At 46.3% G+C, this 57,671-nt stretch carries 55 protein-coding genes and 1 other annotated feature (2 of these 56 cut by a window edge); of the genes, 1 reads left to right on the top strand and 54 read right to left on the bottom strand.

Going from position 1 to position 57,671, the window contains the following annotated elements:
- The 3 genes from argS to MHI01_RS06880 form a co-directional block, all read right to left on the bottom strand.
- Nucleotides 1-120: the beginning of an arginine--tRNA ligase gene (argS, locus tag MHI01_RS06865; RefSeq protein WP_340982825.1), read on the bottom strand. Its footprint begins 1,611 nt before the window's first position; only the first 120 of its 1,731 coding nucleotides appear in the window; it begins with the start codon at nucleotides 118-120; the stop codon falls past the left edge of the window.
- Nucleotides 121-184: 64 nt separating this feature from the next.
- Nucleotides 185-475 (bottom strand) — a binding site (T-box leader).
- A 179-nt stretch (nucleotides 476-654) separates the two neighbouring features.
- Nucleotides 655-990 carry a four-helix bundle copper-binding protein gene (locus MHI01_RS06875; RefSeq protein WP_036609230.1) on the bottom strand — a complete coding sequence of 112 codons (336 nt, stop codon included), beginning with the start codon at nucleotides 988-990 and terminating at the stop codon, nucleotides 655-657.
- Nucleotides 991-1,063: 73 nt separating this feature from the next.
- Nucleotides 1,064-2,182 (bottom strand): CobW family GTP-binding protein, encoded by a 1,119-nt coding sequence (locus MHI01_RS06880; RefSeq protein WP_340982827.1) that lies wholly within the window; start codon nucleotides 2,180-2,182, stop codon nucleotides 1,064-1,066.
- 171 nt (nucleotides 2,183-2,353) lie between these two features.
- Between MHI01_RS06880 and MHI01_RS06885 the strand changes: the two genes are divergently transcribed.
- The gene (locus MHI01_RS06885) at nucleotides 2,354-2,872 is read left to right on the top strand and encodes a MogA/MoaB family molybdenum cofactor biosynthesis protein (protein WP_047842524.1); all 519 of its coding nucleotides are present in this window, start codon (nucleotides 2,354-2,356) and stop codon (nucleotides 2,870-2,872) included.
- A 68-nt stretch (nucleotides 2,873-2,940) separates the two neighbouring features.
- Here the strand turns inward: MHI01_RS06885 and MHI01_RS06890 are convergent, their stop codons facing one another.
- The 51 genes from MHI01_RS06890 to MHI01_RS07140 all read right to left on the bottom strand — a co-directional run.
- Nucleotides 2,941-3,495, bottom strand: coding sequence for a hypothetical protein (locus MHI01_RS06890; RefSeq protein ID WP_076249791.1), 555 nt, complete (start codon nucleotides 3,493-3,495; stop codon nucleotides 2,941-2,943).
- 74 nt (nucleotides 3,496-3,569) lie between these two features.
- Entirely contained in the window at nucleotides 3,570-4,589 is a 1,020-nt protein-coding gene (locus MHI01_RS06895) for an oxidoreductase (RefSeq protein ID WP_339198977.1), read from the bottom strand.
- 111 nt (nucleotides 4,590-4,700) lie between these two features.
- Entirely contained in the window at nucleotides 4,701-5,354 is a 654-nt protein-coding gene (locus MHI01_RS06900) for a hypothetical protein (RefSeq protein ID WP_340982828.1), read from the bottom strand.
- 397 nt (nucleotides 5,355-5,751) lie between these two features.
- Nucleotides 5,752-7,206, bottom strand: coding sequence for a nicotinate phosphoribosyltransferase (locus MHI01_RS06905; RefSeq protein WP_036609243.1), 1,455 nt, complete (start codon nucleotides 7,204-7,206; stop codon nucleotides 5,752-5,754).
- A 197-nt stretch (nucleotides 7,207-7,403) separates the two neighbouring features.
- Entirely contained in the window at nucleotides 7,404-7,961 is a 558-nt protein-coding gene (locus MHI01_RS06910; RefSeq protein WP_036609245.1) for a cysteine hydrolase family protein, read from the bottom strand.
- Nucleotides 7,962-8,028: 67 nt separating this feature from the next.
- Complete coding sequence (locus MHI01_RS06915) at nucleotides 8,029-8,832, bottom strand: NUDIX hydrolase (RefSeq protein ID WP_036609248.1); 804 nt, start codon at nucleotides 8,830-8,832, stop codon at nucleotides 8,029-8,031.
- Nucleotides 8,833-8,910: 78 nt separating this feature from the next.
- Nucleotides 8,911-9,315: a PaaI family thioesterase gene (locus tag MHI01_RS06920; protein ID WP_340982829.1), complete on the bottom strand. Its 405-nt coding sequence runs from the start codon at nucleotides 9,313-9,315 to the stop codon at nucleotides 8,911-8,913.
- A 209-nt stretch (nucleotides 9,316-9,524) separates the two neighbouring features.
- Nucleotides 9,525-9,938, bottom strand: coding sequence for a RicAFT regulatory complex protein RicA family protein (locus MHI01_RS06925; RefSeq protein ID WP_197997748.1), 414 nt, complete (start codon nucleotides 9,936-9,938; stop codon nucleotides 9,525-9,527).
- Nucleotides 9,939-10,239: 301 nt separating this feature from the next.
- On the bottom strand, nucleotides 10,240-11,796 hold the full coding sequence (gene miaB, locus MHI01_RS06930; RefSeq protein WP_036609253.1) for a tRNA (N6-isopentenyl adenosine(37)-C2)-methylthiotransferase MiaB: 1,557 nt from the start codon (nucleotides 11,794-11,796) through the stop codon (nucleotides 10,240-10,242).
- A gap of 312 nt (nucleotides 11,797-12,108) precedes the next feature.
- Nucleotides 12,109-12,681, bottom strand: a complete 573-nt coding sequence (pduL, locus tag MHI01_RS06935; RefSeq protein ID WP_017689107.1) for a phosphate propanoyltransferase — start codon at nucleotides 12,679-12,681, stop codon at nucleotides 12,109-12,111.
- Nucleotides 12,682-12,874: 193 nt separating this feature from the next.
- Nucleotides 12,875-13,870 (bottom strand): dipeptidase, encoded by a 996-nt coding sequence (locus MHI01_RS06940; protein ID WP_174806416.1) that lies wholly within the window; start codon nucleotides 13,868-13,870, stop codon nucleotides 12,875-12,877.
- Nucleotides 13,871-13,955: 85 nt separating this feature from the next.
- Nucleotides 13,956-14,216, bottom strand: coding sequence for a stage V sporulation protein S (locus MHI01_RS06945; protein ID WP_007430104.1), 261 nt, complete (start codon nucleotides 14,214-14,216; stop codon nucleotides 13,956-13,958).
- Between the two features lie 117 nt (nucleotides 14,217-14,333).
- Nucleotides 14,334-15,128 (bottom strand): TIGR00282 family metallophosphoesterase, encoded by a 795-nt coding sequence (locus MHI01_RS06950; protein WP_036609256.1) that lies wholly within the window; start codon nucleotides 15,126-15,128, stop codon nucleotides 14,334-14,336.
- A 154-nt stretch (nucleotides 15,129-15,282) separates the two neighbouring features.
- Nucleotides 15,283-16,824 (bottom strand): ribonuclease Y, encoded by a 1,542-nt coding sequence (rny, locus tag MHI01_RS06955; protein WP_036670418.1) that lies wholly within the window; start codon nucleotides 16,822-16,824, stop codon nucleotides 15,283-15,285.
- Nucleotides 16,825-17,134: 310 nt separating this feature from the next.
- Nucleotides 17,135-17,872: a regulatory protein RecX gene (locus tag MHI01_RS06960; RefSeq protein ID WP_076208863.1), complete on the bottom strand. Its 738-nt coding sequence runs from the start codon at nucleotides 17,870-17,872 to the stop codon at nucleotides 17,135-17,137.
- 282 nt (nucleotides 17,873-18,154) lie between these two features.
- Nucleotides 18,155-19,219, bottom strand: a complete 1,065-nt coding sequence (recA, locus tag MHI01_RS06965) for a recombinase RecA (RefSeq protein WP_036609261.1) — start codon at nucleotides 19,217-19,219, stop codon at nucleotides 18,155-18,157.
- Between the two features lie 243 nt (nucleotides 19,220-19,462).
- Nucleotides 19,463-20,719: a competence/damage-inducible protein A gene (locus MHI01_RS06970; RefSeq protein ID WP_340982830.1), complete on the bottom strand. Its 1,257-nt coding sequence runs from the start codon at nucleotides 20,717-20,719 to the stop codon at nucleotides 19,463-19,465.
- A gap of 107 nt (nucleotides 20,720-20,826) precedes the next feature.
- The gene (gene pgsA / locus MHI01_RS06975) at nucleotides 20,827-21,414 is read right to left on the bottom strand and encodes a CDP-diacylglycerol--glycerol-3-phosphate 3-phosphatidyltransferase (protein WP_017689114.1); all 588 of its coding nucleotides are present in this window, start codon (nucleotides 21,412-21,414) and stop codon (nucleotides 20,827-20,829) included.
- 320 nt (nucleotides 21,415-21,734) lie between these two features.
- Nucleotides 21,735-22,226 (bottom strand): YajQ family cyclic di-GMP-binding protein, encoded by a 492-nt coding sequence (locus MHI01_RS06980; RefSeq protein ID WP_047842512.1) that lies wholly within the window; start codon nucleotides 22,224-22,226, stop codon nucleotides 21,735-21,737.
- A 155-nt stretch (nucleotides 22,227-22,381) separates the two neighbouring features.
- A complete protein-coding gene (locus MHI01_RS06985) occupies nucleotides 22,382-22,552 on the bottom strand; it encodes a hypothetical protein (protein ID WP_017689116.1) in 171 nt (56 codons plus the stop codon).
- Between the two features lie 67 nt (nucleotides 22,553-22,619).
- Nucleotides 22,620-23,666 carry a helix-turn-helix domain-containing protein gene (locus MHI01_RS06990; protein WP_340982831.1) on the bottom strand — a complete coding sequence of 349 codons (1,047 nt, stop codon included), beginning with the start codon at nucleotides 23,664-23,666 and terminating at the stop codon, nucleotides 22,620-22,622.
- 66 nt (nucleotides 23,667-23,732) lie between these two features.
- Nucleotides 23,733-24,500 carry a DUF3388 domain-containing protein gene (locus MHI01_RS06995; RefSeq protein ID WP_036609270.1) on the bottom strand — a complete coding sequence of 256 codons (768 nt, stop codon included), beginning with the start codon at nucleotides 24,498-24,500 and terminating at the stop codon, nucleotides 23,733-23,735.
- Between the two features lie 197 nt (nucleotides 24,501-24,697).
- Nucleotides 24,698-24,961 carry a DUF3243 domain-containing protein gene (locus MHI01_RS07000; protein WP_017689119.1) on the bottom strand — a complete coding sequence of 88 codons (264 nt, stop codon included), beginning with the start codon at nucleotides 24,959-24,961 and terminating at the stop codon, nucleotides 24,698-24,700.
- Between the two features lie 164 nt (nucleotides 24,962-25,125).
- Nucleotides 25,126-25,896: an elongation factor P 5-aminopentanone reductase gene (gene ymfI, locus MHI01_RS07005; RefSeq protein ID WP_339286444.1), complete on the bottom strand. Its 771-nt coding sequence runs from the start codon at nucleotides 25,894-25,896 to the stop codon at nucleotides 25,126-25,128.
- 1 nt (nucleotide 25,897) lies between these two features.
- On the bottom strand, nucleotides 25,898-27,178 hold the full coding sequence (gene yfmH, locus MHI01_RS07010) for an EF-P 5-aminopentanol modification-associated protein YfmH (RefSeq protein ID WP_339286443.1): 1,281 nt from the start codon (nucleotides 27,176-27,178) through the stop codon (nucleotides 25,898-25,900).
- Nucleotides 27,179-27,181: 3 nt separating this feature from the next.
- Nucleotides 27,182-28,462 (bottom strand): EF-P 5-aminopentanol modification-associated protein YfmF, encoded by a 1,281-nt coding sequence (gene yfmF, locus MHI01_RS07015; protein ID WP_340982832.1) that lies wholly within the window; start codon nucleotides 28,460-28,462, stop codon nucleotides 27,182-27,184.
- A 126-nt stretch (nucleotides 28,463-28,588) separates the two neighbouring features.
- The gene (gene sleB / locus MHI01_RS07020; protein WP_340982833.1) at nucleotides 28,589-29,416 is read right to left on the bottom strand and encodes a spore cortex-lytic enzyme; all 828 of its coding nucleotides are present in this window, start codon (nucleotides 29,414-29,416) and stop codon (nucleotides 28,589-28,591) included.
- Nucleotides 29,417-29,614: 198 nt separating this feature from the next.
- Nucleotides 29,615-32,353 carry an FtsK/SpoIIIE family DNA translocase gene (locus MHI01_RS07025; protein ID WP_340982834.1) on the bottom strand — a complete coding sequence of 913 codons (2,739 nt, stop codon included), beginning with the start codon at nucleotides 32,351-32,353 and terminating at the stop codon, nucleotides 29,615-29,617.
- Between the two features lie 90 nt (nucleotides 32,354-32,443).
- On the bottom strand, nucleotides 32,444-32,674 hold the full coding sequence (locus tag MHI01_RS07030) for a YlzJ-like family protein (RefSeq protein WP_036670404.1): 231 nt from the start codon (nucleotides 32,672-32,674) through the stop codon (nucleotides 32,444-32,446).
- Nucleotides 32,671-33,432 (bottom strand): ClpP family protease, encoded by a 762-nt coding sequence (locus MHI01_RS07035; RefSeq protein WP_036609439.1) that lies wholly within the window; start codon nucleotides 33,430-33,432, stop codon nucleotides 32,671-32,673. The genes MHI01_RS07030 and MHI01_RS07035 overlap by 4 nt, the downstream gene beginning before the upstream one ends.
- A 233-nt stretch (nucleotides 33,433-33,665) precedes the next feature.
- Entirely contained in the window at nucleotides 33,666-35,345 is a 1,680-nt protein-coding gene (locus MHI01_RS07040; RefSeq protein WP_076208870.1) for a ribonuclease J, read from the bottom strand.
- Between the two features lie 476 nt (nucleotides 35,346-35,821).
- On the bottom strand, nucleotides 35,822-36,700 hold the full coding sequence (dapA, locus tag MHI01_RS07045) for a 4-hydroxy-tetrahydrodipicolinate synthase (protein WP_036670403.1): 879 nt from the start codon (nucleotides 36,698-36,700) through the stop codon (nucleotides 35,822-35,824).
- A 47-nt stretch (nucleotides 36,701-36,747) separates the two neighbouring features.
- Entirely contained in the window at nucleotides 36,748-37,968 is a 1,221-nt protein-coding gene (dapG, locus tag MHI01_RS07050) for an aspartate kinase (RefSeq protein ID WP_036670402.1), read from the bottom strand.
- 377 nt (nucleotides 37,969-38,345) lie between these two features.
- A complete protein-coding gene (locus MHI01_RS07055) occupies nucleotides 38,346-38,942 on the bottom strand; it encodes a dipicolinate synthase subunit B (protein ID WP_062833836.1) in 597 nt (198 codons plus the stop codon).
- Complete coding sequence (gene dpsA, locus MHI01_RS07060) at nucleotides 38,939-39,838, bottom strand: dipicolinate synthase subunit DpsA (RefSeq protein WP_017689131.1); 900 nt, start codon at nucleotides 39,836-39,838, stop codon at nucleotides 38,939-38,941. Before dpsA ends, MHI01_RS07055 begins: the two co-directional genes overlap by 4 nt.
- A 157-nt stretch (nucleotides 39,839-39,995) precedes the next feature.
- Nucleotides 39,996-40,442: a dUTP diphosphatase gene (gene dut, locus MHI01_RS07065; RefSeq protein ID WP_340984836.1), complete on the bottom strand. Its 447-nt coding sequence runs from the start codon at nucleotides 40,440-40,442 to the stop codon at nucleotides 39,996-39,998.
- Nucleotides 40,402-41,685, bottom strand: a complete 1,284-nt coding sequence (locus MHI01_RS07070) for a M16 family metallopeptidase (RefSeq protein ID WP_076318531.1) — start codon at nucleotides 41,683-41,685, stop codon at nucleotides 40,402-40,404. Before MHI01_RS07070 ends, dut begins: the two co-directional genes overlap by 41 nt.
- 99 nt (nucleotides 41,686-41,784) lie before the next feature.
- Nucleotides 41,785-42,780, bottom strand: coding sequence for a polysaccharide deacetylase family protein (locus tag MHI01_RS07075; protein WP_047842504.1), 996 nt, complete (start codon nucleotides 42,778-42,780; stop codon nucleotides 41,785-41,787).
- 175 nt (nucleotides 42,781-42,955) lie between these two features.
- Nucleotides 42,956-45,058: a polyribonucleotide nucleotidyltransferase gene (gene pnp, locus MHI01_RS07080; protein ID WP_036670397.1), complete on the bottom strand. Its 2,103-nt coding sequence runs from the start codon at nucleotides 45,056-45,058 to the stop codon at nucleotides 42,956-42,958.
- Between the two features lie 259 nt (nucleotides 45,059-45,317).
- On the bottom strand, nucleotides 45,318-45,587 hold the full coding sequence (rpsO, locus tag MHI01_RS07085) for a 30S ribosomal protein S15 (protein WP_036609297.1): 270 nt from the start codon (nucleotides 45,585-45,587) through the stop codon (nucleotides 45,318-45,320).
- Nucleotides 45,565-45,699, bottom strand: coding sequence for a hypothetical protein (locus MHI01_RS07090; RefSeq protein ID WP_268745224.1), 135 nt, complete (start codon nucleotides 45,697-45,699; stop codon nucleotides 45,565-45,567). Before MHI01_RS07090 ends, rpsO begins: the two co-directional genes overlap by 23 nt.
- Before the next feature lie 47 nt (nucleotides 45,700-45,746).
- Complete coding sequence (locus MHI01_RS07095; RefSeq protein WP_413409603.1) at nucleotides 45,747-46,685, bottom strand: bifunctional riboflavin kinase/FAD synthetase; 939 nt, start codon at nucleotides 46,683-46,685, stop codon at nucleotides 45,747-45,749.
- A gap of 70 nt (nucleotides 46,686-46,755) precedes the next feature.
- Complete coding sequence (truB, locus tag MHI01_RS07100; RefSeq protein WP_036670396.1) at nucleotides 46,756-47,679, bottom strand: tRNA pseudouridine(55) synthase TruB; 924 nt, start codon at nucleotides 47,677-47,679, stop codon at nucleotides 46,756-46,758.
- Nucleotides 47,673-48,650 carry a DHH family phosphoesterase gene (locus tag MHI01_RS07105; RefSeq protein WP_036670394.1) on the bottom strand — a complete coding sequence of 326 codons (978 nt, stop codon included), beginning with the start codon at nucleotides 48,648-48,650 and terminating at the stop codon, nucleotides 47,673-47,675. The genes truB and MHI01_RS07105 overlap by 7 nt, the downstream gene beginning before the upstream one ends.
- A 19-nt stretch (nucleotides 48,651-48,669) precedes the next feature.
- Nucleotides 48,670-49,029, bottom strand: coding sequence for a 30S ribosome-binding factor RbfA (gene rbfA, locus MHI01_RS07110; protein ID WP_017689140.1), 360 nt, complete (start codon nucleotides 49,027-49,029; stop codon nucleotides 48,670-48,672).
- Nucleotides 49,030-49,054: 25 nt separating this feature from the next.
- The gene (gene infB, locus MHI01_RS07115; protein ID WP_340982835.1) at nucleotides 49,055-51,640 is read right to left on the bottom strand and encodes a translation initiation factor IF-2; all 2,586 of its coding nucleotides are present in this window, start codon (nucleotides 51,638-51,640) and stop codon (nucleotides 49,055-49,057) included.
- Nucleotides 51,633-51,962 carry a L7Ae/L30e/S12e/Gadd45 family ribosomal protein gene (locus MHI01_RS07120; protein WP_017689142.1) on the bottom strand — a complete coding sequence of 110 codons (330 nt, stop codon included), beginning with the start codon at nucleotides 51,960-51,962 and terminating at the stop codon, nucleotides 51,633-51,635. Before MHI01_RS07120 ends, infB begins: the two co-directional genes overlap by 8 nt.
- Nucleotides 51,955-52,260, bottom strand: a complete 306-nt coding sequence (gene rnpM, locus MHI01_RS07125; protein ID WP_017689143.1) for an RNase P modulator RnpM — start codon at nucleotides 52,258-52,260, stop codon at nucleotides 51,955-51,957. Before rnpM ends, MHI01_RS07120 begins: the two co-directional genes overlap by 8 nt.
- Nucleotides 52,261-52,285: 25 nt before the next feature.
- Nucleotides 52,286-53,383: a transcription termination factor NusA gene (gene nusA / locus MHI01_RS07130; RefSeq protein WP_036609309.1), complete on the bottom strand. Its 1,098-nt coding sequence runs from the start codon at nucleotides 53,381-53,383 to the stop codon at nucleotides 52,286-52,288.
- A 123-nt stretch (nucleotides 53,384-53,506) separates the two neighbouring features.
- The gene (rimP, locus tag MHI01_RS07135; RefSeq protein ID WP_047842499.1) at nucleotides 53,507-53,968 is read right to left on the bottom strand and encodes a ribosome maturation factor RimP; all 462 of its coding nucleotides are present in this window, start codon (nucleotides 53,966-53,968) and stop codon (nucleotides 53,507-53,509) included.
- A gap of 257 nt (nucleotides 53,969-54,225) precedes the next feature.
- A protein-coding gene (locus tag MHI01_RS07140; RefSeq protein ID WP_036609313.1) for a PolC-type DNA polymerase III crosses the window boundary here: on the bottom strand, nucleotides 54,226-57,671 show its 3' portion. 874 nt of this gene lie beyond the right edge of the window; 3,446 of the gene's 4,320 nt are visible here — the last part of the coding sequence; its start codon lies off the right edge, out of view; it ends in the stop codon at nucleotides 54,226-54,228.

The raw sequence follows: 57,671 nt of genomic DNA on the forward strand, positions 1-57,671 counted from the left end.
ACAAGGGAATGCTGCATCCCCCATCTCCGCCTGAGGTGGGACTTCCAGTAATCTCAGAACCTCTTCTTCATTCAATCCCGTTAAAGGGGCAATATCGGCCGCAGCCTGCTTCATCAACATGCCAAACACTCCTTATCCATTCATTATTGGCTGGAAATAAACACAAAAAAGCTCTCGTCTCTAAATAAGAGACGAGAGCTGAATTAACAGTTCCCGCGGTACCACTCTAGGTGAACAGGCTACTCCTAATATGCATCAACATGCATACCAGTAAAACTGTTCCGCTCGATGCGTATAACGGTCGCAAGCCGGGTTACCCTCAGACAGATATGGTCTATCCCAATCGGGATACGCACATCTTTTCGGATAACCATCTCACGGGTGCGGTTCACTCAGGTCATGTCATACCGGCTTCCACCTCTCCCGGCTCGCTGTCATGTATGGATCTGGCTACTCTCCCGATCATTGATATTCTTCGTTTCAATTCATTGCCATCATTATACATACCACGATCAGACTTGGCAACCTACACTAAAAATCCCCTACTGAAAGTCAACACATAGGCACATCGTCTCAGATGCTTGTGTTCACTGCCTTCCCTTAGGGGACAACGGTCATTATCGGTTTTATTTATATATTCCAGTAAAATAATATTTACGCTACTGCTGCCATCAACCGGCAAGCTTCTGCACATCTGCGGCAAGCCTCTGCACATGCTTGGCAGTGATCATGGTGGTGTTTGCCACACTCAGCGGCGCAAGCTTCACAAGCTTTCACACACAATTCGCATATTTCAGCAATGAAATCACTTCCACGTGTCATTGCTTGTGCAGCAAAACTGCAGATCTCCGCACATTCCCGATTCAAACGAATGCAATCACGCAACATCGCCAGATCATATTCTTTCAGACTCGATATGTAACATACGTTGCATGCATTCATGCACTCCAGGCAAGCATCGATACATTGTTGATATTGTTGTTGTGTCATTTAAAGTTACCTCCCAGGCAAAGTTTGCTATGCATCTTAATACCCAGTTCGGAGGAATATTGAATCATCTAACCTACTTTATCGCTTCCAATTCCAGTAATTGGTCACGAATGACAGTTTGGTCAAAATGTTCACCTATAAACACAGCAACATTAGGGACCTCTCCCTGAGGTGTGATCTTCATGTAATCCGATTCACGGTAGGCATACTGGAACCAGAAACGGCTCGCCGTGTCACTAAACGATAAAATACCTTTTGCTCGATACACATCCCGTGGCAAAGCAGATACAAATTGTTCAAATGCTTCGCTGTTCACCGGATGACTGAAATAATGCGTATACACCATGACATGTTCGTGTGATGCATGAGGCGCAGAATGCTCGTGACTGTGGGCATGGACATGGCTATGGGATGCTTCAGTATTCGTATCATCGCCTTGGACTGTATGATCTGTATGTTCATGACCATGACTGCATCCATGTGTACCACAGGCTTCTGTATGCACATGATGCTCTTGGTGAGCCGGCTTGTCTACTTCAGAAGCTGAATCACGTACATGCACGTCTGCCCCGCTGCGAAGCAACAGATCCATCTCTACCTCACATTTCACCGTAGGAATTACAGGGGCGAAGCCATTCCATTTTGCCAAAAGCTGCTCCAGATCCTGCAGTTCCTGTGCACTCACCCGATCCGTTTTATTCAAGAGAAGCACAGACGCACAACGAATCTGCTCCTGCATCAGTTTGAACGTCTGCCCCTTCTGCTCCTGATACAGGCCAGATAGATGTGCTGCATCCACAACAGTAATGAGACTTTTCAGTTCCAGTCGCATGTAGAGTGAGGTCTCCGTTACCGCATCCAGAATCTCCATTGGATTCGCCGCACCGGTTGCTTCAATGATGATCACATCCGGTGATTCCTCCTGAACGAGATCGGCAAGTTGCAATCCCAAGTCACCACGTACGGTACAACAGATGCAGCCACCTAACATCTCTGTCATTGGAACGGTGGAATCCACAATCTGACCATCCAGATTGACTTCGCCCAACTCATTCATAACCACTGCGGGACGCAAACCCTGCTGTTGCCAATGTTCAATCAACTGAACAAGCAGTGTTGTTTTGCCACTCCCCAAAAAACCTGACAGTATATATACAGGTATGGATTGTTCTTTTATAATCGTTTCATTCATGCGTATACACCTCTCTGATTGTCCTTCTTGTAACCTGATCTATCTATATCTAGCGAGTGTACACCATCCCGCATTCGTTGTGCAATAACGTTCAACTCTTCCCCAGTACATTGCCTGATTCTAACGGATGGTCTATGCTATGAGGACATGTTGATTGAAGGAGGAAGTTTCATGACTAATTCAGTGGAACAACATCGCCAGGAAGCTCCAACCACGGTATCGTGCATGATTGTTACAGTATCGGACACACGCACTAAAGACACTGACACCAGTGGCCAGCTCATGCACCAGCTTCTGAATGAAGCAGGTTATCAGATCGTTGAATACATCATCACACCAGATGAAACGGAGAACATTCGAAGCATCCTGCAAGATGCAGCTGTTCGTGATGATATTGAAGCGGTGCTACTTAGCGGCGGGACAGGGATTGCACCCCGAGATACAACCTACGAAGCAGTATCCTCACTACTGGACAAGGAACTACCGGGCTTTGGTGAGATCTTCCGTTTTCTCAGTTACACCGAAGATATCGGTTCCGCTGCCATCCTGAGCAGAGCCGTCGCTGGAACGATTGGACGCACAGCCGTATTCTCCATGCCGGGTTCCAAAGGAGCCGTCAAATTGGCCATGGAAAAACTCATTTTGCCCGAGCTGCGGCATGTGATGCGTGAAATATATAAACCCGTCTGAAAGATCAGACGGGTTTTTCGGGTTTATTTTCAGCTGTATGGTAAATTACGAAGGGGTTCTCGCTCAACTTACCTTAGTTGCCCCAGCACATGTTGGAACACCTGCATAACATCCTGTTCATACTTGTCCTTTTCCCCACCGGAAGCTGTATAAACGAGTGAGACGTATCCTTTGCTGCGAATCGTTGTCCGGCCAAGCGCATTCTCCAAGACAGCCTCATCACGATTCTCACTATACATTTGTTTCATGCTGGCCGCCCGGGTTGTCGCATCACTGAAAATATGGACTTTCACGATGTGTCTGCCACTTCCATTCAACAAATACATATAAGAGATCCCGCCATGGTCGTCATCGGCAGACATGTTATTCATCAGTTGAATGCCTTTTGCTTCAAAACTCTTACTGATCTCACTCACCAATTCACCGTTTAATCCGTGTCCTTGACTCTGTGCCCGCACATTTCCTTCATCTGTCGCTTCGCGGGTGTAGACCTTCCGCTCCTGCTCAATGGATGATGCCGAACAAGCCGCCAGGGACCAGACACTCGTGATCAACACACCACTTACAAGTACCGACTTCATTGTTTTTCCAACCAGACTTCGCCCTTTTCTAGCAAACCACATGCCAATCCTTCCTTTCCAGCCACGTGTGCTGTGACCCAATCAGGTAGAATTAGCATGTCTAAGGACTTAGAATCTTATGCGGATGGCAGATCTGATATTGTATTGACCACCGTACGACCCACTGCACCACCTTGGAGTATCGTCTCCAGCGTAAGAGGCAATTGATCCAAGGAAATTTCCCGAATTCCCAGTTCCAGCGCGCGCTCCGGTTTCCATTCTCCGCCGAGCAGTTTCCACAATCGTTCCCGACGTTCCATCGGACAATATACAGAGTCTATACCAATAAGCTGGATGCCACGCAAAATAAACGGAAGTACCGTGGATTCAAAAGCTGTGCCTCCAGTTAACCCGGATACCGCTACCGCACCTCCGTATTGAATCTGTTTCAATCGCTCCGCAAGAGCCGGTCCTCCTGTTGGATCAACAACTCCCGCCCATAGCTGTTTCCCCATCGCTCCTTTAGCTGGAGCATCAGCTTCTTCACGAGTAATAACCTCTGAGGCGCCCAAGTTTCGGAGCAATGACTCCTCCTGATCCTTCTTGCCTGTGCTGGCTGTTACTTCAAAGCCAAGCTTCGCCAGAATCGCTACTGCCATACTGCCAACACCACCCGTTGCACCCGTAACCAGAACCTTGCCCATCTCCGGTGTCACTCCAGCCTGTAACAGCGCATCTACCGAAAGTGCAGCCGTAAATCCTGCGGTTCCAATTGCCATGGCTTCTTTCTCACTGAGACCCGGTGGCAGAGGCACCAGCCATTCACTGCGCAGACGAGCATACTCGCTATAGCCTCCATAATGGGATACGCCAGGTTCAAATCCTGTACTGATCACCCGATCTCCTGGTGCAAAACGTCCACTGACCGACTCCTCTACCGTTCCGGCCAGATCAATCCCCGGGACCATCGGGTACTCACGAACGACACCACCTTTCTCAAGGGTAGCGAGTCCGTCTTTATAATTGACACTGGAATACTGCACCTGTACCGTTACATCTCCATTTGGCAGATCTTCCTGCTTCAGTTGCTCTATAGCAGCTTTCACTCCGCCCTGTTCTTCTTTACGGACAACATATGCGTTAAAATGGTTTTTCATCGATAACCACTCCTTCTTTGGATTGTATATATTTTTCCATTAAGCACATGAATTGTTCGCATTCAGGCTTAACGGCTACCTTTTACTTCTGGATTCTTCAGATGTGGATGATCAAGCTCTGTCTCTCCTGAGCGTCAACAGATAGATTAGTGGACCCACAATAGGGATGATGCCTGCCGCGGTCCAAGCTGCTGAACGTCGACTCAGTTTAGTATCCCTGTATATCGCAATCATGGAAAGTAAGGTCAGCAGCACAAAATCAATCGTCATGATATGTACAAAGGCAGATTGCTTGAATGCTTCCATATATACATCCGGATGACCTTGCGTCACGGCATAGAAAGCTGTCCCCAGCGTTAACAGCAGAAGGACGACATGCGTCAGTTTGTGGGCTGCTACCCGTCCAATTCCCGCCTCCCGCTGATGACCAAAATGTAAGTTTGCGTAACCCGAAGCTCTATTTGCGGATGATGACCATGCATAATAGGGAAGCAGGGCAAAAGCACCCAGTCCGAAAGAAAGTATGACAAAAGGCCAAGCCGGTACACGGCCACCTCGTTCTTTCACAGATGTTCTTAACAGCATACAGACATAAACTGCCGGGAAAATACCTAACCACGAAAATACCGTAAGTAACCAAGGCTCTTTGCTTTGCAGGGTGATCAGTTCTTTGAATATCGGATCACTTCCAGGTGACTGCCCTGGTGCCAACAACACTGCATAGGCAATAAAAGCGATCCAGACCAGTCCTAATATCCATCTCATGTCTGCACCTCCTCTTACTTTCATCCCCTACAGCTGCGGGATTGAAACAATGCGATGCAGAATTTGGCGTCTCGTGCGCTTTCCCGAGAAATAATTACTGCTTTTCCCCTACAACCTCTTGAATTGGGCATGACTATTTCCAGTATAGCCTGCTACCTTGGCAGTCTGTCCATGAGATTTCTTACATCACTGGTCCACCTCATCGGGATCATATAAGAATAACGTCTATCAACTATCGACGTACTTTCACAGAAGACAGAACGCGTATAGCGGAAATTTTGCTTGCAATCATCGAATCGTTCAACTCCGCTAAGAACGTATACATTCTATAGGCAGCAAAAAGGCATAAGCCAGTATACCTCACTGGTTATGCCTCTCTGTAATTCTTATGTGTGAATTATTCCTCTGTGGATTTCACATGTTCCGCAATGAGCTTCTGCTTCATATTCCATGCCGCAGGGCTGATGTTCACACGGTAGATCTCCGGGTTGAGCTTCCGTTGGTATTCAGGCCAGAAGAGGTTCATCTGTTCCCGGTGATACGCACGAATCTCATCCAGATTAGGCAGTTCATACACTTTACGTCCATTCACAAAGATTGGCTCCAGCATATTGACCGCTTCGTAGCGGGTAACCGTCTTTTTCAGGTAAGGGTGTAGCGGGTTGAACAGCTTGAGCGGTCCGCCCTGTAGCGGCTGCTCTTCCTCTGGATAGCAGATATAATCTGCAATCGCTTTGCCATGTTTCGGATCAATGATCCGGAACACTTCCTTTTTACCTGGAGTGGACACCTTTTCAGGATTGGCAGATATTTTGATCGTAGGCAACATGGCACCGTCCACTTCACGCTCCACCAATTTGTACACTCCACCCAAAGATGGCTGGTCAGAAGCGGTAATCAACTGTGTACCAACACCCCATGTATCAATCCGTGCTCCTTGAGCCTTCAGGTTGAAAATCGTATTTTCATCCAAATCATTGGATGCTACAATTTTCACATAATCCAGCCCAGCCTCATCCAACATCTGACGTGCCTGAATCGACAAGTACGCTAGGTCACCACTGTCGAGACGAATCGCATTCATCTTTTTGCCTTGGCTCTCCAACTTCTTGGCTGTTTTGATGGCGTGAGGTACTCCACTGTTCAATGTGTCAAAGGTATCAACCAACAGTGTAACCTGATCAGGCAACACTTTGGCATACACGTCAAAGGCCTCCTGTTCGCTCATAAAGCTCTGTACCCAGGAATGGGCATGTGTACCTGCTGTTGGGATCCCAAAGCGCTCTCCGGCCAGCATATTAGACGTTGCATCGAAGCCTGCTACATACGAGGCACGTGCGCCCCAGATGGCAGCATCCGCTTCCTGCGCACGCCGTGTGCCGAATTCGAGCAACGTATCCTGTTGTGCTACCTGTTTGATCCGCGAAGCCTTGGTTGCAATCAACGTCTGATAATTCATGAAGTTAAGTATCGCCGTCTCCACCAATTGAGTCTCCATAATGGAGCCTTCTACCCGAATGAGCGGTTCGTCAGGGAAAACAATTGCACCCTCCTTCATGGAATGAATCGTCCCCTGAAATGAAAACTGGAGCAACTCTTCCAGAAAGACCGGATCGTAATTTTCCTCTTGTTTGGATAAAAATTTGATGTCGTCCATCGTAAACCGAAGCTGGCTGATATAGTTCACAATACGTTCCAATCCGGCAAATACCGCATATCCGTTACCAAAAGGAAGTTTACGGAAATAGGCTTCAAATACCGCCTTCCGCTTGTGAGTACCATTCACCCAATGGGCGTACATCATATTGATCTGATATTTATCCGTATGTAAAGCCAGGCTAGTTGTCTGCATTTGTCTCATCCTCTCTGACTTCCGCTCGTGCCCCCAGATTTCATCTGTGAACACGGGTTAACATATGGAGACTCATTCTTCATGATTCTGTTCATCCGTATTAAACAAACAAGTCTCCCGTAAAAAACTCTATACACCATTCACCACATTCATCCGGTTCCTAACATGGAGTCAACCAAACATGACTATGGAGTAAATTAAGCCAAGACTGTCTCGCTCGCCTTAACCACCGAAGCACCAAGGCTGGAACGAAAATGTCCAAGTGCCCACTCATGCCCTGCCGGATTGAAGCTGGCAACGGCATCTTCGTATACCGTAATATGAAAACCTTTATTGTAAGCGTCCACTGCGGTATGCAATATGCAAATATCCGTGCATACCCCAATCAGTGCAATATCCGTAATACCACGTGCACGCAGTCTGAGTTCCAGATCGGTCCCACAGAATGCACTATATCTCGTCTTATCCATCCACTGTATATCTGTTTTCCGTTCTTCCATCACTTGGGCAAGACGACCATATAACTGTCTTCCCTCCGTATTTCTGATGTTATGAGGTGGGAAAAGTACAGTCTCCGGGTGATACGGATCATTCTCTTCGTGCAGATCCACAGCCATGATTACCTCATGTTTGTTCTTACAATAGGCCTCGGTTACAGCTGCAATCGTCTCTTCGATCTCTACTGCTGGCTGACCTACAGGCAAAGAACCTGTCACAAAATCCTTCGTAAAATCAATGACAATCAGTGCTTTCATCGTCAACACTCCCTTAGCCCAGAAATGGTTGATCCTGATTCAATCAGATTGACACATCTACACCTTATTACGTGTAGATGGACAGGCGTGGTACGAGTTCTGTAAAACGATATAACTGCGCCGGACGCTGCGAGTACTGGTTGGAACTCACCAGGTTCCCCTCTTCATCTCTTACTTCTTCCACAATGCCTTTACGGCTGCGGGTAGACGTAATCTTGCGAATGAAGTTTGGTTCTTCAAAATCCGGTACAACACTTTGAATAACCTGATATAATTCACTTAATGTAAAATCACGTGGCAGGAACTGACGAGCAATCGTCGTTTCCAGCATCTGCTGTTGAATACGTCGATAAGCATCTTCAATGATTGTTCTGTGATCAAAGGCCAGTTCCAGTTCTTGCAGCGCCTCCTGAATCGTGAACAACCCAACATCCTCAGCATCATCTGCCGCTTGGCGTTGATCCAGCATCCATTCTTCTACAAGCGCGAAAAATGCGTGTGAGATAATCCAGCCCCTCGGGTCACGACCCGGCTGACTGTATACATTCAAGTATTCCAGATGTCCACCGTCTACACCTGTCTCTTCCATCAACTCACGCTTAGCTGCACCGTAGATGGATTCATTCTCCTGACAAAATCCACCGGGTAATGCCCATCTGCCTGCAAAAGGCCAGCCTTTGCGCTTGATCAGCATCACTTTCAGTTCCCGAATGGGAAGTGTCTTCGTCACCGTCTTGCGCTCCCGCTTGGTTAAGGTGAACATAACGATATCCGCAGGAACACCATCGGGGGTACGATATTTTTGGGAACTATAAGCACGTGCTGCTTGTTCGTCGCTCTCTGCATTGAAGTGTTCGTAGTTTTCGCTCATGGGCACCACCGACTATTTTCATTTTGATAATTTCATTATGACATAATAATATCTTTTGTCAACCGCAGGATTCATGCGTTACGTTCTCGGGCGTGCTATGCGGAATGTCGCCGTAGCCATACATCCCAACGTGCCCGATGCATCACGAACCTCCGATTGAGTCGTAACACTGCGTCCTGCTTGATGCAGTACCGTAGCTGTCACCGTTAATTCCCCTTGTTTCATTGGTGCAAGAAAATGTACGTTCAGATTTGTTGTCACACAGCCGTCTACTTCCATTGCTGCTGTTGCAACCATACCCATCGCCTGGTCCATCAGTGAACTCAATACACCCCCATGAATAATCCCCATGGAGTTGGTATGATGTTCGCCTGCTGTCAACGCAATCTGTACTTCTTTTCCGTCTCCTTTAATATAACGACAGCCGAGAAATCCCCAGAATCGTCCGTCTCCGTCTTCCACCATTTTGTCCAAAATACTCATTATTCATTTCTCCTTTATTCACTGTACGTATCAAGCTCTCTTGATGTCATGTGCCTTTCTCATTAAAAATCAGCCGCGCCACACAAAATAACCCCACAGCGTGGAGCTTTGCTTGGAATTATATTCCGAGTACTTGGCGATAGCCACTCCACATTAACGGTTATGTAATGTCAAAAAAGGCGCGGACAGCGTCCGCACCCTTCCGTCATTTAACCGCAACTGGTCGGAGGTGAATCCGTTCCAGCCTCCACGTTTACTTTTTCAGAAACCGTATCCCGGATTACAGAGATCACTAGTTGAAGCAAGTAGTTGATGTCGCTCTGGCTCTGCTGGAATTCCGTAACCAATGGAATACTGTCCAGTTCGCTTTGCAGATCTTCAATTTCCTGTTCAATTTTGCTGACCATCTCCACATTTTTGAAGCTTTCAAAAGCAACAATCTCTTTTTGTTTTTTCTTGATCGTTGCAATCAACTGCTGGATGCGCTCATGATCCCGAATTTTGGTTTCAGCCTGTTGAAACTGTCTAACTTCCTCACTCGTTCCGAGCATATCAGCCAATTCTTTGGCTTTTCCCATAATGTCGTCGCGTATGACCAGATTGCGCGTATCGTAGGTTGGCATTCCATAATGGTTGTACTGCACTTCTTCCTGCGCCACTGAAATCGCTCCATTCTATGAGATGATATAAGATGAAAACTCAATGTTGCATTAAGCTCAGTCGACTGCTGAGTGACCGCTGCGGCGTCGGATCGTTCTTTTGATCGCTGTTGTCTCCGAATTTTTTCGATTAAGATTGTTCAAGGTTAAAATTCGGAGACAAAGGCGAACGCTTCGCTTCTACAGAATCGATTCCGTCACCTTCGCTACGCTCGGCGTACCCCGCTAAGTGCAAAAAATCATTCATCTTATTTGTGTGTGTGTATTACTGATTGGCAGCTACCGGCTCGGAGAGCAGGTTGCCCCTAATATAAAAAGTCATCGGATCGGTGATTTCCACTTGTACGAAAGTACCGATCAAATCTTTAGGTCCTTCAAAATGCACCAGCTTGTTGCTGCGTGTACGTCCTGCCAGAACTTCGGAATTCCGTTTGCTCTCGCCTTCAACGAGCACTTCAACGATTTTGCCGCGTTGCTCTTCATTGCTTCGGTGGCTGTATTCGTTGATCGTTTCGTTCAAGCGCTTCAAACGTTCCTTCTTCACTTCCATCGGTACGTTGTCTTCCATCACTGCAGCCGGTGTACCTTCACGCGGGGAATAAATAAAGGTATAGGCAAAATCATACCCTACTTCACGGACAAGGGAAAGTGTATCTTCAAACTGTTCTTCCGTTTCCCCCGGAAAACCAACAATAATATCCGTTGTTAACACAACATCCGGGATGGCCTTTTTAATTTTGTCAGCCAGCTTCAGATAGTGTTCCCGGTTATACTTGCGGCTCATACGTTTGAGTACTTCTGAACTGCCAGATTGCACCGGAAGATGAATGTGCTCCACCAGATTTCCGCCCTTGGCCAGCACTTCAATCAAGTGGTCATCAAAGTCACGTGGGTGACTGGTTGTAAAACGTACCCGCGGAATATCAATTTGGCGAATGGCATCCATCAAGTCACCAAAACTGTAGTTCAGGTCGGTGAAGTCCTTGCCGTACGCATTCACATTTTGACCAAGCAGCGTGATCTCCTTAAAGCCTTGTCGTGCCAAATCCCTAACTTCGGCAATGACATCTTCAGGACGACGGCTGCGTTCTTTTCCCCGCGTAAACGGAACGATGCAATATGTACAGAACTTGTCGCAGCCATACATAATATTCACCCAGCCGCGCATACCCTCACGTTTCTTCGGCAGGTTCTCAATAATGTCGCCTTCCTTGGACCATACCTCAACAACCATTTCTTTGCTGAACAACGCTTCCTGGATTAGATGTGGCAGTCGATGCACGTTATGTGTACCAAAGATCATATCCACAAAGCCATGCTTCTGCATGATTCGGTTGACGACGCCTTCTTCTTGGGACATACAACCGCATACGCCAAGTAACAATCCCGGACGTTCGAGTTTTAGCGTTTTGAGGTGACCGAGCTCACCAAATACTTTATCTTCCGCATTTTCCCGTATGGCACACGTATTGAGCAGAATAATATCAGCTTCTTTGCGATTCTCTGTAGCCTGATATCCCATAGACTCAAGGAGTCCTTTGATGGTCTCCGAGTCATGCTCGTTCATCTGACATCCATACGTATATACAATATAGTGTTTACCTTTCCCTATGTTTTTCAGTTCATCGGGAACGGCATTTTCGTAAAGCACCTGGACGTCTTCCTTGCCCCGCTGTTTCTCCTGACGATGATTGGGTTCCGATTTGATGTTAATCTCACGGCCCCGGATTCTTATCTTTTTGCTGAATTCATCTTGCGAAATTACTTTGGCATCGGAAAAATCAAAATATTGGGAGTAATCCTTTTTTGAGTCTTTAGCCATTTCCTTCGGTCACTCCTTACAGCCTCTATTAATAAAAAATCGTTCATTCATCCCTGTTCCACATGAATATCTTGCTTGGAACATTAAAAGAGCATTACAGCAAATTATAGCATGAATTGGGCTGTAGTTCCACATCCAAAGCGCATCTCCCTTCGTATAATCCGAAACATGCCATGCTCAGAAGAGCACTCAGAAAACACAAAAACCTGAGCCTTGCCGTCAGGGCTGGAATTAACCGGCCCCTGTTGGCTGTGCTCAGGTTTATATGTTATTCAGACCGTCATAATTGGGGGCTGAAGCTATTACATGTTATTAATCGATGATTTCAGCAGTGTCGCCATTACGAGCGCCAGCAGCGTTAGCTTCATCTGTATCAATATGCATGTCCAGTGCAAAAGAATCGGATACACGAGCCAGTACATTTTCCAGTACCAGACCACGATCTCCACCCAGACGAACTTTCAACATTTGTTTGTCCTCGATACCCCACTTAGCAGCATCAGAAGTATGGAAGTGAATGTGACGAGCAGCAACGATAACACCTTTATCAATCGTAACTTCGCCAGCAGGACCTTTAATTGTGATTCCTGGTGTACCTTCAATGCTTCCAGATTCACGTACAGGTGCTTTAACACCAATCGCAAATGAATCTGTCATGGAGATCTCCAGTTGCGTTTCAGGGCGAACAGGTCCAAGGATACGCACTTTATCAAACTGTCCTTTCGAACCAATTACCGCTACAGTTTCGTTAGCAGCGTATTGGCCAGGCTGGGACAGAGGTTTAAATTCAGTCAGTTCATAACCTTTGCCAAACAGAATTTCAACGTGCTCTTGGGATACATGAATGTGACGGGCAGATACGCCCACAGGTACTGTTTTACTCATTGTAAATTCACTCCTTGTTTATCTATGGCCTGTACTCAGGCTCTTAACAATCCAATGGTATTATACCCCTTTTTGGAGTGAAATGAAAACGAACTGGTGAAAATTCATGAAATACACTTATTTCACAATCATTCCACTCCTTTATTTGGAAAACAAGCTTCATTCAACCCATTCTGTCCCACAGACCACTTCACTATTTCACGGAAGCCCCCTTTATCTTTGGATTACTCTCTGGCAAGTGTTCCCCCAGATAACTCATTGCATTCTCCCACAACCAGCCACGAACCAGATGTTCATCATAATGTTTGAGCAGGATTTCCGTCAGTCTCGGATAGTGCCCTGAGTGTTCAAGTCTCTGAATATACATTGAAATTCCATCAAAATCAGACCCCATCATCAGATGATGCTGCCCGCCGAGAGAACAGATCTGCTCGATATGAGGCAGCAGGTCCTCTATACGTACTTCACCCTCCTGCTTTACAAACCAGGGAACAAACGTCAGTCCAATCCGCCCTTCCCGGGCAATAATAGCCTGAATCTGATCATCTTTCAGATTACGCACATGGGGACATACGCTATAACTGTTGGAGTGAGAGGCGATAAAAGGACGTTTACTCAAGTCAGCCAGTTCCCAAAACCCTTTCTCCGTGAGATGTGACACATCCAGCAGCATTCCGATTTCATTACACTGGCGCACCAGTTCCTTCCCCTTCTCGGTCAGACCTGCTCCACGCTTCTCCATGACTCCGTCAGCCGCCCAATTGGCATAATTCCACGTTAGTCCAATAATTCGAACGCCCATCTGATAACATAACTCCAGATAGAACAGGTTGCCCTCCAGGCCATCCACACCCTCCAGTGTGATTAATCCCCACAGGCCCTCTGTTTGCCCCATCTGAGCCACCTGTTCACGCCATAACAACGTCTGTGTGCCGCCAGGCCGCTCCTGACTTCTCTCCACACGTCTACGATAAATCTCCAACTGCCCCATCACATGTTCAAACTTGCCTCTGCCAAGCACTTCGGGTAAATAGATGGCGAACGCCTGCAATTCTACATTCCCCTCTTTCAAACGTTGCAAGTTCACATCCAGTTGTGGAGCATTTTCAAATGAAAGGGCAGGCTGCATCAAAATTTTGCTCAGTGCATCACAGTGAAAATCAGCTACACGCCAATCAGACATGGACATCTTAAACCCTCCTCAATATGTGATTGCAAAAAAACGCAAAAAAACCTGTCTACATCGTAAACAGGTTCAATGCATACTGCATGTATTATCTGGGCTCCACAATCAGCTTAATGGCCGTTCGGTCCTCGCCGTCGATCACAATGTCTGTAAAAGCTGGAATACAAATCAGGTCAACTCCGCTTGGTGCTACAAATCCCCGGGCTATCGCTACCGCTTTAATGGCTTGGTTCAGTGCTCCCGCTCCAATTGCCTGCAGTTCAGCATTTCCACGTTCACGAAGAACCCCTGCAAGAGCGCCGGCTACAGAATTAGGATTGGACTTTGCTGAAACTTTTAATACATCCATGGTAAGTACCTCCCTGGGAATGTTGAAAGTTTGTTTCCACTTACTAGATGTTATTCGCGAGAGGCAAAAAAATTCCTTCTTTTTAGACGGGTTTCCCTGCAAATTGGGACAATACCCCTATTCCATGCGCCACTCGTCCTCCGTCAGACGAATTTTTTCGATGCGTGTTGCCGCACCTGTGGCTTCATCAATTTCAACAAAAACACCATGGAAGTGCCATTTGCCATCATCTACAACGAAACGTACAGGTAGCTGGGTGTAGAACTTACGCAGCACGGCCTCACGCTCCATACCCAATATGCCGTCACGAGGTCCTACCATGCCCGCATCCGTCAAGTAAGCTGTTCCTCCAGGCAAAATCCGATCATCATTACTCTGTACATGCGTATGTGTACCTACAACAAGAGACGCACGTCCATCCAGATGCCATCCCATGGCAATCTTTTCTGACGTTGCTTCAGCATGCATATCGACCAAAATACATTTATGGTCTTGGCGCAGCTCATCTACAATTTCATCAGCTACACGGAATGGACAATCCAGAGCAGGCAGGAACGTTCTTCCTTGAAGATTGACAATCGCTAGCTCTTTCCCTTCGCCTTTGACAACCGTGTACCCTCGTCCTGGTGTGCCTGGTGGAAAGTTCGCTGGACGAATCATGCGGGGCTCATCATCTATAAAATCAAAAATATCCTTATTGTCCCAAGTATGATTACCAAGTGTAATACCATGTACACCCCAGTTGAAAAACTCATTTGCGATTGCACCGGTAATACCACGACCTGCTGCCGCATTTTCACCATTCACAATCACCACATGTGGCTTATACTTCGATTTCAGATACGGTAAATTTTCCTTTAATGCCTTACGTCCCACGTTACCTACAATGTCACCAATAAACAAAACTTTCATTGATTACTGCCTCCTCAATTCCTGCAAAGTCCTCTTACTTCAAATGTTGAACCTTTGCAGGACTCTATCTCATGCTCCATGATGTGTAGTTGCCTTTTAACAGGCTTTCAACAGGAAAAGTGGCCCACTACTGCGGCCACTTTTCCGTAATGCTCTATTTTGCGTATTCAACCGCACGGGTTTCCCGGATGACGGTGACTTTGATGTGACCCGGATAGTCGAGTTCATTCTCAATCATCTTCGTGATGTCACGGGCTAAGCGGAAGGCTTCAGCATCATCGATCTTCTCAGGCTGTACCATAACGCGAACTTCGCGTCCGGCCTGAATGGCGTACGATTTCTCGACACCTTCGAAGGACTCTGAGATTTCTTCCAGCTTCTCCAGTCGTTTGATATACGTTTCCAGCGTTTCGCGGCGTGCGCCTGGTCTTGCTGCGGAGAGCGCATCTGCTGCGCCAACCAACATGGCAATGACCGAAGTCGCTTCGCAATCTCCGTGATGGGACGCGATACTGTTGATTACAACCGGATGTTCTTTGTATTTCTTCGCCAGTTCCACGCCAATTTCGACGTGTGATCCTTCCACTTCGTGATCCAGCGCTTTACCGATGTCATGCAATAGACCTGCACGTCTTGCCAGAGTTACGTCTTCTCCCAGTTCGCCAGCCATCAGTCCAGCCAGATAAGCGACTTCCATGGAATGTTTCAAGACGTTCTGACCGTAACTTGTACGGAACTTCAACCGGCCCAAAATTTTGATCAGATCCGGATGCAGACCATGCACGCCCACTTCAAAGGTAGCTTGCTCACCGTATTCACGGATGCGCTCATCCACTTCTTTGCGGGATTTCTCAACCATCTCTTCAATCCGTGCCGGGTGAATACGTCCATCAGCCACCAGTTTCTCCAGGGCAGTACGGGCGATTTCACGGCGAATCGGGTCAAAGCCCGACAGAATAACAGCTTCTGGCGTATCATCGATAATGAGGTCAATCCCTGTAAGGGTTTCAAGCGCACGGATGTTACGTCCTTCACGACCGATAATCCGGCCTTTCATTTCTTCATTTGGCAGGGTAACAACAGATACCGTTGTTTCCGCTACGTGGTCAGCCGCACAACGTTGGATGGCGAGTGTAATAATCTCGCGGGACTTTTTGTCCGCTTCTTCCTTCGCTTGTTGTTCAATGTCCTTGATCATTTGAGCCGTCTCATGACGAACTTCCTGTTCTACGTTGGACAGTATGATACTGCGTGCGTCTTCCATGGTGAGGTTGGATATACGTTCCAACTCTGTCACCTGGTTTTTGTAAATCATTTCGATCTGCTGCTGAGTCTCATCAATTCGTTTCTCTTTGTTAGCCACTTGCTCTTCTTTACGTTCGAGTGATTCCAATTTTTTATCCAGCGACTCTTCTTTTTGCAACAATCGTCTTTCTTGTCGTTGAATTTCATTCCGACGTTCACGAGTGTCTTTTTCAGCTTCAGCGCGAATGCGATGGATTTCATCCTTCGCCTCCAGCACCGTTTCTTTCTTCAGTGCTTCTGCCTCTTTCTTCGCGTTCTCCACGATTTGTACGGCAGCTTGTTCCGCACTAGAGATTTTAGCCTCTGCAAGAGATTTGCGAATAAAATATCCTACTCCGAACCCAATGAATAGCGCGGCTGCAACGAGAGCGATCGTGATTGCAATTTCCATACTGTTCACCTCCTCGTTGGTTCCTCCAAGGCATTCCTTGGGTCAATTTGCAGTTTTCAAACCTTACATATGTTTGGGAATAACGAATACTCACGGCGATCCCCCGCCGATTTTCATTTCACATGTACATGTTTCCACGTACTATTCACTGTTTCCAGCGAACCCATAATTAAGAATGGTATAAATCTTAAGAAACCGAAACCGCTTTTTTGGAAGGAAAAAGGGTTGTCCATTTCTTACAGACTCATGTCCATTTTAGTATTTGACGAAAGAAATTGTCAAGAGAATGCAGTATAGAGACTCTAGTCTGCTAATCCCATAACAACGCTTCGTCATCTTCAGGGTCCCCAGCCTCATCTTCTTCAATTAAACAATTCACGACCCGGCGCACCATATCCATTGAAAAACCACGTCTCATTAGGAAGGGAAGCGTTTTATTTTTCTTCTCTTTGACGTCCCCTTTGACCTGATTCCATTTTTTTCGTCCGGCACTCAAGGCAGTCTCAAATTCCGCATCTGTACTGATCCCTTCTAGTGCCTCAACAATGAGATCATTGGCAATGCCCTTTTGACGCAGCTCTTGCCTTATCCACAGTTTTCCCTTCCGCTTGCCCTCCATACGCTGTCTTGTCCATTCCTTCGCAAATAGATCGTCATCCACCAGGTTCTCCCGCTCAAGCCGATCCAGCGCCTCTTCAATCAAAGGTGCAGCAAACTCCTTCTGACGAAGTTTCTGACTTAATTCATGGCGCGTACGTGGCTTATGCTCCAAAAAACGCAGAGACTGTGCATACGTCCGCTGTCGCTCGTCAGCTACAATGATTTCCTCCAGATCCTTCTTCATAAACGTATTACCTTGAGTCATCCTGTATTTAATCATCACATCTTCAAGAACCGTAATGGAGTGGATGCCAAAAGTGATTCGATAACGAGCTTGCCTGCTCTTCGTTCGTTCTACACGTGTAATAATAAGTTCTTCGTTGTCCGGAAATTGGGATAGGCCATCCTGTTCTGCTTCTTCATATAAATCCTCGTCATGTTGATCCATTCTGGTCTCCCCTTTCATAACAAATTTCATTCTGACTACACCAAACACACCTTCACATAAGACAAAGAACACCAATAACACAAAAGACCGGGAACTCTGCCCGGCCTTTACTCCACAGTTAGCGTGCTAACAGCCCCTGTCCATTGGGACAGGGGCTGTTAGACAGCACGAGTACTCCCACTACAATCCATTATCCAGATTGATCCAAGCTCAATCAGATAAGTTTACGGAGCCAGTGGGGAACACCCTCAGGATCCTCCCTACAAGGGAGGTTTTGAGAGATTACTCGTTGATTTCAAACAATTCTTGTTCTTCTGCTGCTTCTTTTTGCTGCTCTTCACTCGTTGGCGCAGGAACTGCAGTAACCAAGTTACTGGCTACACGAATTTTTTGTTCAATGATGTCAGCAATATCTTTATGCTCTTTCATGAACTGCTTTGCGTTCTCACGGCCTTGTCCTAAACGCTCGCCTTCGTAAGAGTACCATGCACCACTTTTATTAACGATGTCCAGCTCTGTACCAATGTCAATGATACTGCCTTCTCTCGAGATACCCTCGCCATACATGATATCCACTTCCGCTTGTTTAAACGGAGGTGCCACTTTGTTTTTCACAACTTTAATACGTGTACGGTTACCAATCATGTCATTGCCTGATTTGATACTCTCAATACGACGCACATCCAGACGTACTGTGGAATAAAACTTCAGAGCACGACCACCAGGTGTTGTTTCCGGGTTACCAAACATAACGCCGACTTTCTCACGAAGCTGGTTAATGAAGATTGCGATTGTTTTGGATTTGCTGATTGCACCAGACAGTTTACGCAGCGCCTGAGACATCAAACGCGCTTGCAAACCAACGTGTGAATCGCCCATTTCGCCTTCAATCTCTGCTTTTGGAACCAATGCGGCTACAGAGTCAATAACGACAATATCTACTGCACCACTGCGTACAAGAGCTTCTGCAATTTCCAGCCCTTGCTCACCCGTATCTGGCTGAGACAGAAGCAATTCATCAATATTAACACCAAGTTTGCTTGCGTATTGTGGGTCAAGAGCATGCTCGGCATCGATAAATGCAGCTTGTCCACCCGCTCTTTGTACTTCAGCGATAGCATGCAATGCTACGGTTGTTTTACCAGAGGATTCAGGTCCATATATTTCAACAATACGGCCTTTAGGCAAGCCGCCTGTTCCTAATGCAATATCCAAAGCCAAGGAACCGCTGGGAATAATTTCCACATTCATATGAGTGGACTCACCCAGTTTCATGATGGATCCTTTACCAAATTGCTTCTCTATTTGACGGAGCGCCATATCAAGCGCGGCACGACGGTCTGACAATAAGCTCACACCCTTTACTGTTTATAAGATAATGATACCTTGTTTTAACACGTTTGCCAAGCTTTTTTTCGAACATACATTCGTTTTTTTTGTAAAGGCCGAGGCGCCTCTTCCTCAAGGAAACTTTCCATTAAACAGAAAAAAGAACCGTAAACAAGGCTGTAAAGCCTAATTCTACGGTTCTTCCGTCTTCCTTAATTATACTTGCTTGGAACTGTAAATGCAATCGAAGCTATTAACTAATCAATCCATCGCCACAAGTTTTTGCCATAAGCGATATAGAATTGCTTTGGCTGAACGAATGCGAACCGTCTCGCGATTACCATTAATACGCAGCTCATGAATATCCGTCTCTTTTCCACGTTCAGCAAGAGCGATGAAGACAAGTCCGGGTGGTTTGCGTTCCGAATATCCCGGTCCAGCTACACCGGTAACAGCCAAGCCAAAATCAGCATCACCAATCATGCGGACCTGCTCAGCAAGCACTTTTGCAACCTCAGGACTTACCGCCCCAGGTGCATCTTCACCCTCCAGATAATCATGAGGCACATTCAGCAGCTTTTCTTTAATTTCATTGGAGTAACAAACAATACCACCTTTGAGCATTGATGCGCTTCCGGGTACAGAGGTCAGACTTTGCATGACAAGCCCTCCTGTACAGCTCTCAGCAGCGCTGAGCGTCAGCCCCATGTCAGACATCATGGTTACAATCGTGTACTCTATAGGTACATCCTCGTTCGCGTAGAGATGTTCTGTCAAACGCTCCCGAATCTGAACCTCCATCGCATCCAGCTTCAGCTTCGCCTCTCCCTCACTCGCAGCCTTTGTGGAGACGCGTACCGTAACTTCGCCTTCGCTCGCGTAAGGAGCAATCGTAGGGTCTGTCTGCGCGTCAATCAGATCCAGAAGTCGATCTTCAAGAGCAGATTCACCAATACCTGCGAATTTGAGCATTCGGGAATAGATCGGCATCTCTTCTGTGAGTACATGCTGGAACAGCCAAGGTTTGACTTCCTGTTCAAACATTGGAATCAACTCTTTAGGTGGTCCAGGCATCACAACATAATATTTGTCATTGTCAGAAATCGCATTTCCTGCCGCCAGGCCCGTTTCATTGGCCAGAGGTGTTCCGCCATCAATAACGATCGCCTGACGTCGGTTATTCTCTGTCATATCCACATTACGATCTCTGAAAAAGCTCTCAATTTTGTCCATTGCCATTCGATCTGTATGCAGTTTCCGGTTAAGAACAGCTGCGAGCGCATCCTTGGTCAGATCATCTTGGGTAGGTCCGATGCCACCGGAAAATAAAATAACGTCTGCACGGCTCTGCGCAATGCGAATAGCTTCACTAAGTCGGTTCAGGTTATCCCCAACCACCGTTTGGAAATATACATCGATCCCCATCGCAGCCAATTCACGGGATAGGTATCTGGCATTGGTATTGACGATTTGTCCAAGCAGTAGCTCTGTGCCAACTGCAATGATTTCTGCCTTCATTGAGCATCCTCCTGTACACGTGGTGAGTGATCAAAGGGCAATAGGATAATTTCCTATTGCCCCTGACCCAATGCTTCCTTCATGATTACCCATTTAAGAACAAACCATTATGCTTTTGTTAAATGAAGCAGGTTTTTGTTTTTGATAAAGTAATCGATACCCGACCAGATGGTAATAAGCGCTGCTGCCCATACCGCGATAATATCGACGTGAATACCCGTGTATGAAAACGGGAAATTGTTCAACAGCAACAGCACAATCGCCACAATCTGCACTACAGTCTTCAGCTTGCCCCAAGCACTGGCGGCAACAACCGAACCATCCAGCAATGCAATTTGACGCAAGCCGGTAACTGCAAATTCACGACTAATAATCACAACTGCAATCCAGGAATCCAGCTTGCCCATCTCCACAAGCGAGATCAAAACTGCAGTAACCAGCAGCTTGTCTGCGAGTGGATCGAGCAGTTTCCCCAGATTGGTAACCATGTTATTTTTCCGCGCAAGGTATCCGTCAATTCCATCTGTGCTTGCGGCGATGATAAAAATAACAGCAGCAATCAGTTGATTATACGGAAGCGACAAGCTTCCAAGCTGCAACGGCTCTGGATAAAATGGAAAATCCACGAGCAGGAACACCATCAAAAAAGGGATTAAGCAAATTCGTGCAAGCGTAATCCGGTTGGGTAAATTCACAAGACGCCCTCCCTCATATCCTCCATTACTCCAAACAATCATCATAATCCCGTTATCATCATCCGGAACATGAAATGTACAGTTTCAATGTCAATCCATATTAACATGATCCCACTATGTAGAAACGCAAAAAATAAAGTCAACCGCTCAAAAGCAAAACGCTTTAAACGTTCCGGTGACTTCCAGAAGATGTACTGCTTTTCACAAAGTCAGCAAACGATGAGGACTGGACTTGATGCTTGACTGCCAGCAATGCACACTTAGTATAATATACGCCCAATACCGTGTCAAAAAAACACTTTTGCTACAAAAAGGCCTTATTACTTGAAATTTGTATATTGCAAATCCAGAGGCAGGTTAGCACCATTTAGCAACTGCATGACAGCTTGCAAATCATTTTTACTCTTACCAGTTACCCGAAGTTGATCTCCCTGAATCTGACTCTTCACCTTCATCTTGGAATCCCGAATCAGGATATTGATTTTCTTGGCGATGTCCTGATCAATCCCCTGTTTAAAATTCAAACGCTGGCGGACTGTACCAGAAGACGCTGGCTCTACCTTTGCGTAATCAATGTTTTTCAATGGTAGACCACGCTTCGCCATTTTGGATTGAAGCACGTCAATGACAGCCTTGAGTTTGGTCTCATCATCAGATACGATCGTTAACGCATCCTTATCCAGTTTCAGGCTGCTCTTGCTGCCCTTGAAGTCATAACGAGCGCCAATTTCTTTCTCGGTTTGTGTAACGGCATTTGTCAGTTCTTGCAAGTCCATTTTGGACACGATATCAAATGAATTTTCTGAGCTCAAACCAGTCACCCTTTCAGTTAATCGTATGTTCTGTAACATTATAGAGGATACCTTAAGCAAAAGTCTAATTTCAAGCTGTTTTACACAAAGAAAAAAGCATTTTTGGCTTCCACTTCAAGTGGCTGCCAAAAATGCTTGCTGGTCCAGCTTCCAACCTAATAGCGGCTGCGGTTGGGCTGTCTGAACATATCGAGCACACCCAAAAGTACATGTGCAAGTCCAAAACCCAATATTCCGTAACCCCAAGCACTTGGAGTCAGGTAATAACCCAGGAGGCTGACAATGATCCCTAAACCTGTTACGATCCAGCTGACTGTCACAGCCATCCACCTCACTTCACCAAAAGTTAACTGCAAGTTAAGACACGGTTATTGTCTCCTGCAGTTGACCCGGTTATTCGCTACCCGTGGTACCTCCTGTACCGTCCGTTGATCCATTTTCGACACCTGTGGAAGTAGTACCACTACTGTCTTCACCAAGCTTCAAACGGATCCGATTGGTCGCCTTGCCATCCGTTACAACTTGCCCGCCAACTTCAATCGTGGTCGCTGCAGCGTAACCAGACTTAATATACATGCCTACACTATCCAACTCAAAGGTATAGCTGTCACCTTCGGCTGTGTTACCATACTCCAACTTCTCTCCACTGGAGTTTTCGCCTTTATACACTTCCAGCCAGCTATTACCTGTTGCTTTGATCGTAACCGTTACAGGTTGCCCTGCACTACCGTTAACTTTAAAGTTCGTAATATTCCCTGATTTCCCATCTTCTGCAACAGTCACATTAGACGGTGAATTGTCAGTTGGTTTTTCCTCAGTTTCATCCGTCTGTCCGTCCGTTTGGCCATCAGTTTGGCCATCCGTCTGTCCTTCAGTGTCTGTACCGCCACCATTACCCCCAGCGTCGCCCTCACCAGTACCGTCAGTACCTGAATCTGTCGCAGGCGGATTAGATGCCTGTCCGTTGTCAGCAGGTGGATCCGGTTTATCCTCAGGCTGTTGTTGACTGTCTGTAATTTTGACCTGATCAAGACCCGGATTATCTGATTCATCACCATTGTTATACACCACGTATACATACAACAGTACTACGATCAAAACAGGGAATGTCCACATCAACGCGACAGACATCCATCGATTACTACGCTCAACCGGACGGCTGGAACGCTTCTGAATAACCGGTTCCATCGTTGCTTCCGTCTCTTCTTCGGGTACGTCTTTTTTGTGTCCCTCCAGCAGCTCATCAGGGTTCAGTCCCACGGTCTCCGCATAGGTTTTGATGAAAGCACGCACATAGAAGCTACCCGGCAGCACTTTATAGTCTCCTGCTTCTATGGCCTCCAGATACCTCTTGCGAATTTTTGTCATTTCCTGTACATCGTCAAGACTCATCCCTTTTTGCAGCCGGGCCTCCCTTAACTGCTGACCCAGTTCAGACATGCCATCTCCTCCTTATGTTTATCTCTTGAGTTGTTGCTAATCTATTCCATGATTCCGTACGGTTCCTTACAATTCATCGGTGTAGCTAGCCGTAAACGTATCATAAATAATCTCTTCATTGGGAATGTTACGCAATTCAATAATAATATCAAAATCATTAAAATCATATTCGGATTCCTGTACAAAAATATCCGGATGTTCAATAACTTTGGTGCTAGGCATGGACATAATATCCTGCAACAGGTTGTAATGCCGCTCACTGGAACGAATCGTACTTACAATTCCGTCAATGATGAAGACATTGTTTGGGTTCAATTCGTCTTCGGACATTTGACTCCTTATCGTCTGACGAAGAAGTGTGGAGGAAACAAACGTCCATCGCTTCATTGCACATACGCTGCCCGCAATAATAGACTCCGTTTTGCCAACACGAGGCATTCCGCGCAAACCGATGACCTGATTGCCTTCCCTCTTAAATACTTCACCCAAAAAGTCCACAAGTAACCCAAGTTCATCTCGTGTGAAACGAAATGTCTTGCGATCATCCGAGTCACGGTCAATGTATCTGCCATGACGTACGGCCAAAATATCCACCAATTTAGGCTGCCGCAAAGCCGATACGGTGATGCTGTTTACTTTGCCAAGCATTTCACCAAGCAAACGGATTTTTTCATCATCATCCGATTCAAGCAACATGCCTCGAGTTTTGCCTTCAACACCGTTAATGGTCAATATATTCACTTCAAGCATCCCCAGCATAGAGGCAATATCGCCTAACAAACCGGGTCTGTTCTTATGTATTTTATATTCCATGTACCATTGTTTAGATTCCATTTCAACACCCCGTAATGCATTATTCCCCATTATTCGACAGCAACAGAACATATCCACTGGACAACAATCTGAGACATCTTCTAAAAATGGGTCACGTTAATGATATATAAAATGAAAATGAATTACAAGAACAGCTCTGTAATCCGTTTGTAATCATTAGAGAAAAGCCCCCTTGCGGGAGCTCTTCATCTGTAATCTTATGCGTTTTGTTTGGCCAATTTGACCATCAGGCACGCAATCGTACGACGCTCATCAGCATCGCCGACATCCCATAACTCTTTCAATGCCCGGTTGGAATGGTTCGCCGGATCGACTTTCTCATCAAGGAAGTCGCCGATTTCATACGCAAGTTTGTTGATGGTTTCTTCACTCATCCCCATCTTCTCTGCTTGCAGTACGCGGTCACCCAGGAACTTCTTCCATGTGTCAAAACTGGAGAGCACTGTTTTTTCTGTTGACATGATAAATCCTCCTTAGATGACGCATGAGATTTAAAATCAACAGTTGTAATATGTGCTTTCGAGGCATTTTATATACGAGCATTTTGAAAATAATCCGGAAGACGACTGCTTCTCAGCAACCTTCACCTGGTTCGTTCACAGCCAGTCAAGTTTTCTTGCTTTTTTTACGTTAACCAACCGCCATTTGGACTGATGATCTGCCCATTGATATAACCCGATTCAGGGAGGGCCAAAAAATAAACCAATGATGAGATTTCATCAGGTTGAGCAAGTCTTCCTGCCGGAATTTCCTCTTCCAGCATCTTCAGTTCACTCTGATCCAGATGGTTCAGCATGGATGTTTGGACGGCACCAGGAGCAACGGCATTTACGGTTACTCCGGAAGGTGCGAGTTCTTTCGCAAGCGCTTTGGTGAATGCATTCACCCCACCTTTGGTTGTAGAATACAGCACCTCACAAGAAGCACCAGACAGTCCCCAGATCGACGATACATTAATGATCCGTCCGTACCTTTGGGAGATCATGTGAGGCATCATTTCCTGTGTACACATAAACGTGCCTTTGAGGTTAATCGCCATCACTTCATCCCAGATCTCCTCTGTAACATCAGCCAACATCCCATAGTGCGAGATTCCTGCGTTGTTCACAAGGATATCTGGCATGAGATTGTGCGACTCCAGCTTCTCACGCATACGCTCAATCTGTTCCCGGCTGCGAAGATCCGCAGACACGGTCATGATTTTTCCGTTGCCTTGTTCCATGCACCGTCTGGCGGCTTCATTCGCTGCTTCATGCGATTTCATATAGTGTATAACAACATTCATCCCCACTCTGGCAAAGCGTTCTGCGATAGCCGCTCCGATGCCACCGCTTGCGCCAGTTACCAGTACAGTCATTTCCCCGATTGCCTTCAATTGTCCCGTTCCCCTCTCCATATCAAGGACTCACGACTAGCGATACAGCCAGATGATCCCACCGAATATGCTCTCTCAGTCTGAGATTTACATCTTCCAGTGTAATCGATTCATAGAGCGGCAGCATATTGAAAAAATCACCGCCACGGAATTGCTGACGTGTAAATTCATGCGCAATGTTCTCCGGAGAATTGAGCATACGCAAATATCCGCCTATTTTCTTTTTGCGTGCACGTTCAAAATCCGTGGAATCGAACCCTTTTTCTACAATGGCATCCACTTCTTCACGTATACGCGCGAGCAGTTGATCCGGGTCTTTTGTATCACCACCAATGGCTGAAAAAGCATATTGCGGCGAACTGTTATACTCATGTCCAAAGCTGTCCGAGATCAGATCTTCATCGTAGAGCTTCTGAAATAATCGTGTGCTTGAGCCAAATAAAAGGTCCATCATCAGCTGCGTTGTCATATCTCGCCGTAACAATTGTTCCCCGGTAAGTCCAACCTCCGTCTCCTTGAATCCAAACAGACATTTGGGCAGTGAAACAGCCAGTTTCGCTTCCCGTCTGGCTTCTCCTACCTGCTCAGGCTCCGGTTCGAAGAAACGTTGAATGCTCCCCTGTGGCTTATAATCCTTCTGCTCCTGGTTCGATCGAACCATATCAATGACTTCTTGTGGATCTACACCACCCACCACAAACAAGAGCATATTACTCGGGTGATAGAAGGTGTTATAACACTCATACAACATCTCTTTGGTAATCGTACGGATGGATTCCACCGTTCCTGCAATATCGATATGCACCGGATGTTTTTGATACATGGCTTCGATCAATCCAAAATAAACACGCCAGTCCGGATTATCAGCATACATGTCAATTTCCTGTCCAATAATGCCTTTTTCCTTTTCCACATTTTGATCCGTGAAGTAAGGATTTTGCACAAAGTCGACTAATGTTTGTATATTTTCATTCACATATTCGGTCGCTGAAAACAAATAAACCGTCTGATCAAAGCTCGTAAATGCGTTAGCTGAAGCACCATGAGACGCAAATGTTGCAAAAATATCACCTGTTGGTTCTTCAAACATTTTATGCTCCAGGAAATGAGCAATCCCATCCGGGACCTTCACTGCTTCCTGCCCTTCAACCTGAAAATGATTATCCACCGATCCATACTTGGTTGCAAACGTAGCATACGTTTTCTGGAATCCCGGTTTAGGCAAAATATACACATGCAGTCCGTTATCCATTACTTCGTAATATAGTGTCTCCTGCAAATGCTCATACCGAATGCTCTCCACCGATTATTCCTCCTTCTCGTCCCGCAAGAAATAAATCGTATCCAGACGGAATTGTTCTGCCGCCTCACGTACATCTTCCTTGCTAATATGTTCTACCTGAGCCAACAGTTCTTCAGCCGTTCTTTCTTTGCCAGACAACTGTCGATTGAAGTCATAAGCGATCATCTCAAAAGCAGAATCCTGCATTTCCTTAAGCAAGTTACGGATCATTGCTTTGGTCTGAGACATTTCCAGATCACTGATTGAGCCGCTTTTCATTTCTTCCAGTTGTTGCTTGATGATGGTGACGGCCTTCTCATAATTAGGGATTTCAATCCCGGATTGAATCGTCGCAATGCCTTTATGTCCGTCATATCTTGAAGATGCGTAATACGCCAGGCTTTCTTTTTCACGAACATTGACAAACAGTTTGGAATGAGGATAACCACCGAGAATCCCGTTGTACATTAGTGCTGCGGCATACTGAGGATCTCCATAAGTGATAGATGTACGGATTCCCATATTGAGTTTTCCCTGACTCACATTCAGTCGCTCAACAACGGTCTCCACTTCCTTATCTCCTCGAACCGCTACCTGTGTCTTGTAATCAGAGGAGGACGTTCGATCTACATTGAAATAACGCTGAACAAGGTTCTCGACCTCCTCCAGTGTCGTATCCCCTACCACGTACAGATCCATACTCGCCTGCTGCAGCCACTCCTGATAAGACGCAGTCAGTGTGTCGGGCTCAATCCCAGGCAGATCCTTTCGCTCACCCAATGGATGAAGACGGTATGGCTCGTTCTTGCACATTTCCTCGATACTGCGTTCAGCCGCATAGCGCATTTTATCATTCACGATGGACTCCAGCTTTTTCCGAACAGTCTCTCGCTCTGCTTGTACATAAGACGTCCTGAAATGTCCATTCTCCTGTGCAGGTCGTGTAAGAACCTCTCCTAGGAAGGCAAATGAACGATCCAGCAACTGCTCATCCCCTCCAACAAAGGAATCATTAATGGTATCCATTCGGAACTGTACAATCTGGTAATCCCCGCGTTTATAAACGTCAAAACCAAAACCTGCTCCATACAGATGCTCCAGTTGCTCACGAAATTGCGTTGTTTCCGGATAGGACTCCGTGCCGCGTCGCAGAACAAAAGGTGTCAGCGCTACTTTGGTTACTGTATCTTCCCGTAAGGGAACTCCTGCATATAACGATATAGCAAACGTTTTAAAACGTTTAGTCGGAAGCACATGTATACGAAACTCTCTCTTGCTACCTCGTTCGAATCCTGATGTATTCAAATGTCAAAACCCCTTTACGGCGTCATTTATCATGCAATCGTATTAAGCTAAACGTAACAACCATTTTAACCCATTCAAAAGGCAAGAAGCAACCGAAGTCACGCCTTCTGGTTGCTTCCAACATCATCACATACAAAAGATATGCTGTCCGATTGTTTTCACTTGTGGGCGGGTCCAGATCCATTTGGATGTTGCTGTCTTCGGGTTAAAATAATAGAGACATCCACCGGACGGATCCCATCCATTCAGGGCCTGCTCAACTGCCTTTTTGGCTTGTGCGTTTGGTTCCAAATAGATCTGTCCGTCCGCTACAGCCGTAAATGCACCTGGTTGAAAGATCACGCCTGAAGGCGTATTTGGAAAGCTTGGTGATTTCACGCGATTCATTATTACTGCCGCTACTGCGACTTGACCTTCAAACGGTTCACCCCGGGCTTCACCATATACAGCGTTAGCCATAATCTTGAGTTCATTCTCTGAGAGACCAAGGGCATTGGCAGATCCCATATTGTCTTGCTCTTTATCTGCCGTATTGTTGCTACCTCCACCTCCACCTGAGGATTCCTTGTGTAGCGGCGGCTCTGTTGGCGACCATTTGGTTGACGCATTGTACAGCTTGAGCTTGGTCTCAGCTCCAACCACACCATCTGCCTTCATGCCAAACTCGGATTGAAACCATTTGACGGATTTCAGTGTGCTGTTGCCAAAATTACTGTCTATTTTACCATTGTAAAATCCCAGGTACTTCAAACGACCCTGAAGCTCATATACATCCTGACCGTAACTTCCATATTTCACTGTATTGCTGCTAAACGTAGGCAAGGCCTTTTCTTCTACCTGCGGTGTACGCTCGGCTGAACTTTCAGTTGCTGTATTCTCGGGAAGCAAATAACGAATTCCCAATGCGGATATCAGCAAAATAGCAGTGAAAAGCCATAGGTTCATTTTTCGCATCGACTGTGCTCTACCTTTCTCTTGTGGGATTAACAGAATCGCTAAGGTTATTATGACAAGCCTGCTTGTTTCCTATGCACCAAAACATCCGATCTTTGGAGTAGATGGCAAAACTTCAGTCTGTTGAGCAAGCAAAAAGCCCTCAACCAATAAGGCTGAGGGCTTAAACGATTCGTTGTAACCATGTTACATGTTCCACTACGAGCTTATTTTATTCTGCTGATACTGTTCAAGTGAAACCAGTACTTCCCTTGGTTTGCTGCCCTCGTAAGGACCGATTACACCCCGGGCTTCCATGGAGTCAATTAAACGCGCTGCACGTGTGTAACCAACCCGCATACGACGTTGTAGCAGGGAGACTGAAGCTTGTTTTGCCTCCAAAATAATCTGTACAGCTTGCTCATATAACTCATCCTGTACTTCATCTGCTGCCTGAATGGAATCATCCACTTCAGGTACAAGGGATTCATCATACTGTGCTTCACCTTGACCACGTACATAATTAACAATATTTTCCACTTCTTCATCACTCATAAAAGCACCTTGTACACGAACCGGTTTTGATGCGCCCATTGGCATGAATAACATGTCTCCGCGACCCAACAGTTTCTCGGCCCCACCCATATCCAGAATGGTTCGAGAATCCACCTGTGAGGATACACCGAAGGCAATCCGCGATGGAATGTTAGCCTTTATTACCCCGGTAATAACGTCAACAGAAGGACGTTGTGTGGCAATAATCAAATGGATTCCGGCTGCACGAGCCATCTGAGCGAGTCGTGCAATAGCATCCTCCACATCTCCGGCAGCAACCATCATCAGATCTGCAAGCTCATCCACAATGACAACGATATAAGGCAGAACAGCCGCAGGATTATCTTTCATCAGATTATTGTAACCCTCGACGTTACGCGTGCCTGATTTGGAGAACAGCTCATATCGTTTCTCCATCTCAACCACGATCTTTTTGAGAGCAAGTGACGCTCTCTTAGGATCAGTTACTACCGGTGCCAGCAAATGGGGAATCCCGTTATATACGTTCAACTCAACCATCTTGGGATCGACCATCAGGAACTTCACTTCATCCGGCTTGGCTTTGTACAATATGCTGGTAATAATTCCGTTAATACACACCGACTTACCAGAACCTGTAGCACCCGCAACCAACAAATGGGGCATACGAGCCAAGTTACCAATAATCGTCTGTCCCGAGATATCTCGGCCAAATGCAATGGTCACTTTGGATTCTGCATCCTGGAACGTTGCTGTCTCCATTACTTCCCGCATCGTTACAACCGATACTTCACCATTAGGTACTTCAATACCAATCGCAGACTTTCCGGGAATCGGTGCTTCCATCCGAATATCTTTTGCCGCCAGAGCCAACGCGATATCATCAGTTAGGCTGACAATTCTGCTGACCTTAACACCAATATCAGGCTGAATTTCATACCTTGTAACGGCAGGCCCCCGGACCACTTCAAGCACTTTGGCGCGAACACCGAAACTCTCCAGTGTAGCTTCCAGCTTGCGTGCTGTCTGCATATAATCCTTCTGGTCACCCGCCTTGCCCCCATTGTTTGGCTTGGCAAGGAGACGGAATGATGGTAGCTTGTACGGCTTAGGAGGTGGCGGTGGTGGTTTCACCGGTTGTGTGTCCTGCCCTTCAGGAGTTGGAGTATCTGTTCCCTGCATTGTATCATTAGGTACTTCTTCTCCACTCTGAATCTCATCCACAGCATTCATCCCGTTTGTACCCGCATCGGATGCAGACCACTCCGTCTCTACCAGTTCATCCGTTATTTTAATGGCATGCTCGCCCTGTTGTACTACATTTGGATCGGCCAGATTATCCGGGAAAGGATAAGCATCGTCCAGATCATCTTCAATGCTTGCCTCTTCTGTTCTGACGTGCTCGAAAAAGTCTCGAATGATCGGCGCTGAGTTAGGTTTAGCCTGAACAGGAACACGTGATGAAGCTGATTTGTTCGCTACGTCTTCGGTTGCATCCTGCCACGCCTCTAGATTGTGATCTTGTTCGGCGCGGTATAAAATCTGTTCTGTTTCTGCCGAATCGACCTCATCCATTTCACGTCCTGATGTCGCCTGTTCCCGTTTAGCTCCCCATTTTCCGAAAAGTTGGAAGAATATGGGCGAGTTTCGTTTTGGCAGATGCTGTTCCTCTAATTCATCCTCATACTCGTCTTCGTCATCTTCAACAGGAACAGGCACCACTTTACGAGCGTTACCTTTCTTCCTTCCATCAGATGCTGAAGCAGAACGTGCAGACGGTCTCGACTCCAGCTTTTTGTACATCGAACTCCCGGCATCCCAAATCTTTGTACGGAATATTCGAATCAAATCCACATAAGATAGACTCGTAATCAGCATAAAACTGATGATAAACATGACAATCATGATGAGTCTCGCCCCAAGGCTGCCGAACAGCCACAAGAAAAGGGCAAATTGCCCAGCTCCGAGATAACCACCGCTGATGTCCTTGTTAAGCATGGAGTCCCTCTCACCTGGCGCAGCAGGGGTTAGCAACTCGGTTTGCATATCATTATGTACCTGCGTAATCACAGCACCAGGCTCAAGCGCACCAACCGGAATGAGCTTCTGGTGCATTGCAGAGACAGTACTCATGAGAGTTAAGGCAAAGACCAACAAAACAAGTCCTGTCTTGCGTGTGGTCCAGCCACTCGGCCATTTCCGGTGAATCATCACCATGAGACCATAATAAATACCAACAAGTGGAATCGCAAAATAAAACTTACCAAGCATCAGTCCGAACATCTTGGAAAGCGAACGTCCAACGGTGGCTTCACCCGATAATGCTATGACAGCAAGGGTAATAAGCACAATCCCGTAAATTTCATATTTTAAAACGCCGCTAAAACCAGCGCCCTTTTTTTTCCTCTTTTTTCTTCTGGCCAAAATCAGGTCACCCCCAGAAGAATATTATACCATACAAATATAATCCGTACATATGTTCTTTTTCTGCTCAATTTGTCTGAATTCGTCGCGTTATGCTGATCCCAAGTTACCCGAAAGCGGAATGGTCGAACCGGGCATATTAGCAGGATTGAGATAGGCTTCAAGTGGACAATCCAGCAAACGAACAATAACGGCTTCATTGTCATTAACAGGTCTCACCTGCATCAATAAACCATTCATTTTGATCTCCTTTGTATCTTCGCCCTCTTTCCACATTCCCGACCAGAGTTGTTCCGGGGGCATCACTGTATATAATGTCATTGGGTATAACCTCCCGCTTGCAGAGTCTGTCTCTTGTCTCCTATGAGCTGATTTAACTGAGCAATAGCCTGTCCAATCCCGCCCACTGCATCCATTAATCCATGTTTCACTGCATCTGCGCTTCCTACAGCTGTACCAATATCCCGATTCAACTCACCAGTCTTAAACATCAGTTCTTTGAACATCTCTTCAGAGATATTCGAATGCGAAGTCACGAACCGAACAACCCGCTCCTGCATTTTCTCCATATACTCAAACGTTTGAGGTACACCAATGACAAGGCCGTTCATCCGAATCGGATGGATCGTCATCGTTGCACTTCCCGCAATCAGGGAATATGTTGAAGCTACAGCAATCGGTACTCCAATGCTATGCCCACCTCCAATGACCACAGTCACCGTAGGTTTGCTTAGGGAAGCAATCATCTCTGCAATGGCTAGACCCGCCTCTACATCCCCACCTACCGTGTTCAAAATGATCAGTATACCTTCAATACGCTGATTTTGTTCTGCAGCCACCAGCTGTGGAATGATATGCTCATACTTTGTTGTTTTATTTTGTGGCGGCAAAATCAAATGCCCTTCGACCTGTCCAATAATGGTCATACAGAAAATATTCGACTCACCTGCAGGCGACTGTGTCTGCCCAAATTGCTGAATAGTCTCTGTCACGGGAGAGATGGCCTTTTCCTCCTGAATCGGAATTTCCGGCGCTTCAACTTCCGGTTGATTGGATCTTGACGCCTGCTTGTCATTCATACGTTCATTCATTTCAATAATCCCCTTCTCCAGAAACATTTAATGTATTTCCTTAGTATGGGGATTTTTCCAACTGCCTTATACCCGCTGCATCAAATTGCTTCACATATTGACGCTATTGCAGATCTTCCTGAAAACGCAAAAAAAGCCCCTTCTCTACGAGGAACCGTCCAATATTACTCGTAGAGAAGGGGCGACTGTGTGCCTGAATATATGTTTTTGTTTAGCTTATTTTAAACTTCCATAATGATTGGCAAAATCATCGGTCTACGACGAGTTTGCTCATACAGGAAGCGTCCCAGTGCATCTTTAACATTTGTTTTGAGTGAAGCCCACTCGTTAACGTTCTCACTCATCAACTTCTGCAATGTGCTGCTAACGATCCGGTTGGCCTCATCCAGTAGTCCTTCCGATTCACGTACATACACAAATCCGCGAGAGATGATGTCAGGACCGGAAACAATTTTTCCATCCTGTTTGCTCAGTGTTACCACAACAACAAGGATACCATCCTGTGACAACAATTTGCGGTCACGAAGTACAATGTTACCCACATCGCCTACACCCAAGCCATCGATCAACACATTACCTGCAGTAACTTTACCTGCTCTACGTGCTGCTCCACCTTGAATTTCAATCACTTCACCGATATCCGTGATGAAAATGTTCTCAGGTTCTACCCCTACAGATTCAGCAAGAACCGCGTGGCGACGCTGCATACGGAATTCACCGTGGATTGGCAAGAAGAATTTCGGTTTCATCAGGTTGAGCATCAGTTTCAGCTCTTCCTGGCTACCGTGACCAGATACGTGGACGCCACTGTTAGCACCGCTGTAATGCACGTTAGCACCCAGACGGAACAGTTCATCAATCGTACGGCCTACATATTTTTCATTACCTGGAACCGGAGTTGCTGCGATAATAACAGTGTCACCTGGCAGGATGTCCACTTTACGGTGTGTGGAACGAGCCATACGTGTCAGTGCTGACATTGGCTCTCCTTGACTTCCTGTGCAGAGAATCACGACACGATCAGCTGCCATCTTGCCTACTTCTTCAGGTTCAATGATCATGCCATCCGGAATCTCAAGATAACCCAGTTCTGAAGCTATACCAACCACGTTCACCATGCTGCGTCCAATAACTGCAACTTTACGTCCAGTCACTTCTGCTGCATTGATCACCTGTTGGATACGGTGTACGTTGGAAGCAAATGTCGCCACAACAACACGTTGACTTGCTTTACGGAAGATATCTTCCAGCACGATACCCACATTTTTCTCCGATGGTGTGAATCCAGGTTTCTCAGCGTTCGTACTATCGGACAACAGCGCTAACACGCCATTTGTTCCGATCTGTGCCATACGCTGAAGATCTGCATATTGACCATTGACTGGAGTATGGTCGAATTTGAAGTCACCCGTGTGAACAACTGCACCTTCCGGTGTTTCGACACATACACCAACAGAATCCGGAATACTATGGTTAGTAGCGAAGAACGATGCTTTCAGAACAGATCCAAGTTGGATCTCGGAATCAGCATCAATCAGAATACGTTTTGTTTCACCCAGCAAATTCGCTTCTTTCAACTTGTTTTCTACAAGTCCAAGCGTAAGTCTTGTTCCGTATACAGGAACATTCAGATGTTTGAGAACATATGGCAGACCACCAATGTGATCCTCATGTCCGTGAGTAAGAATGATTCCTCTTACTTTGTCACGGTTCTCAGTCAGGTAAGAAATGTCAGGGATGACAATATCAATACCAAGCATATCTTCTTCCGGGAATTTAAGACCAGCATCTACGACTACAATGTCGTTGGCGTATTGGATGACGTACATGTTTTTACCAATCTCGCCTACGCCGCCCAAAGCAAAAATCATCAGTTTATCGTTATTATTTTTCTTAGACAAATGAATCTAAACCTCCTATGGTAGTTGGACGTCGTACCTTATTATTTATTGTAAGTTAAGAAAAGTAGTCCATACATCACATACCCACCTATCGGGATGAATGCAAAAGAACACCTTTATTCACGATATTTGGAAGAAGTTCTTCGAAGTTATTCCCTTTGACCAACAAGTTGGAGTTGAAATTCCCTCTTAGCCGTTCCTTCCTTTTTCACCGCAAAGCTACACCACGAAGCGATGTCGCTTTCAATTTCAAAAAAATACCGCACCCAGTCACTTGACATCATTATACATGATTAAAAACAAAAAAAACAAGTCACTCTCTCGTTAACCTGTAGGTTTCCCCTTAGCAGTGGAAAAGAAACCTCACATTACTCGTAAAAAAAAGAACCGCAGCCTCTAGGAAGAGGAGCGGTTCTTTTGCTGATTTGAAGGATATTCCCATGATTAATAAAATAGTCCATATACAACCAAAATGATTACAAATTAAGCAAACCTTTGATATAAACCTGCTCCTCTTCCGTTGGGGGAATAAGGGGCAACCGTACGGAACCAACGTCTAGACCACGCAATGTCAGCGCATATTTCACCGCTACGGGGTTTGGTAGAGGCTGTGGACACTCAAACAGGCCTTTGAACACCGGGAACAACTGCTGATGAATCTGAGCAGCCTGAAGAGGTGCTCCGCCATAGAAGGCGTCAATCATTTTCTTCATTTCTGCCCCTACGACATGACTGGCCACACTGACAATTCCATGTGCTCCAACCGCAATCGCTGGTAAGCCTGAAGCATCATCACCGGAATAAACTCTGAAATTCTCTGGAGCACTTGCTGCAATCAGCGTAACCTGCTCCATAGATGCACATTCCTTCGTAGCGACGATGTTAGGAATCTGTGCAAGACGAAGCGTTGTCTCTGCTGACAGGCTGGTTACTGTACGCCCAGGCACGTTGTAGAGCATAATTGGCAGCTTGGTGGAGCCTGCAATCGCTTCAAAATGTTTGAACAAACCTTCTTGGCTAGGTTTGTTGTAATACGGAACAACCAACAAAATGCCATCCACTCCGGCACGTTCAGCTTCCTGTGTCAAATGGATGGAATGTGCCGTGTTATTGCTTCCCGTTCCGGCTATAATTTTGCACCGACCGGCCGCATGTTTCACTGCAAATTCGAATAATTGAACTTTCTCAGTATCACTAAGTGTTGGAGACTCCCCTGTTGTTCCAGAAACCACAAGCGTCTCCGACTTTTGATCTACAATCAGATAGTCGATTAGACGTGCCGTTTCCTCCCAATGAATCTCTCCTTGTTCATTGAACGGAGTGACCATTGCTGTAATCAATCTTCCAAAGTCCAATTCGATTCCTCCTTCAAAACAGGTTTGGCTCCTCTAACTTCAGTTATTTACAAATGAAGTTCGAATGAGGCGTGAAGTGCCCTCAGGGCCTGAACCATATCTTCTTTTTTTACGAGTACCCAGATCGTTGTATTCGAATCTGCCGATTGCAGGATCTGAATGTCTGCCAGTGTCAAGGACTCCACGATTCGAGCCATGATTCCAGGTACACCATTAATGCCTCCGCCAATGACGGACACTTTGGCACAACCGGACAGGCTTTGTGGCTTGAGACCTATCTCCTGCAATACCTGTATGGCTTTCTCGGAATCACTGTCAAAAACCGTATAGACAACTCCCGAGGGGGTAACATTAATAAAATCAACGCTGATTGAATTCTCAGCCATGGTTTTGAACACTTTTAGTTGCAATCGATCTGCACCACCACCAGGCACATCCACCGTAATTTGCGTTACATTGCTCACGTAGGCGATGCCTGTTACATAACGGTCAACAATGCCTGTCTGCACATCCTGGAATCCTTCCGGATGCGTAACCAGCGTTCCTTCCGTGTCTGCAAAAGTAGATCTTACCCGCACTGGAATCTGGGATTGCATCGCAATCTCAACCGCACGTGGATGGATTACCTTGGCCCCGTGGTGGGCCATGTTACAGATCTCTGCATAACTCACAACAGTCAGTGGACGTGCATCCTCAACAATTCGCGGATCAGCGGTGAGTATCCCGTTCACATCTGTGTAGATATCCACCATTTCAGCACGTAATGCTGCACCGAGAGCTGTAGCTGACGTATCGCTTCCCCCACGACCCAGTGTCGTGAAGTCTCCGTTCTCTGTCTGCCCCTGGAATCCGGTTACAACAACGACACGGCCAAGCTGAAGCTGCTCCAACACACGAACAGGACGGACATCCAATATCCGGGCATTCCCGAAATTGTCGTCCGTCACAAAACCTGCTTGTGCACCGGTCAGCACTGTAGTTGGAATGCCTTCATGTTCGAGTAAACTGCTCAACGTTGTCGCCGATATGATTTCACCACAGCACAGCAGTAAATCCTTTTCGCGTGCGGATAGTGCGTTTCCGTTCTGTGCAGCCCAGTCCAGCAACGTATCGGTCGCATATGGCTCGCCGCGGCGCCCCATCGCAGACACAACGATGACCAGACTCAATCCTGCTTCAAGTTCACGTTTAACATGACGGAGCACATGCTCTCTCGCCTGAACAGTGGAGAGAGACGTGCCTCCGAATTTCTGTACCATGATACGCATCTTTATTCCTCCATTTGTGTACGCAAGAAGACTGGACACGGGTCAAATCAACAAATGGATCACTCTAGGGAGCGTTCTGATGCGATAATTTCAGCATTTTATACGGCATTCCATGCCGCTCCTTATTTTCTGTAATTGTCTGGGACAATCGCAAATCAAAGGTCGCGGTTGTTATCGAGGTCATGATGCATACATTCACAATAGACCTCTCCCGCTTGCTTAACCTGTACTGCCCGCAAGCAGGAATGCCTTATAGACAGGAACGTGGACATAGTAGCTGTTCAATCCAGCATATTGTCCCCCATGATTTTCTTTGTCTCTCGAACCCTTCTTCATTTCTCCAAGCGCATAAACGTTGTCACCAAATCATTGTTCCATCAAGCCTGTGAAGAACGCTCCACAATCATCGGCTGCAACTGTTTGCCCTCAAGAGCACTCCAGCAAGCCTCTGGAATCAATTCCATTTTGGCGACTAACGAGTTTGGTTTTTTCACTGGATCGTCTTGCCCAAATGGCACAAAATACAAGTATTTAGCCACAAGCAATTTGGCGATATTCGCAGCATTCAAGCCCAGACCGTCATTCGTGGAAATCGCGAGCACAAGCGGACGCTGATTGCGCATCTGCGCTTTGGCTGCCATTAGCACTGGACTGTCGGTCATCGCATTAGCCAGCTTACTTGTTGTATTCCCTGTGCATGGAGCAATAACCAGCACATCAAGCAGCTTGGAAGGCCCTAATGGCTCCGCTTCAACAATTGTAGAAATGATATCATTACCTGTTATATCTTTCAACTGTTTTTGCCAATTTTGCGCCGTACCAAAGCGTGTATCCGTCGTCAGAACCGAATTCGAAATAATCGGAATGACGTTGGCACCTTCAGCTACGAAGCGGCTAATTACCGGCATAACCTCTTCAAACGTACAATGAGAACCCGTAATTGCATAACCTACCGTTTTTCCCTGCCAGTTCATGATTTAACCTCCCGTGCGTTCTGTTCTTCCAAAAGCAAACGGATCAACGCGTCGGCAATAATGCCGCCAGCCGTTTTGGGAGCAACAATGCCGGGGAGGCCAGGCGCAAGTAGCGCTTTGATACCGCGTTTGTCGGCATACCTGAAATCACAGCCGCCAGGAGCGGATGCGAGGTCGATAATGACAGCCTTTTGCGGCATTCTGGACAGGATTTGTGCTGTGATTATCATAGTCGGTATCGTATTAAAAAGCAAGTCAACTTCCCCGGTCTGAGCGGCCAAATCCGTTGTCATGAAAGGCTTCCAGCCCATTATTGTAGCGCGGGCAGCATCCTCTTCCCGCCTGATTCCCACCCGTACATTTGCTCCAAGTCCCTGCAGTGTTTTGGCCATTGTGAATCCTGTTCGACCAATGCCAAGCACAATGCATTCCGAACCATGGATTGTGAAGTCCGTCTCCCGAATAGCTATGGCGATGGCTCCCTCAGCTGTTGGAATAGAGTTATAAAGTGCAATATCATCACGATCAAGTACTTCAACAAGTCGTAGCCCATTTTCAAGACAAAGTTCGCGCAAGAACGGCTTTGCCATACCTGTGAACACAATACAATGCTCTGGTAATGCTGCAATATGTTCCTTTTTCAAATAGATCGGTGTGTCACTGAATGAAGTACTTACTTTTCCCTGCTCATCGCAACCGACAACAGGCAGTACGAGTACATCTGCGGAAGCAAACACTTCATCCTCCAGTTCCTGGTGCTCGATCCCTGGAATGGAACGCTCTATTTTATCGAAACCCACCACACTTACCGTTGCATCCAGCTCAGCGCACTTTTGAATGACTTCAAGCTGCCGCGCATCTCCGCCCAGGACTACAATCCGGACTCCGGTCAGCATCGGGACGTCACTCCTTTCACCACATGTATGCCTTATCGTATGCAGGGGCCCACAGGGGGGTGAAAACAATAATTGCATTCCACCGTCCGTTTCTCAAATGTAAAAAAGAGCCGCCCCTGTCAGGGACGACTCTAAAGAATGAGTATATTTACGCTGCTTATTTCCCGGTATGACCGAATCCGCCTTCGCCACGTACCGTTTCCGAAAGTTCATCCACTTCCGTCAATTCAACCACAGGCACGGTCTGGAAGACGATCTGTGCGATGCGCTCTCCCCGTACAATCGTGAACGGTTCCTGACCCAGATTAATCAACAGAACTTTAACTTCTCCGCGATAATCCGCATCAATGGTCCCCGGTGTGTTGAGGCAAGTAATACCATGTTTGAAAGCCAGTCCGCTCCGAGGACGGATCTGTGCTTCCAATCCAGCTGGCATTGCCATCGCAAGTCCGGTCGGAATCAGCATACGCTGACCCGGCTGCAATACAACTTCTTCCTGAAGTGCAGCTACTACATCAAAGCCGGATGCCAGCTCCGACATTTTTTGAGGCAGTTTAATATCTTCATTGCCCGGCAGTTTCTGTATTTGAACGTAATGCAACAAAATCATCCCTTCTCAATCCAGCGATCGTCTTATCTGAAGCGCCAACCATAGCAAGTGCAAAAGGTTCAGCAAACATCAGATCAAGTACCGCGTTAATATCGTCCATGGTAACTTGCTCAATTTTGGTGATCATCTCATCCAGTGTATGGTGTCTGCCCAGCATGAGCTCGTTTTTACCCAGACGATTCATGCGACTGCCTGTGCTTTCCAAGCTTAGAATCAAGCTGCCCTTCAGCTGTTCTTTTCCTTTACGAAGTTCATCTTCGGACAAGCCGTTAACAGCCAGGTCTCGCAGAACCTCTTTGGTCAGATCAAGCACTTCTTTGGTCTGTTTCGGTGCTGTACCCGCATATATCGTGAAAAGTCCGCTGTCCGCGTGAGAGCTATGATAGGAATACACGGAGTACGCAAGACCCCGTTTCTCACGAATTTCCTGGAACAGTCTGGAGCTCATGCCTCCACCAATGGCGTTATTCAGAACAACCATAGCGAATTGCAGCGGATCTCCGATTTTACAGCCCGGGAACGAGATACAGATATGATTCTGTTCCGTTTTCTTTTTGTGAAAGAGCTGTCCGCTTTGGAAGGCTGGCATCGTGACTGCTTCCGATACTCCATTTACATCAAAAGCACCAAAATGCTTCTCCATCAGATCGATTACACTGTCATCAATATTACCCGCGATACTAATGACCGTGTTCTCAATCGTGTAGTGCTCCTTCATATATGCACGCAGATGGCTGGAATCCATCGCTTTGAGACGTTCTTCCGTACCCAGGATTGGGTATGCGAGTGGATGCTCACCATAGGCGGCCAAGGCCATCAGATCATGAACCATATCATCAGGCGTATCTTCATACATCGAGATTTCTTCCAGAATGACGTTTTTCTCCTTGATCAATTCACCATCATCCATTTTGGAGCGGAAAAACATATCAGACAATACATCAACCGCAATCGGCAAATGCTCATCCAATACTTTAGCATAATAACACGTGTATTCTTTGGAAGTGAATGCATTCACGTTACCACCAATCGCATCGAACTGCTCCGCAATCGCCTTGGCATCATAACGATCTGTTCCCTTGAATAACATGTGTTCAATAAAATGTGATACTCCGTTACTTGCAGGTTGCTCATTACGCGAACCTGTCTTGACCCATATTCCGAAAGACACAGAACGGCAGGTCGGTATCTGTTCCATGACAACTCTGAGGCCATTGCCCAGCTGAATTTTTTTCATGGTTGGCCCTCCTACATCTCTATAATTGCCTTGATCTCAACCTTGAAATTGAAATCGACATTTGGTTCCAACTGTTTGATATTAACAAAAAAACAACGTTCACTCAACTGCAGAGGTGTTTACACGTTCCGAAGACAGCGTCTCACTTACTGTTCCGAGCACCAGACCTTTGGCCCGTATGGATTGAATCATGCCCTTTAAAGCTCCCGAAGAAGCAGCTGTAGGGTGCATTAGAATTAACGTTCCAGCCTCGGTATTTTTAGCAATTTTGGCAACAACGGCATCCGGGCTTGGCTTACGCCAATCCACAGTATCTACTGTCCATAACACGGTTTGCAGTCCCATGGATGAAGCAATGTCAACGGTCTTCTGATTAAAGTCACCGGATGGCGGAGCAAACCAACGATTCTCTACGCCCAGTGTTTTATGGAGCAGATCCTGGGTTTTGCTAATTTCCAGCTTGGCCCGTTCTGCGCTCAATCGACTCATGTTAGGGTGAGAATATGCATGGTTGGACATCTCATGCCCACGCTTCTGTATTTCTTTGGCCAGTTCAACGTTTTTGCTTAACCAACTTCCATCCAGAAAAAAAGTAGCCTTCACTTTCTCGGCATCGAGCGTATCCAGCATCGGTTTGATGTATTCGTTCCCCCAGGCCACATTAATCATAAAAGAAACCATCGGTTTGTTTGCATTCCCCCGATAGATCGGATGTGCACCCAAATCCTTAAGCTGAATCTCCGGCTCAATCTGACGGTAGACATACGCTATTTTGGTATTCAATGTTCCACTCAGCGCCTTACGGTATGTCGCTTCCACATCAATCTCCATGCCATTATAACCAGGAATCGCTTTCCATACCCGATCCACTCTGGCATTTACCGGAGCAATTTTCGTTTCAGCCGCTTTATCCCGAATCGCAGACAACAGCGCATCTTCTCCAGTTGCCTCCTTAAACATGTCAAAAGCATTTTGCGTACCTGGCCCATCACGGATCTCCGTAATGTATGTACGTACACTGCCAACTTGTCCGATCAATATGACCGCAGTCACACCCGCCAGAACAGCCGCCAGCTTTTTGGATTGGTTTCCCACAGCTCCATCCTCCCGCCGTCTTTGTCCCCATCATATGAGGACAAGGGCAAAAATATGAATGCTAAGCCATGGTTTCATCCTTGCTTTACGTATTTAAACGTTAAAAAAAGAGCCAGAAATTCACATTCTGTCTCTTCATTCAATCTATCCATTTATAACCTGTCGCTTCGGTATCCTAGGATTGAGCCGGAGCTTCAGCAGTCAAAACTGCTTTACGGGACAAGTTGATTCGACCTTGTGGGTCAATTTCTGTTACTTTTACCGTAATGGAATCACCGATAGCTACAACATCTTCCACTTTGGCAACACGTTCAGTTGACAGTTGCGAGATGTGTACCAGACCTTCTTTGTTCGGAAGTACTTCAACAAATGCACCGAATTTCTCTACGCGTTTTACTTTGCCGACATAAATCTCGCCGACCAATACTTCGCGCACAATACCTTCGATGATCGCTTTGGCTTTATCATTCATCTCTTGGTTAGAAGAAGCGATAAAGACACGTCCATCCTGTTCAATATCAATTTTAACACCGGTTTCTTCGATGATTTTATTGATAATTTTACCACCTGCACCGATAACATCACGGATTTTGTCCGGATTGATATGCATCGTTGTAATTTTAGGCGCATATTGTGATAACTGCTCACGTGGAGTTTTCAAAATTTCGTTCATTTTGCCCAAAATGTGCATACGGCCTTCTTTGGCTTGCGCCAATGCATCAGACAAAATTTGACGATTAATACCAGCAATTTTGATGTCCATTTGGATTGCAGTTACACCTTCAGGTGTTCCAGCTACTTTAAAGTCCATGTCACCGAGGTGATCTTCCATACCTTGAATATCACTCAGAATGGATACATGATCTCCATCTTTGATCAGACCCATAGCTACACCCGCAACTGGAGCTTTGATTGGTACACCTGCATCCATCATAGCTAAAGTGCTGGCACAGATACTTGCCTGAGATGATGAGCCGTTGGATTCCAGAACTTCAGATACCAAACGAATCGTGTATGGGAAATCCGTTTCGGAAGGAATCACTTTGGAAAGCGCGCGCTCACCCAGAGCACCATGTCCGATTTCGCGACGGCCTGGAGCACGCAATGGACGCGCTTCGCCTACGCTGAATGGTGGGAAATTATAGTGATGCATGAATCGTTTCGTTTCTTCAAGACTGATTCCGTCCAAAATCTGAACATCACCCAGTGCACCAAGTGTACAAACGCTAAGTGCTTGCGTTTGACCACGCGTAAACAGTCCTGTACCATGTGCACGTGGCAGCAGAGATGTATCACATTCGATTGGGCGAATTTCAGCAAGTCCACGTCCATCTGGACGAACTTTATCATGCGTGATCAGACGACGCACTTCTTCTTTGACGATATCGTGCAGAACTTCCTTCACGTCTTTGAACAATTCCGGACTTTCAATATATTTCTCTTCAAAATGAGCAACGGTTTCGTCATTCACTACATCGATTGCATCTTGACGAGCATGCTTCTCGGCGATTTTAACCGCTTCGACCAGACGAGCGCTGGCGAATTCACGTACACTGCTGTTAACTTCAGCATTAACGGTACGCAACTTAACAGCCATTTTTTCTTTTCCAGCAACTTGCACAAGTTGTTCGATTACAGCAATAATATTTTGGATCTCATCATGTCCAAACATGATTGCTTCGAGCATCACTTCTTCCGGCACTTCGTTTGCTTCGGCCTCAACCATCATGATGGCATCTTTGGTTCCTGCAACGACCAGTTCAATATCACTGACTTCAAGCTGTGCAATCGTTGGGTTAATGATGAACTCGCCATCAATACGTCCAACTTTCACGCCACCAATCGGTCCGCTGAATGGAACATCCGAAATGCTCAATGCTGCTGATGTACCAATCATTGCAGCGATTTGCGGTTCACAATCCTGATCCACACTCATAACGATATTCAGAACTTGTACATCATTCCGGAAGCCTTCCGGGAACAAAGGACGAATTGGACGGTCTGTCAGACGGCTTGAAAGAATGGCTTTCTCACTCGGTCTGCCTTCACGTTTAATAAATCCTCCCGGGATTTTACCTACGGCGTACAATCTTTCTTCATAGTTCACCGTTAATGGGAAAAAGTCCAGATCTTTCGGCTCACTTGATGCTGTCACGGTACACAATACCACGGTATCCCCGTATGTTACCTTAACGGCAGCATTAGCCTGCTTGGCCAAACGCCCGGTCTCAAGCGTAAGCTTTCTTCCACCAAGCTGCATTTCAACACGCTGTTCCATGAAACCCCTCCTTTTATTCGTTCCTAATTCAATGGATTCTGCATATTTACAGTATTTCCTGCTTGTCCTGCATTCATTAGCTATGTATGGATCTTTCAACATGCTAACCTGCACAACAAAAGCTCCTCACGGAGCCCCATCTACAAATATATGGCAACATGTTCATCTACAAAACAACCCGGCTGTAGGTTCCGCTTGTCCTTTTAGACAAAAGAATGACGGATAACAGCCAGGTTGGTTTTGAAAACATGTACGATAATTAACGACGCAATCCGAGTTTTTCGATCAGTGCGCTGTAACGTTTAACATCTTTGTTTTTCACATAAGCCAAAAGCTTACGACGTTGACCTACCATTTTCAAAAGTCCACGACGTGAGTGGTGGTCTTTCTTATGCGTACGCAAGTGGTTTGTCAAACTTGTGATGTTTTCCGTAAGGATAGCAACTTGCACCTCTGGAGATCCTGTATCGGACTCGTGAGTTTTGTGCTCGTCGATCAGTTGTTGTTTACGTTCTTGAGTCAATGCCATCCTGTTCACCTCCTTCAATATAATCGCCATTAGCCTCGTCACCGCCGGTGAGAGCAAGCAACCAAGCCAAGGTTAATGTTGCCTCAATCGACAACGTAGTACAGTATATCATAATTGCCTAGTTAAAGTAAATGTAAACATGCATTTAATCCTGAACCTTTAAGATAACAGGCGGCCGGCAGTTAATGCATCTTCACGAATCTGGCTAATCAATGCCTCAATGGAGTCAAACTTTCGTTCTGCACGAATATAGTGAACGAGCTCAACCTTTAGTTCCTGGTCATACAAGTGTCCATCAAAATCAAGCAGGTGCACTTCAAACGTAGGTTTCATCCCACTTTCGTGAAACGTAGGTTTCACACCGAGATTCATTACGCCATGCAGTTCCTGTTCGCCATACTGCACACGAACAGCGTAAACACCCTTCGATGGGGTAACGTAATGATCCGTGAGTTCAAGGTTGGCTGTAGGAAATCCAATCGTTCGTCCACGCTTCTCCCCGTGAATGACGGTTCCTCTGATGCTGTAAGGTCGGCCAAGCCACTGACTGGCCTCATCCATCTCCCCACGCTTCAACAGGCCACGAATGAGAGAACTGCTCACTTTTTCACCATTCAACAAGAAAGGAGGAACGGTTTCCACCATCATCTCTCCTTCTCCCAAAGTACGAAGAAGTTGTTCATCCCCTGCACCCTTGTGACCAAAACGGAAGTCAAAACCCACCACCGCTGTTCGTGTCTGAAGAGGAATCAACAAGTCGTGTACGAATTGTTGCGGGGTCAACCGTGAGAAATCTTCATTGAACTCCACCACATAGAGTACATCAACGCCCATTCCTGCCAAGATGTCTTCTTTATCTCTCAAGGGAGTTAAATAACCCTCGTAATCCCCTTTGCGCATAACTTCCTTCGGATGTGGATGAAAGGTCATAACCGCTGCCTGCATGCCCGTTTCCCGCGCAATGCGGACAGCTGATAAAATGACACTTGCATGTCCGAGATGCAGTCCGTCGAATTGACCAATCGCAAGCACTTGGGGCAGTGTGCTCAGCTCAGTCGAATGTAACGTCTGCGGATAGGTTAGCATTACGGTTTTCACAATCATTCACCTGCATTTCACTAGATAGGCCAAGCTTGAGCATCACCACAACTTCAAGCCCGAAACCTCTTTATTCCGGCAAAAAGACTTTAACTGCCCTCACCGTTGGTTTTAGTTCATCCCGTTCAAATATCCCCAGAAACGTACCATCCTGAGCATACAACCGCAATAGACCAGGTTGCTCTACAGGCGGTTCCAGAAGACGCGCAGACAGTTTCTGACCTTGAAGTGCTCCTTTGGTCTGTTCTTCTCCAACCTTATGGGCCGGAATTGAAGCAATAGCCTCGTCAACAGGAATCAGCGCCTCCGCCAAAGTCCCGTCAGCCATAAGTTGTTCCACTTCTTCAATTCGAAGACAACGATCTGCAGAGATACCTGCCGATATCGTACGCTCCAGTTGAACCATGGTGGATGGATATCCGAGTTGCCGACCAATGTCTACACACAATGTCCGAATATAAGTTCCTTTTGAACATAAGGCCCGGAAGGATATATCGGTGGTCTCACCCTGAGTCTCAATCCCAGTGAGTTCGAGCTCATAGATTGTGACCTCACGGCTCTTACGCTCTACCGTCTTACCTTCACGAGCAAGCTCATAAAGACGTTTGCCGTCTACCTTTACCGCAGAATACATGGGTGGTACCTGTGAGATCGTGCCCAGAAACTGCTCAAGCACCTGTTGAACCTGTTCCTGTGTTACTTCCACAGTCGTTTCAGCCCGCTCAATGACTTCCCCTGTCATATCCTCTGTGTCAGTAGACAGTCCCAATCTCAGCGTAGCCAGATATTCCTTCGGAAGCTCCTGCATGTACTCCACCACACGTGTCGCCCGTCCAAGACAGAGCGGCAGAACGCCTGTAACTTGTGGGTCAAGTGTGCCCGTATGCCCAATGCGCTTCATTTTGAGAATGCGACGCATTTTGGCTACAACATCATGAGAAGTAAATCCCGCCGGTTTATATACCGGAAGTACACCTTCAAATGGCTTTACCATTGTGAATTCACCTGCTTCAGCACTTTTGCGATAATATCATCAAGTCTGCCTTCCAGACGACATCCGGCTGCGAGCACATGCCCGCCTCCGCCAAAGGTCTGGGCGAGTGCAGCAACATCAATCTTACCAGCTGAACGCAAAGAAACCTTGACTGCATTCTCGTTGATGACTTTGAAAAAGATACCAACTTCCACGCCCTGAATGTTGCGCGGATAGTTCACTACCCCTTCAAGATCTTCATTAGCTGCTCCACAAGCCACCATATCATCTGGTGTAATAACAACCCAGGCTATCTTTCCATCATCTGTCATCTGCAGGCTTGATAGTGCCTGATTCAAAATCCGAACTTGCGGAAGAGTCACCTGCTCCAACAAGGTCTGGGCGAGATAGGGTCCATCCACGCCATGTTCAAGCAGTCTGGAGGCAGTTGTCATTACATTTGGGCTGGTGTTGGCATAGCGGAATCCACCTGTATCGGTAAGCAATCCTGTATAAACTGCCGTCGCAACATCTTTATCCCATGTTACTTGGAACAGGTTAAGAAAATCGAACAAGATTTCAGCCGTTGCAGCAGCATCAGACTTAATGATGTTGACTGTACCATAAGCGTCATTTGTAGGGTGATGATCAATATTCAAAATAACAGCATCGTCTTCGAAATAATGACGTGTCAAACCTACTCTGGCAAAGTCTGCACAATCCACACAGATAACAGCTTTATATTTTCGCTGCGGTGGTTGTTCGGTCATGTTCACAATGTTGCCTGCTTCCCACAAAAATTGCATACGCCCGGGGATTTCACCTTCATTAATCATCGTGAATGTCTTACCCAGACATGACAGCAGCCAGCCCACCGTTACCGTCGAGCTGACTGCGTCACCGTCCGGCTGTACATGCGACACGACCAGGTAATCATCATGCTCCAGCAGAAATTGCTTTCCGGTCTGGAGCGCCTGTTCATAAGTGTGCATTGCCGTCTCCTCTATTCTGTTACTGGGATTCGTTCTTGTCGGAACCAATATCGCCAAGCAGCTTCTCAATTCGGCTGCCATAAGCGATGGATTCGTCAATCTTAAATATCAACTCGGGAACATGCCGGAACCGGATACGTTTGCCCAGCTCCGAACGCAAAAATCCATTTGCTTTTGCCAGAGCTTTCAGCGTGTTATCTTTTTGTTCCTGTTCACCGAAGACACTCAGATAAACTTTGGCTTGCGACAAGTCTCCTGTCACTTCGACTCCCGTTACCGTAATAAAGCCGATACGTGGATCTTTCAGTTCAGACTGGATGAGCAGACTTATTTCTTTCTTGATCTGCTCGCCCACTCTACCTGTACGAATCTTAGCCATTGTTGTTCACCTCATGCTTCCTTGCTTATCGTTGTACTGTCTCCATAATGAAAGCTTCGATAACGTCGCCTTCTTTGAGATCATTAAATTTATCAAGTGTGATACCGCACTCGTAACCTTGTGCTACTTCTTTGGCATCATCTTTATAACGTTTCAGGGAATCCAGCTTACCTTCGTAAAGGACAATGCCATCACGAATCAGGCGTGCTTCCGCAGAACGCGTAATTTTACCTGAGGTAACCATACAACCAGCGATGGTACCCACTTTACTGATGGAGAACGTGCTCCGAACTTCAGCATGACCGATAACTTTTTCTTTGTAGATCGGATCAAGCATACCTTTCATCGCTTGTTCAATTTCTTCGATAACACTGTAGATCACGCGATGCAGACGAATGTCTACTTGCTCTTGATCTGCAGTTGATTTCGCCTGGTTATCAGGACGAACGTTGAAACCGATCACGATAGCATTGGATGCTGCAGCTAAAATGATATCGGATTCTGTGATTGCACCAGCGCCGCTATGAATGATTTTCACGCGTACACCTTCAACTTCGATCTTCGCAAGGGAACCTTTCAATGCTTCAACCGAACCTTGTACATCACCTTTGATGATTACGTTCAGATCTTTGATCTCGCCATCTTTGATGTGCTGGAACAGATCATCCAACGTCACACGAGTATGCGTACCCAGATCGGATTCACGTTGCGTGATCGAACGTTTGTCAGCGATGGAACGCGCTTTGCGCTCATCTTCAAACACCATGAATGGATCTCCCGCACCTGGAACTTCAGTCAGACCTGTGATTTCTACAGGTGTTGAAGGTCCAGCTTCTTTCAATTTGCGACCTTTGTCATTGACCATCGCACGAACACGACCGAAGCAGTTACCTGCTACGAAAGCATCGCCGACTTTCAATGTACCGTGCTGTACGAGGATACGTGCAACTGGGCCACGTCCTTTATCCAGCTCGGCTTCAATCACTGTACCACGGGCACGTTTGTCCGGGTTCGCTTTGTATTCGTTCACTTCTGCAACGAGCAGAATCATTTCAAGCAGACCTTCCAGACCCATTCTTTGTTTCGCTGACACGTTAACAAAGATGGTATCTCCGCCCCACTCTTCAGGAACGAGTTCATAGCTGGTTAGTTCTTGTTTCACTTTGTCTGGATCAGCGCCCGGCTTGTCAATTTTGTTGACAGCCACGATGATTGGTAGCCCAGCAGCTTTGGCATGGTTAATCGCCTCAATGGTCTGTGGCATAACACCGTCATCCGCAGCTACGACAATAATCGTCATATCCGTAACTTGTGCGCCACGTGCACGCATCGCTGTAAACGCTTCGTGACCCGGAGTATCCAGGAACGTGATCTTTTTGTTGTTAATTTCAACTTGATATGCACCGATATGTTGCGTGATTCCGCCTGCTTCGCCATCGGATACATTCGTGGAACGAATAGCATCCAGCAAAGTAGTTTTACCATGGTCAACGTGACCCATGATCGTAACTACTGGTGGACGAGCCTGCAAGTCAGCAGCATCATCATTCTCTTCCAGTGTTTCGAAACGGTCATCTTCAAGCACAATCTTCACTTCAACCTCAACACCGAATTCACCTGAAAGCAGAAGGATCGTTTCGATATCAAGCTCTTGGTTGATTGTTGCCATAACACCCATAGCGATGAGCTTTTTGATAACTTCGGAAGCATCCTTATGGAGCAACTTCGCTGTTTCACCAACGGTCATATCACCACGAACGATGATTTTCTTAGGTGTGTTATCAATTTTCTCACGTTGTTGGTACTGTTGTTGATTTCTGTTGCGGTTGTTCTTGCCACCACGGTTACCACGGAAGTTGCCGCCACGGTTGTCATCATAACGACGTCCACCGCCACCGCTGTTCGAACGGTTACCACTATTGTTGTTGCTGCCAGTAGTACCACCTGGGCCGCTTCTACGTTGGCCTTGTCCTTGGCTCTGACCTTGGCCACCGCTACGGTTGCCAGCAGTACCTGTATTACCACCGCTGTTAGGGCCTGAAGTTCTTACTTGACCGCCACCGCTGTTATTCGGACGTTGACCCGTTCCTTGCGGACGGGATGCAGTACTGCTTTGTCCACCTTGAGCTGGTCTTGGACGGTTAGTTGATTGTCCTCCTTGGCTTGAGCCTTGGGAAGAGTTCGTTCTGTTGCGGCTATCTTGGCCGCTGGGTCTTTGGGTGCCATTGTTATTGTTGGAATTTGGTCTATTGTTCATACCTACCTGCTTTTCCTGTTGTATTTTTGTTTGTACGGGACTACCGGATGGGTTACTGCTCTTCGGCGTGTTCACTCCGCCGGCCGGCTTGTTGCTGTCCACTGGTTTGTCACTGCGCACTGCCGAAGTAGCAACTGGTTTTGCATCGTTGCCTTGTTTCGAAGCAGCAGTGGATTTTATATCTTTAAAAAATTGTTCCACCTTACCGACTGAACCATTCTCCATGACACTCATATGATTGTTTACGGGAATTTCCAGCTTTTTAAGAATGGTTATAATTTCTTTACTACTCATATTAAGGGACTTCGCATATTCATAAACTCGCAATTTATCCTTGTTTTCCTGTTTACTCAATATACTCCACCTCCGACATTATACCGACTTGCTTGGAGATCATTTTTGCAAACCCTCGATCCGTTACTGCAAGAACAACACGCGTGTCTTTACCGATACTTGAACCCAGACTATCCCGGTCAAATCCGATCAACAGAGGAACCTTATAAGTTCCACATTTATCGCGAAATTTCTTTTGTGTATTGGCTGAGGCGTCACCCGCAACAATAACCATTTTAGCTTCGGAAGAACGGATCGCTTTAAGTACAATTTCTTCACCTGTTACAAGTTTACCTGCACGCATAGAGAGTCCCAAATAAGACAGCGTTTTAATATTAGTCATGTTCACGCTCCTGTGCTGCTTTGAATTCATCCTCAACCGCGATGAAGTCAGCTGCTAATTGCTCGTAAATTTCAGGTGAGACTTTGCCTTTTAACGCCCGATCCAAAGCCCGGTTTTTGAGTGCGAGCTTAAAACAGGACTCTTTGCCGCATAAATAGGCACCACGTCCGGATTTTTTGCCAGTCAAATCGATCAGCACTTCATCCTCTGGCGTTTTAACAATGCGAATCAGCTGCTTTTTGGGCATCATTTCTTGGCATGCCACACATTTGCGCAGCGGCACTTTTTTTGGTTTCATACGTCAGCGCCCCCCGTACTTTACTTTAGTCGACGGAGACGGAATCCTGATGCATTTCAGAAGAAGAATCTTTTTCTCTGCCGAATTCCTGTTCCGCCTGGCTCTCGCTCTTGATGTCGATTTTCCAGCCGGTTAATTTGGCTGCCAATCTGGCATTTTGGCCTTTGATACCAATTGCGAGCGACAGTTGATAGTCCGGAACGATAACCCGAGCCATCTTTTCTTCCTCAAATACATGAACTTCCAATACTTTGGAAGGACTCAGTGCATTAGCAACATATTCGTCTACCTGATCGGAGAAACGAACGATGTCGATTTTTTCACCGCGCAGCTCACCCACAATGGTCTGCACGCGCATTCCCCTAGGACCTACACAAGATCCAACTGGATCAACTTCCTCGTTGCGGGAATGAACGGCAATCTTGGAGCGGAACCCTGCTTCGCGAGCGACGGAGCGAATTTCAACTACACCGTCAAAGATCTCAGGCACTTCCAGTTCAAAGAGACGTTTCAAGAGGCCCGGATGGGTACGGGACAAAATGATTTGCGGCCCTTTCGTCGTATTCTCGACCTTGGTGATATACGCCTTAATACGGTCACCATGAACAAACTTCTCGTTCGGCATCAATTCGGTTAGCGGTAAAGCCGCTTCGATTTTGCCCAGATCGATGTAGATATTGCGCAAATCCTGACGCTGCACCACTCCCGTAACGATATCTTCTTCCTTATCTACGAAAGCGTTGTAGATCAGGCCGCGTTCGGCTTCACGAATCCGCTGGGTCACTACCTGTTTGGCAGTTTGTGCCGCGATACGTCCGAAATCACGCGGCGTAACTTCAATCTCCGCAATATCTTCCAGCTGGAAGTGTGGGTTGATTTCTCGTGCAGCAGGCAATGAAATTTCGGTACGTGAATCCAGGACTTCTTCCACGATCAATTTACGGGCATACACCCGAATAACTCCCGTATTACGGTTCATGTCAACACGCACATTCTGGGCCGTGTTGAAATTCCGCTTGTAGCTGGAAATTAGTGCAGCCTCGATCGCTTCAAACAGCACATCCTTGCTGATCCCTTTTTCCCGTTCCAATTCATTCATTGCTTCAATAAAATCCGTACTCATGAATGTTGATCCCCCTTTCAAACATGGCATCTCATACGTAAAACGGCGAAAGGCTCTGGACTAATGAGCACCTTGCCGTTATCGTGAGATGTGTCTTTTTCATTAATAAAGTGAACAAGGCACTTAAAACAAAATAGCTAGGCGCGCACTGGCAACCTTATCATAAGAAATGGCATGCTGTTTTTTGCCTGCTTCGATCACGAGTTCCTCGTCATCAAAGGAAAGCAGCTTGCCTTCAAATTCCTTCAATCCGTTCACCGGCTCGTAGGTTGTAACAAAAACATTTTTGCCTACAGCTTTGGTAACGTCCTCAGGTTTTTTCAGTGGACGCTCCGCACCGGGAGAAGACACTTCAAGGAAATAGATGGTTGGGATCGGATCGTTCTCATCCAGCTTGGCGCTCAGCTTTTCGCTGATCAAGACACAATCGTCGATGTCGATGCCACCCTCTTTGTCGACATACACCCGTAAAAACCAGTTGCTGCCTTCTTTGACGTATTCGATGTCAACCAGCTCGAAGCCTTGTTCGTTCAAGTAGGGTTGGATCATTTCTTCCACGGTAGATTTAATGTTCGTTGTGCTCAAAACCAATAACCTCCAACTTAGGTTACACCAGCAAAAAAAGCACTGGCAGATTATTCAATACCCAAGATTCTTGTATACCAAAGACTAAAGAGTGGGTTTCCCCACTCTTTAGAAATTCGTACTATCTCGTTCACTTCAAAAATTATAACATAGTCTGGTAATAGTGACAAGTAAGCGATGCTTCAGGCAATTTACTTACTAATGAAGGAAAAATTACGTTCCCCCAACAATCGCTATGGTTAGATCCAAATTCAATCCTAGAAAAGGGAAAGCTGATTGCTCTCTGGCAAGCCACGGAAACATCCCATATTCGACAGGAGTTCAACAATGGTCTTACTTGCTTTCGACTTCTGCTGGAAGTCTTCCACCGACAGGAATTCACCATGATCTCTTGCCGCAGCGATATTGCGAGCAGCATTATCCCCGATTCCTGCCAAAGCTGAAAATGGAGGGATTAGTGTTTTTCCGTCAACGATGAACTTTGTCGCTTCCGAACGGTATAAGTCAATGGATTTCAGCGAGAATCCGCGTGCTGCCATTTCCAGACCCATTTCCAGAACAGGTAACATGTTTTTCTCTTTTGGAGGTGCCTGGAAACCTAATTGCTCAATTTCCGTAATTTTGCGATAGATCGCGTCATATCCCTGACACATCAGTTCGATATCAATCTCATCAGCCCGAACAGTAAAGTAAGTTGCGTAATATTCAATCGGATGATACAGCTTGAAGAACGCCGTACGTACTGCCGAAATAACATAAGCGGCCGCGTGAGCCTTCGGGAACATGTACTGGATTTTGAGGCATGAATCAATGTACCATTGAGGCACTTTACAATTCTTCATCTCGTCAATCCATTCCTGTGGCAGACCCCGTCCTTTACGAACACTCTCGGTAATCTTAAATGCCAGACTTGCGTCCATTCCCGTTTTATAGATCAGAAATAACATGATATCATCCCGACAACCAATTACCGTCTTAATGTTACACGTTCCGTTCTTAATCAGATCCTGAGCGTTTCCAAGCCATACCCCTGTACCATGGGACAATCCGGAAATCTGCAGTAAATCGGCAAAAGACGTCGGCTGGGATTCAACAAGCATCTGACGTACAAACTTCGTTCCCATCTCCGGCACGCCAAACGTCGCGACTGGCGACCTAATCTGTTCCGGTGTAACACCCAAAGCTTCGGTTGAGTTAAACATGCTCATGACTTTCGGATCATTCATCGGAATGGTCGTTGGATCGACCCCTGTCAAATCCTGCAACATCCGCATCATAGTTGGATCATCGTGCCCCAGAATATCAAGTTTCAGCAAGTTTTCTTCAAAAGCATGATAATCAAAGTGTGTCGTTTTCCACTCCGCATTAACGTCGTCAGCCGGAAACTGAACAGGTGTAACGTCTTCGACCTCGATATAATCAGGTACTACGACAATACCACCGGGATGCTGACCAGTACTCCGTTTCACCCCAGTACAGCCAGAGGCCAAACGATTCAATTCAGCTCCACGCCATTTCTTCTGATGATGTTCCTCGTACTTCTTGGCAAAACCAAATGCTGTTTTCTCAGCCACCGTACCGATGGTCCCCGCACGGAAAACACTCTTCTCACTAAATAGTACTTTCGTATAGTTATGAGCATGAGGCTGATAGTCACCAGAGAAGTTCAAGTCAATATCGGGAACTTTATCTCCCTTAAATCCAAGGAAGGTCTCAAACGGAATATCCTGGCCTTCTCCTTTAAGTGTGCCACCACAATCCGGACACTCTTTCTCTGGAAGGTCAAATCCACTCCGAACACTGCCGTCCAGGAACCACTCGCTGTGTTTGCATTCTGAATTCACACAAATATAATGAGCAGGTAGTGGATTAACCTCGGATATACCCAAAAATGTAGCAACAACAGAGGAGCCTACCGATCCCCGCGAACCTACGAGATAACCATCCTGATTCGATTTTTTAACCAAGCGTTCCGAGATCAGATAGTTGGCAGAAAAACCATATTTAATAATTGGAATGAGCTCTTTCTCTAGTCGTGCCACGATTACTTCTGGTAATTCCTCGCCATAGATAGACTTGGCAGTGTCATAGCAGGTATTACGGATTTCTTCGTCCGCACCTTCCAGAATTGGAGTAAACAGTTTGTCCGGGAATAACTTAATTTCCTCAAATCGGTCAGATAACTCCACCGTATTTGTAACAACGACTTCGTAAGCTTTATCTTGGCCCAGGAACTGGAACTCTTCCAGCATTTCCTCTGTCGTTCTGAAATGTGCATCCGGTTTACGCTGATCTTTGAGTGGACTAAAACCTGTAATTCCGTGAATGGTGATATCCCGATATAACTTGTCACGCGGTTCCAAATAGTGCACGTTACCTGTGGCTATAACTGGTTTATTAAATTTTGCGCCTATATCAATGACTTTACGGATCGCTGTTTTGATTTCTTCGGGTGTAGCCACCAACCCTTTATCCACCAAATGCATATACATGGTAAGTGGTTGAATCTCCAGTATGTCATAAAACTCAGCGATCTCTTCCGCTTCTTCGAGCGATTTGTTAAGCACCGCTTCGAAAAACTCCCCTTTTTCACAGCCCGATATAATAACAAGGCCTTCACGCAAATTAATCAGTTTCGATTTGGGAATGCACGGTACCCGCTTGAAATGTTCCGTATGAGAGAGAGATACCAGCTTGTATAGATTTTTCTTACCGACATCATTCAATGCATAGATTCCACAATGGAAAGGTCTTGTATTCGACAAGTCGACACCTACATAATCGTTCAAGCGATCAAGCCTCGTTAAACCTTTCATCTGAGCAGCATCATTTAATAATCCGATCAGTATACCCGCGAGTGCAATCGTATCATCAATGGCACGGTGATGACTTTCAAGTCCAACCTTATATTTATCTGCCATCGTATTCAGACGGTGGTTCTTATTTTTTGGAAATAACAATCGCGCCAGTTCCAACGTGTCAAGGACAGGGTTAGGAAGCTCTGGCATTCCAATTTGCTTCAGGGAAGCCTGGATAAAGCCCATATCAAAACGTGCATTATGCGCAACAAGCACACCATCACCAGCAAACTGCACAAACTCACGAATGACAGGCTCCAGCTCAGGTGCGTCTTTTACCATGTCATCATTAATATTGGTCAACTGCTGAATGTTGTAGGGAATGCGTTCATGCGGATTCACAAATGTTGCAAACCGGTCGATTTCTTTACCATCTTGCATCTTCACTGCTGCAATCTCAATGATTTTGTTCTGTGTTACCGACAAACCTGTGGTCTCGATATCAAATACGATGTATGTTGCTGTTTGGAGATCCAATGGCTGAGGAGCCATTACAACGGCAACAGAGTCATTCACGACATTGGCCTCGAGGCCGTAGATCATTTTAATCCCGTTTTTCTTAGCAGCCTTGGAAGCCTCGGGATATACCTGCACCCCACCATGATCAGTGACTGCAATCGCCTTATGTCCCCACTCTGCTGCCATTTTCACGTATTTGTCGATTGAAGTTACAGCATCCATCGTACTCATCGTAGAGTGCAAATGGAACTCCACCCGCTTCTCTGGTGCATTATCTTTACGAGACGGGGGTGCTTTAACTTCAATCAGGTCCGATGGAATCATGGCCAGTTCAGGAATTTGCATAAACCGGTCATACTCTACACGACCACGCACTTTCACCCATT

Origin of the sequence: Paenibacillus sp. FSL M7-0656, assembly GCF_038003225.1 — a bacterium.
Classification (GTDB): domain Bacteria; phylum Bacillota; class Bacilli; order Paenibacillales; family Paenibacillaceae; genus Paenibacillus; species Paenibacillus amylolyticus.

Excerpts from the sequence above, each read along its gene's own strand:
- MHI01_RS06950 (WP_036609256.1), bottom strand. The coding sequence starts at position 15,128 with ATGAAAGTTTTGTTTATTGGTGACATTGTAGGTAACGTGGGACGTAAG.
- MHI01_RS06905 (WP_036609243.1), bottom strand. The coding sequence starts at position 7,206 with ATGCAGACAACTAGCCTGGCTTTACATACGGATAAATATCAGATCAAT.
- MHI01_RS07030 (WP_036670404.1), bottom strand. The coding sequence starts at position 32,674 with ATGACATTATATACAGTGATGCCCCCGGAACAACTCTGGTCGGGAATG.
- rny (WP_036670418.1), bottom strand. The coding sequence starts at position 16,824 with ATGGAAATTGCAATCACGATCGCTCTCGTTGCAGCCGCGCTATTCATT.
- truB (WP_036670396.1), bottom strand. The coding sequence starts at position 47,679 with ATGGTAAAGCCATTTGAAGGTGTACTTCCGGTATATAAACCGGCGGGA.
- ymfI (WP_339286444.1), bottom strand. The coding sequence starts at position 25,896 with ATGGAGAGGGGAACGGGACAATTGAAGGCAATCGGGGAAATGACTGTA.
- dpsA (WP_017689131.1), bottom strand. The coding sequence starts at position 39,838 with ATGCTGACCGGAGTCCGGATTGTAGTCCTGGGCGGAGATGCGCGGCAG.
- rpsO (WP_036609297.1), bottom strand. The coding sequence starts at position 45,587 with ATGGCATTGACTCAAGAACGTAAACAACAACTGATCGACGAGCACAAA.
- MHI01_RS06960 (WP_076208863.1), bottom strand. The coding sequence starts at position 17,872 with ATGGATCAACATGACGAGGATTTATATGAAGAAGCAGAACAGGATGGC.
- MHI01_RS06880 (WP_340982827.1), bottom strand. The coding sequence starts at position 2,182 with ATGAATGAAACGATTATAAAAGAACAATCCATACCTGTATATATACTG.
- MHI01_RS06900 (WP_340982828.1), bottom strand. The coding sequence starts at position 5,354 with ATGAGATGGATATTAGGACTGGTCTGGATCGCTTTTATTGCCTATGCA.
- MHI01_RS06925 (WP_197997748.1), bottom strand. The coding sequence starts at position 9,938 with ATGCCAACCTACGATACGCGCAATCTGGTCATACGCGACGACATTATG.
- MHI01_RS07070 (WP_076318531.1), bottom strand. The coding sequence starts at position 41,685 with ATGAAAAAAATTCAGCTGGGCAATGGCCTCAGAGTTGTCATGGAACAG.
- MHI01_RS06995 (WP_036609270.1), bottom strand. The coding sequence starts at position 24,500 with ATGGAATCTAAACAATGGTACATGGAATATAAAATACATAAGAACAGA.
- miaB (WP_036609253.1), bottom strand. The coding sequence starts at position 11,796 with ATGGCTAAAGACTCAAAAAAGGATTACTCCCAATATTTTGATTTTTCC.
- rbfA (WP_017689140.1), bottom strand. The coding sequence starts at position 49,029 with ATGGCTAAGATTCGTACAGGTAGAGTGGGCGAGCAGATCAAGAAAGAA.
- MHI01_RS07120 (WP_017689142.1), bottom strand. The coding sequence starts at position 51,962 with ATGACTAATATTAAAACGCTGTCTTATTTGGGACTCTCTATGCGTGCA.
- MHI01_RS07000 (WP_017689119.1), bottom strand. The coding sequence starts at position 24,961 with ATGTCAACAGAAAAAACAGTGCTCTCCAGTTTTGACACATGGAAGAAG.
- rnpM (WP_017689143.1), bottom strand. The coding sequence starts at position 52,260 with ATGAAACCAAAAAAAGTGCCGCTGCGCAAATGTGTGGCATGCCAAGAA.
- pnp (WP_036670397.1), bottom strand. The coding sequence starts at position 45,058 with ATGGAACAGCGTGTTGAAATGCAGCTTGGTGGAAGAAAGCTTACGCTT.
- MHI01_RS06920 (WP_340982829.1), bottom strand. The coding sequence starts at position 9,315 with ATGAGTATTTTGGACAAAATGGTGGAAGACGGAGACGGACGATTCTGG.
- MHI01_RS06885 (WP_047842524.1), top strand. The coding sequence starts at position 2,354 with ATGACTAATTCAGTGGAACAACATCGCCAGGAAGCTCCAACCACGGTA.
- MHI01_RS06990 (WP_340982831.1), bottom strand. The coding sequence starts at position 23,666 with ATGTCTGAACTGGGTCAGCAGTTAAGGGAGGCCCGGCTGCAAAAAGGG.
- nusA (WP_036609309.1), bottom strand. The coding sequence starts at position 53,383 with ATGAGTACGGATTTTATTGAAGCAATGAATGAATTGGAACGGGAAAAA.
- pduL (WP_017689107.1), bottom strand. The coding sequence starts at position 12,681 with ATGAGTAAAACAGTACCTGTGGGCGTATCTGCCCGTCACATTCATGTA.
- MHI01_RS06915 (WP_036609248.1), bottom strand. The coding sequence starts at position 8,832 with ATGAGCGAAAACTACGAACACTTCAATGCAGAGAGCGACGAACAAGCA.
- MHI01_RS06890 (WP_076249791.1), bottom strand. The coding sequence starts at position 3,495 with ATGTGGTTTGCTAGAAAAGGGCGAAGTCTGGTTGGAAAAACAATGAAG.
- sleB (WP_340982833.1), bottom strand. The coding sequence starts at position 29,416 with ATGCGAAAAATGAACCTATGGCTTTTCACTGCTATTTTGCTGATATCC.
- MHI01_RS06940 (WP_174806416.1), bottom strand. The coding sequence starts at position 13,870 with ATGTCCATGTCTGATTGGCGTGTAGCTGATTTTCACTGTGATGCACTG.
- MHI01_RS06985 (WP_017689116.1), bottom strand. The coding sequence starts at position 22,552 with ATGGCTGTGACAGTCAGCTGGATCGTAACAGGTTTAGGGATCATTGTC.
- dapG (WP_036670402.1), bottom strand. The coding sequence starts at position 37,968 with ATGCGTATCATGGTACAGAAATTCGGAGGCACGTCTCTCTCCACTGTT.
- MHI01_RS06875 (WP_036609230.1), bottom strand. The coding sequence starts at position 990 with ATGACACAACAACAATATCAACAATGTATCGATGCTTGCCTGGAGTGC.
- MHI01_RS07035 (WP_036609439.1), bottom strand. The coding sequence starts at position 33,432 with ATGAATGACAAGCAGGCGTCAAGATCCAATCAACCGGAAGTTGAAGCG.
- MHI01_RS07105 (WP_036670394.1), bottom strand. The coding sequence starts at position 48,650 with ATGCACACTTATGAACAGGCGCTCCAGACCGGAAAGCAATTTCTGCTG.
- MHI01_RS06895 (WP_339198977.1), bottom strand. The coding sequence starts at position 4,589 with ATGAAAAACCATTTTAACGCATATGTTGTCCGTAAAGAAGAACAGGGC.
- MHI01_RS06970 (WP_340982830.1), bottom strand. The coding sequence starts at position 20,719 with ATGAAGGCAGAAATCATTGCAGTTGGCACAGAGCTACTGCTTGGACAA.
- MHI01_RS07055 (WP_062833836.1), bottom strand. The coding sequence starts at position 38,942 with ATGAACTGGCAGGGAAAAACGGTAGGTTATGCAATTACGGGTTCTCAT.
- MHI01_RS07090 (WP_268745224.1), bottom strand. The coding sequence starts at position 45,699 with ATGATATACTGTACTACGTTGTCGATTGAGGCAACATTAACCTTGGCT.
- MHI01_RS06910 (WP_036609245.1), bottom strand. The coding sequence starts at position 7,961 with ATGAAAGCACTGATTGTCATTGATTTTACGAAGGATTTTGTGACAGGT.
- MHI01_RS06945 (WP_007430104.1), bottom strand. The coding sequence starts at position 14,216 with ATGGATGTATTAAAAGTTTCAGCAAAGTCCAATCCTAATTCTGTAGCC.